Source organism: Planifilum fulgidum (genome assembly GCF_900113175.1).
GTDB classification, from domain to species: Bacteria; Bacillota; Bacilli; order Thermoactinomycetales; family DSM-44946; genus Planifilum; species Planifilum fulgidum.
Genome location: NZ_FOOK01000004.1, coordinates 57010 through 113654 on the forward strand (window position 1 = coordinate 57010; position 56645 = coordinate 113654).

Annotated in this window: 63 protein-coding genes, 4 tRNA genes and 1 riboswitch (1 of these 68 running past the window's edge); of the genes, 60 read left to right on the forward strand and 7 right to left on the reverse strand. The window is 59.5% G+C overall.

Going from position 1 to position 56645, the window contains the following annotated elements:
- Nucleotides 1-26 precede the first annotated feature (26 nt).
- From BM063_RS03185 to BM063_RS03370, 37 genes are all read left to right on the forward strand, one after another.
- A complete protein-coding gene (locus BM063_RS03185; RefSeq protein WP_092035882.1) occupies nt 27-326 on the forward strand; it encodes a hypothetical protein in 300 nt (99 codons plus the stop codon).
- A gap of 233 nt (nt 327-559) precedes the next feature.
- Complete coding sequence (locus tag BM063_RS03190; RefSeq protein ID WP_092035883.1) at nt 560-1753, forward strand: D-alanyl-D-alanine carboxypeptidase family protein; 1194 nt, start codon at nt 560-562, stop codon at nt 1751-1753.
- Between the two features lie 260 nt (nt 1754-2013).
- On the forward strand, nt 2014-3339 hold the full coding sequence (locus BM063_RS03195) for an NAD(P)/FAD-dependent oxidoreductase (RefSeq protein WP_218154403.1): 1326 nt from the start codon (nt 2014-2016) through the stop codon (nt 3337-3339).
- A 298-nt stretch (nt 3340-3637) separates the two neighbouring features.
- Nucleotides 3638-3991 carry an anti-sigma F factor antagonist gene (gene spoIIAA, locus BM063_RS03205; protein ID WP_092035885.1) on the forward strand — a complete coding sequence of 118 codons (354 nt, stop codon included), beginning with the start codon at nt 3638-3640 and terminating at the stop codon, nt 3989-3991.
- Nucleotides 3988-4443 carry an anti-sigma F factor gene (gene spoIIAB / locus BM063_RS03210; RefSeq protein ID WP_092035886.1) on the forward strand — a complete coding sequence of 152 codons (456 nt, stop codon included), beginning with the start codon at nt 3988-3990 and terminating at the stop codon, nt 4441-4443. Before spoIIAA ends, spoIIAB begins: the two co-directional genes overlap by 4 nt.
- Nucleotides 4444-4454: 11 nt before the next feature.
- On the forward strand, nt 4455-5222 hold the full coding sequence (gene sigF / locus BM063_RS03215; RefSeq protein WP_092035887.1) for an RNA polymerase sporulation sigma factor SigF: 768 nt from the start codon (nt 4455-4457) through the stop codon (nt 5220-5222).
- A gap of 130 nt (nt 5223-5352) precedes the next feature.
- Nucleotides 5353-5976 (forward strand): stage V sporulation protein AA, encoded by a 624-nt coding sequence (locus BM063_RS03220; RefSeq protein ID WP_245751995.1) that lies wholly within the window; start codon nt 5353-5355, stop codon nt 5974-5976.
- Entirely contained in the window at nt 5973-6401 is a 429-nt protein-coding gene (locus BM063_RS03225; protein WP_092035888.1) for a stage V sporulation protein AB, read from the forward strand. Before BM063_RS03220 ends, BM063_RS03225 begins: the two co-directional genes overlap by 4 nt.
- Before the next feature lie 4 nt (nt 6402-6405).
- The gene (gene spoVAEA / locus BM063_RS03230; protein ID WP_092035889.1) at nt 6406-6975 is read left to right on the forward strand and encodes a stage V sporulation protein SpoVABEA; all 570 of its coding nucleotides are present in this window, start codon (nt 6406-6408) and stop codon (nt 6973-6975) included.
- Nucleotides 6976-7140: 165 nt separating this feature from the next.
- Entirely contained in the window at nt 7141-8778 is a 1638-nt protein-coding gene (locus BM063_RS03235; protein WP_092035890.1) for a thiourocanate hydratase, read from the forward strand.
- 33 nt (nt 8779-8811) lie between these two features.
- Nucleotides 8812-9900, forward strand: coding sequence for a thiohydantoin desulfurase (locus tag BM063_RS03240; RefSeq protein WP_092035891.1), 1089 nt, complete (start codon nt 8812-8814; stop codon nt 9898-9900).
- A 75-nt stretch (nt 9901-9975) separates the two neighbouring features.
- Nucleotides 9976-10620: an ABC transporter permease gene (locus tag BM063_RS03245; RefSeq protein WP_092035892.1), complete on the forward strand. Its 645-nt coding sequence runs from the start codon at nt 9976-9978 to the stop codon at nt 10618-10620.
- Nucleotides 10621-10647: 27 nt separating this feature from the next.
- The gene (locus tag BM063_RS03250; protein WP_092035893.1) at nt 10648-11550 is read left to right on the forward strand and encodes a glycine betaine ABC transporter substrate-binding protein; all 903 of its coding nucleotides are present in this window, start codon (nt 10648-10650) and stop codon (nt 11548-11550) included.
- A gap of 68 nt (nt 11551-11618) precedes the next feature.
- Entirely contained in the window at nt 11619-12599 is a 981-nt protein-coding gene (locus BM063_RS03255) for an ABC transporter ATP-binding protein (protein ID WP_092035894.1), read from the forward strand.
- 24 nt (nt 12600-12623) lie between these two features.
- Complete coding sequence (locus BM063_RS03260) at nt 12624-13259, forward strand: ABC transporter permease (RefSeq protein ID WP_092035895.1); 636 nt, start codon at nt 12624-12626, stop codon at nt 13257-13259.
- Between the two features lie 72 nt (nt 13260-13331).
- Nucleotides 13332-14873, forward strand: coding sequence for an HAL/PAL/TAL family ammonia-lyase (locus BM063_RS03265; RefSeq protein WP_177198953.1), 1542 nt, complete (start codon nt 13332-13334; stop codon nt 14871-14873).
- A gap of 12 nt (nt 14874-14885) precedes the next feature.
- Nucleotides 14886-15644, forward strand: coding sequence for an IclR family transcriptional regulator (locus BM063_RS03270; RefSeq protein ID WP_092035897.1), 759 nt, complete (start codon nt 14886-14888; stop codon nt 15642-15644).
- 14 nt (nt 15645-15658) lie between these two features.
- Complete coding sequence (locus tag BM063_RS03275; protein ID WP_245751996.1) at nt 15659-17026, forward strand: dihydroorotase; 1368 nt, start codon at nt 15659-15661, stop codon at nt 17024-17026.
- A 20-nt stretch (nt 17027-17046) separates the two neighbouring features.
- Nucleotides 17047-18297, forward strand: a complete 1251-nt coding sequence (locus tag BM063_RS03280; protein ID WP_092035997.1) for a Zn-dependent hydrolase — start codon at nt 17047-17049, stop codon at nt 18295-18297.
- 202 nt (nt 18298-18499) lie between these two features.
- A complete protein-coding gene (lysA, locus tag BM063_RS03285; RefSeq protein WP_092035998.1) occupies nt 18500-19846 on the forward strand; it encodes a diaminopimelate decarboxylase in 1347 nt (448 codons plus the stop codon).
- 137 nt (nt 19847-19983) lie between these two features.
- A complete protein-coding gene (locus BM063_RS03290) occupies nt 19984-20946 on the forward strand; it encodes a COX15/CtaA family protein (protein ID WP_177198954.1) in 963 nt (320 codons plus the stop codon).
- A 72-nt stretch (nt 20947-21018) separates the two neighbouring features.
- Nucleotides 21019-21155: riboswitch (FMN riboswitch) on the forward strand.
- Between the two features lie 178 nt (nt 21156-21333).
- Nucleotides 21334-22464: a bifunctional diaminohydroxyphosphoribosylaminopyrimidine deaminase/5-amino-6-(5-phosphoribosylamino)uracil reductase RibD gene (gene ribD, locus BM063_RS03295; protein ID WP_425439115.1), complete on the forward strand. Its 1131-nt coding sequence runs from the start codon at nt 21334-21336 to the stop codon at nt 22462-22464.
- Complete coding sequence (locus tag BM063_RS03300) at nt 22446-23108, forward strand: riboflavin synthase (RefSeq protein ID WP_092035900.1); 663 nt, start codon at nt 22446-22448, stop codon at nt 23106-23108. Before ribD ends, BM063_RS03300 begins: the two co-directional genes overlap by 19 nt.
- Nucleotides 23109-23111: 3 nt before the next feature.
- Complete coding sequence (locus BM063_RS03305; protein ID WP_092035901.1) at nt 23112-24311, forward strand: bifunctional 3,4-dihydroxy-2-butanone-4-phosphate synthase/GTP cyclohydrolase II; 1200 nt, start codon at nt 23112-23114, stop codon at nt 24309-24311.
- Between the two features lie 18 nt (nt 24312-24329).
- Nucleotides 24330-24800 carry a 6,7-dimethyl-8-ribityllumazine synthase gene (gene ribH / locus BM063_RS03310; RefSeq protein WP_092035902.1) on the forward strand — a complete coding sequence of 157 codons (471 nt, stop codon included), beginning with the start codon at nt 24330-24332 and terminating at the stop codon, nt 24798-24800.
- A 4-nt stretch (nt 24801-24804) separates the two neighbouring features.
- The gene (locus BM063_RS03315) at nt 24805-25557 is read left to right on the forward strand and encodes a segregation and condensation protein A (RefSeq protein WP_092035903.1); all 753 of its coding nucleotides are present in this window, start codon (nt 24805-24807) and stop codon (nt 25555-25557) included.
- Entirely contained in the window at nt 25554-26183 is a 630-nt protein-coding gene (scpB, locus tag BM063_RS03320) for an SMC-Scp complex subunit ScpB (protein ID WP_092035904.1), read from the forward strand. Before BM063_RS03315 ends, scpB begins: the two co-directional genes overlap by 4 nt.
- Before the next feature lie 104 nt (nt 26184-26287).
- A complete protein-coding gene (locus tag BM063_RS03325) occupies nt 26288-26950 on the forward strand; it encodes a DUF2953 domain-containing protein (protein WP_143085217.1) in 663 nt (220 codons plus the stop codon).
- A complete protein-coding gene (gene ytfJ, locus BM063_RS03330; RefSeq protein WP_092035906.1) occupies nt 26923-27372 on the forward strand; it encodes a GerW family sporulation protein in 450 nt (149 codons plus the stop codon). Before BM063_RS03325 ends, ytfJ begins: the two co-directional genes overlap by 28 nt.
- Before the next feature lie 173 nt (nt 27373-27545).
- Nucleotides 27546-28685, forward strand: coding sequence for a D-alanyl-D-alanine carboxypeptidase family protein (locus BM063_RS03335; protein ID WP_092035907.1), 1140 nt, complete (start codon nt 27546-27548; stop codon nt 28683-28685).
- 4 nt (nt 28686-28689) lie between these two features.
- Entirely contained in the window at nt 28690-29283 is a 594-nt protein-coding gene (locus BM063_RS03340) for a nucleoside recognition domain-containing protein (RefSeq protein WP_092035908.1), read from the forward strand.
- 56 nt (nt 29284-29339) lie between these two features.
- Nucleotides 29340-29846, forward strand: a complete 507-nt coding sequence (locus BM063_RS03345; RefSeq protein WP_092035999.1) for a spore maturation protein — start codon at nt 29340-29342, stop codon at nt 29844-29846.
- Between the two features lie 47 nt (nt 29847-29893).
- Nucleotides 29894-30619 carry a pseudouridine synthase gene (locus BM063_RS03350; RefSeq protein WP_092035909.1) on the forward strand — a complete coding sequence of 242 codons (726 nt, stop codon included), beginning with the start codon at nt 29894-29896 and terminating at the stop codon, nt 30617-30619.
- Between the two features lie 120 nt (nt 30620-30739).
- Nucleotides 30740-32344: a cytochrome c biogenesis protein ResB gene (gene resB, locus BM063_RS03355; RefSeq protein WP_143085218.1), complete on the forward strand. Its 1605-nt coding sequence runs from the start codon at nt 30740-30742 to the stop codon at nt 32342-32344.
- A complete protein-coding gene (gene ccsA, locus BM063_RS03360) occupies nt 32341-33546 on the forward strand; it encodes a cytochrome c biogenesis protein CcsA (protein WP_092035911.1) in 1206 nt (401 codons plus the stop codon). The genes resB and ccsA overlap by 4 nt, the downstream gene beginning before the upstream one ends.
- 24 nt (nt 33547-33570) lie before the next feature.
- Nucleotides 33571-34287, forward strand: a complete 717-nt coding sequence (locus BM063_RS03365) for a response regulator transcription factor (RefSeq protein WP_092035912.1) — start codon at nt 33571-33573, stop codon at nt 34285-34287.
- Nucleotides 34284-36071, forward strand: coding sequence for an ATP-binding protein (locus BM063_RS03370; RefSeq protein ID WP_425439112.1), 1788 nt, complete (start codon nt 34284-34286; stop codon nt 36069-36071). The genes BM063_RS03365 and BM063_RS03370 overlap by 4 nt, the downstream gene beginning before the upstream one ends.
- A 57-nt stretch (nt 36072-36128) precedes the next feature.
- On the opposite strand, the gene BM063_RS03375 is transcribed toward BM063_RS03370, so the two are convergent.
- The 4 genes from BM063_RS03375 to BM063_RS03390 form a co-directional block, all read right to left on the reverse strand.
- Nucleotides 36129-36827: an SDR family oxidoreductase gene (locus BM063_RS03375; RefSeq protein ID WP_092035913.1), complete on the reverse strand. Its 699-nt coding sequence runs from the start codon at nt 36825-36827 to the stop codon at nt 36129-36131.
- 122 nt (nt 36828-36949) lie between these two features.
- Nucleotides 36950-38530, reverse strand: a complete 1581-nt coding sequence (gene serA, locus BM063_RS03380; RefSeq protein WP_092035914.1) for a phosphoglycerate dehydrogenase — start codon at nt 38528-38530, stop codon at nt 36950-36952.
- On the reverse strand, nt 38523-39674 hold the full coding sequence (locus BM063_RS03385) for a pyridoxal-phosphate-dependent aminotransferase family protein (RefSeq protein ID WP_092035915.1): 1152 nt from the start codon (nt 39672-39674) through the stop codon (nt 38523-38525). Before BM063_RS03385 ends, serA begins: the two co-directional genes overlap by 8 nt.
- A 367-nt stretch (nt 39675-40041) precedes the next feature.
- Entirely contained in the window at nt 40042-40554 is a 513-nt protein-coding gene (locus BM063_RS03390) for an inorganic diphosphatase (protein WP_092035916.1), read from the reverse strand.
- Between the two features lie 179 nt (nt 40555-40733).
- On the opposite strand from BM063_RS03390, the gene BM063_RS03395 reads away from it, so the two are divergent.
- Nucleotides 40734-41048 carry a rhodanese-like domain-containing protein gene (locus tag BM063_RS03395; RefSeq protein WP_218154404.1) on the forward strand — a complete coding sequence of 105 codons (315 nt, stop codon included), beginning with the start codon at nt 40734-40736 and terminating at the stop codon, nt 41046-41048.
- 37 nt (nt 41049-41085) lie between these two features.
- Here the strand turns inward: BM063_RS03395 and BM063_RS03400 are convergent, their stop codons facing one another.
- Nucleotides 41086-41310, reverse strand: a complete 225-nt coding sequence (locus BM063_RS03400; RefSeq protein ID WP_177198956.1) for a ferredoxin — start codon at nt 41308-41310, stop codon at nt 41086-41088.
- 69 nt (nt 41311-41379) lie between these two features.
- On the opposite strand from BM063_RS03400, the gene BM063_RS03405 reads away from it, so the two are divergent.
- Together BM063_RS03405 and BM063_RS03410 are read left to right on the forward strand one after the other, a co-directional pair.
- Nucleotides 41380-41988, forward strand: coding sequence for a CPBP family intramembrane glutamic endopeptidase (locus tag BM063_RS03405; protein WP_092035918.1), 609 nt, complete (start codon nt 41380-41382; stop codon nt 41986-41988).
- Between the two features lie 55 nt (nt 41989-42043).
- Nucleotides 42044-42427, forward strand: a complete 384-nt coding sequence (locus BM063_RS03410; protein ID WP_092035919.1) for a hypothetical protein — start codon at nt 42044-42046, stop codon at nt 42425-42427.
- Nucleotides 42428-42521: 94 nt separating this feature from the next.
- Here the strand turns inward: BM063_RS03410 and BM063_RS03415 are convergent, their stop codons facing one another.
- Nucleotides 42522-42911: a DUF1259 domain-containing protein gene (locus tag BM063_RS03415; RefSeq protein ID WP_092036002.1), complete on the reverse strand. Its 390-nt coding sequence runs from the start codon at nt 42909-42911 to the stop codon at nt 42522-42524.
- A gap of 234 nt (nt 42912-43145) precedes the next feature.
- On the opposite strand from BM063_RS03415, the gene BM063_RS03420 reads away from it, so the two are divergent.
- From BM063_RS03420 to BM063_RS03440, 5 genes are all read left to right on the forward strand, one after another.
- Nucleotides 43146-43238, forward strand: a tRNA-Ser gene (locus BM063_RS03420).
- A gap of 56 nt (nt 43239-43294) precedes the next feature.
- A tRNA-Met gene (locus BM063_RS03425) sits at nt 43295-43371 on the forward strand.
- Between the two features lie 6 nt (nt 43372-43377).
- Nucleotides 43378-43451 (forward strand) — tRNA-Trp (locus BM063_RS03430).
- A gap of 9 nt (nt 43452-43460) precedes the next feature.
- Nucleotides 43461-43534 (forward strand) — tRNA-Cys (locus BM063_RS03435).
- Between the two features lie 208 nt (nt 43535-43742).
- A complete protein-coding gene (locus BM063_RS03440; RefSeq protein ID WP_092035920.1) occupies nt 43743-44330 on the forward strand; it encodes a genetic competence negative regulator in 588 nt (195 codons plus the stop codon).
- Between the two features lie 36 nt (nt 44331-44366).
- Here the strand turns inward: BM063_RS03440 and BM063_RS03445 are convergent, their stop codons facing one another.
- Nucleotides 44367-45092 (reverse strand): PIG-L deacetylase family protein, encoded by a 726-nt coding sequence (locus BM063_RS03445; protein WP_177198957.1) that lies wholly within the window; start codon nt 45090-45092, stop codon nt 44367-44369.
- A 152-nt stretch (nt 45093-45244) separates the two neighbouring features.
- Between BM063_RS03445 and BM063_RS03450 the strand changes: the two genes are divergently transcribed.
- The 15 genes from BM063_RS03450 to plsY all read left to right on the forward strand — a co-directional run.
- Nucleotides 45245-46531, forward strand: coding sequence for a Glu/Leu/Phe/Val family dehydrogenase (locus BM063_RS03450; RefSeq protein WP_092036003.1), 1287 nt, complete (start codon nt 45245-45247; stop codon nt 46529-46531).
- A gap of 87 nt (nt 46532-46618) precedes the next feature.
- Nucleotides 46619-47611 carry a YpdA family putative bacillithiol disulfide reductase gene (locus BM063_RS03455; protein WP_092035922.1) on the forward strand — a complete coding sequence of 331 codons (993 nt, stop codon included), beginning with the start codon at nt 46619-46621 and terminating at the stop codon, nt 47609-47611.
- Between the two features lie 108 nt (nt 47612-47719).
- Nucleotides 47720-47875 (forward strand): hypothetical protein, encoded by a 156-nt coding sequence (locus tag BM063_RS03460; RefSeq protein WP_245751997.1) that lies wholly within the window; start codon nt 47720-47722, stop codon nt 47873-47875.
- 157 nt (nt 47876-48032) lie between these two features.
- On the forward strand, nt 48033-49376 hold the full coding sequence (gene ypeB, locus BM063_RS03465) for a germination protein YpeB (RefSeq protein ID WP_092035923.1): 1344 nt from the start codon (nt 48033-48035) through the stop codon (nt 49374-49376).
- A gap of 272 nt (nt 49377-49648) precedes the next feature.
- Nucleotides 49649-50323, forward strand: coding sequence for a (d)CMP kinase (gene cmk / locus BM063_RS03470; protein WP_342713735.1), 675 nt, complete (start codon nt 49649-49651; stop codon nt 50321-50323).
- Nucleotides 50324-50326: 3 nt separating this feature from the next.
- Nucleotides 50327-50920 carry a lysophospholipid acyltransferase family protein gene (locus tag BM063_RS03475; RefSeq protein ID WP_092035925.1) on the forward strand — a complete coding sequence of 198 codons (594 nt, stop codon included), beginning with the start codon at nt 50327-50329 and terminating at the stop codon, nt 50918-50920.
- Complete coding sequence (locus BM063_RS03480; protein ID WP_092035926.1) at nt 50917-51159, forward strand: hypothetical protein; 243 nt, start codon at nt 50917-50919, stop codon at nt 51157-51159. Before BM063_RS03475 ends, BM063_RS03480 begins: the two co-directional genes overlap by 4 nt.
- A gap of 73 nt (nt 51160-51232) precedes the next feature.
- The gene (gene rpsA / locus BM063_RS03485; protein WP_092035927.1) at nt 51233-52375 is read left to right on the forward strand and encodes a 30S ribosomal protein S1; all 1143 of its coding nucleotides are present in this window, start codon (nt 51233-51235) and stop codon (nt 52373-52375) included.
- A 110-nt stretch (nt 52376-52485) separates the two neighbouring features.
- A complete protein-coding gene (locus tag BM063_RS03490; protein ID WP_092035928.1) occupies nt 52486-53091 on the forward strand; it encodes a YphA family membrane protein in 606 nt (201 codons plus the stop codon).
- Between the two features lie 22 nt (nt 53092-53113).
- Nucleotides 53114-53995, forward strand: coding sequence for a YIEGIA family protein (locus BM063_RS03495; protein ID WP_092035929.1), 882 nt, complete (start codon nt 53114-53116; stop codon nt 53993-53995).
- 18 nt (nt 53996-54013) lie between these two features.
- Nucleotides 54014-54205: a capping complex subunit for YIEGIA gene (locus tag BM063_RS03500; protein ID WP_092035930.1), complete on the forward strand. Its 192-nt coding sequence runs from the start codon at nt 54014-54016 to the stop codon at nt 54203-54205.
- A complete protein-coding gene (locus BM063_RS17545) occupies nt 54202-54591 on the forward strand; it encodes a hypothetical protein (protein ID WP_177198958.1) in 390 nt (129 codons plus the stop codon). The genes BM063_RS03500 and BM063_RS17545 overlap by 4 nt, the downstream gene beginning before the upstream one ends.
- Nucleotides 54588-55064 (forward strand): DUF3189 family protein, encoded by a 477-nt coding sequence (locus tag BM063_RS03505; protein ID WP_177198959.1) that lies wholly within the window; start codon nt 54588-54590, stop codon nt 55062-55064. The genes BM063_RS17545 and BM063_RS03505 overlap by 4 nt, the downstream gene beginning before the upstream one ends.
- Nucleotides 55065-55115: 51 nt before the next feature.
- The gene (der, locus tag BM063_RS03510; protein WP_092035932.1) at nt 55116-56432 is read left to right on the forward strand and encodes a ribosome biogenesis GTPase Der; all 1317 of its coding nucleotides are present in this window, start codon (nt 55116-55118) and stop codon (nt 56430-56432) included.
- Between the two features lie 36 nt (nt 56433-56468).
- A protein-coding gene (gene plsY, locus BM063_RS03515) for a glycerol-3-phosphate 1-O-acyltransferase PlsY (RefSeq protein WP_092035933.1) crosses the window boundary here: on the forward strand, nt 56469-56645 show its start. It continues 411 nt past the right edge of the window; 177 of the gene's 588 nt are visible here — the first part of the coding sequence; the start codon lies at nt 56469-56471; the stop codon falls past the right edge of the window.

Below are 56645 nucleotides of genomic sequence, written 5' to 3' on the forward strand. Positions count from 1 at the left end.
AACTTTTTTGAACCGGGGAGGATTTCATGAAAGCGCTCATCATCTTTATTTCTTTATTGTTGGTGATTCTTTTTCTCATCAAGGCTGTTGTCCTGTTTTTCAGGTACCGGAGGACGCCGAAGGATGAATGGGGAAAACTCCACCCCGAATTTTACAAGTGGATGGCCGTCGCCTTTTTGGGCATGGGGCTGATGGAATTGGTGGATTTGTCGGAAGGAGACGGAAGTGTTTTCAGCGCCGTCATTAAACTGCTCTTGTTCGCGACGCTGCTTTTCGAATCCCGGCGGCGCAGGCGCCTGCTGGAAAAGGATCGCGAGTCCCTTTGACGCGGGGGAGGGCGCGGCCCCCCGCTTTTTTTGTCCAAGAGATGAAACAGGGCCTCTTCACAAGCCGAGATGGACGGCGAAGGTTCCGCGGAAAGGGGATCTTTTCGCTCGGGGACAACTGATGCGTTTCCCGCAGGTCTTTTGTTCGCCGCGGCGGGTTTGCCGCAGGGAGCTGTCATAATTCTCCTGTTCCGGGACAGACTAGGGGTAGTCCTGGATAGGAGGGAACGTCGATGCGTCCGCGTTTGTGCATTTCCTTGCTCGTCGGGTGCCTTTTTTTCGCGATGGGAATTCCGGCGGGATTTGCCGGGGAGCGGGATCTCGCGCCGGATGCCCGGTCTGCCGTGTTGATCGATGAAGACACGGGAACCGTGCTGTTCGAGAAAAACAGCCGCGACAAGTTGCCGCCCGCCAGCATCACCAAAATCATGACGATGCTGCTGGTGATGGAGGATCTGGATGCGGGGAAGATCAGACTGGATGAAAAGGTGCGTGTCAGCGAGCATGCCGCCTCGATGGGAGGATCGCAAATTTTCCTCGAACCCGGGGAACAGATGACGGTCCGGGATCTCCTGAAGGCGGTGGCGATCGCGTCGGCCAACGATGCTTCGGTGGCGTTGGCGGAACACCTCGCCGGAACGGAGGAGGCTTTTGTGGAACGGATGAATCAGCGGGCAAAGGAATTGGGGATGACGGACACCCGCTTTCAAAATGCCACCGGGCTTTCGGAGCCGGAACACGTGACGTCCGCCAGGGATATCGCCATCATGTCCCGGGAGTTGCTGAAGCATCCGGAGATTACGGGCTATACCCGGATTTATCAGGATTATCTGCGAAAGGACACGAAAAAACCCTTTTGGCTTGTGAACACCAACCGGCTGGTTCGCTTTTATCCGGGCGTGGACGGTTTGAAAACGGGTTATACTTCGGAGGCGAAGTATTGCCTTTCCGCCACGGCGAAGCGGGGAAATTTCCGGGTGATCGCCGTGGTGATGGGAGAGCCGGATCCCAAGACGAGAAACCGGGATATCTCCCGCATGTTGGATTTCGCTTTCAGCCGGTACACCAATCACGTGGTGTACAAGAAAGGGGATCTCATCGGCGAGGTTCGGGTCAGCGGGGGGGACCCCCACAGGCTGGCGGTGCGCTCGCCGCAGCAATTGAGCATCCTGATGAAAAAGGGAGAAAGGGCGGGAGAATATAAAAGAAAGGTCCTTTGGGAGAATCTGAAGGCGCCCGTCCGCCAGGGACAGAAATTGGGGACCGTTCTCATTGAAAAGGACGGGAAGAAAGTGGCCGAAATGGAAATCCAAAGCCCGAGGGAGATTCCGCGGGCGGGCCTTTGGACCACGATCAAGCGGGTGACGAAAGGGGTTCTCTTTTTTCCGGAAGATGCCAGGGCGCCCGAGGAGGAACGGGCGGGCTGACGCGGCGCTTAAAGGGTGCAGGGGGCGAAGATCCGCCCCCTGCGCCTTTTTCGGCGGGAAAAGGCGTTTCTTTGGCGCGGCGCTTTTTTACGCGGGATGAAATATTCCCCGGTGAGCCCTCCGAGACGCGCCTGCCCGGCGCAAAGGAATTCTTCACGGATCCGCAGCGTTATTATATATTATATTTGAAATAATCCATACATTCAAAATTGATTGTGCCTCCTCGGTCAAGCGAATCCGGAAGGACAGGAGGGAAAAGGGTGGGGGATTTCCGGAAGAAAAGCTTTTGGATGGAAAGTCTGGGAGCATATCGAGGGCGCCCGCCCCTGGACGGGAGCACCCGGGCGGACGTCTTAATCATCGGAGCGGGATTTACGGGGTTGTCCACGGCGATTCACCTGAAGGAGAAAAGGCCCTCCCTAAAGGTCCTCGTGTTGGAATCGGACGTGGTCGGTTTCGGCGCGAGCGGGCGAAACGGCGGGTTCTCGATGCGGCTGTTCGGGATCACGATGGAGCTGACCGCCATGCGTTACGGCAGGGAAAAGACAAAGGAAGCGGATCGGTATATGGTGAAGGCGGTCGACCACCTGGAACGAATGGTTCAAAAGTATCGGATCGAGTGCGACTATGTGCGCCACGGAATGATGACCGTAGCCGCCAATCCCCGGCAACTGAAGCATCTGGAAAAGGAGATGCGCCTCGCCGAAGAACTGGGGATCAAGGGACTTCGGTGGCTGACTGCGGAGGAAGCCCGGGCGTTGGTTGACTCTCCCACCTATCTGGGGGCTCGTTTTGATGAACATTGCGCGTTGGTCCATCCGGTCAAACTGGTCCGCGGATTGGCCGATGCGGCGGAACGGCTGGGGGTGGACATCCGCGAGCGGACCCGGGTCCTCGATATTCGACCGGACAAGTCCGAGGTGCACACCGATCGGGGGATCGTCCGGGCCGATTCGATCGTGATCGCCACCAACGCCTTTTCCGGCCTTTTTTCCCCGTTGCGGGCGAAACAGCTCCCCGTTTACACGTATATCGCTCTGACCGAACCGCTGTCCGCCGGGCAACTGAAAAGTTTGGGGTGGGAAAGGCGCATCGGGATTGAAGATGCCCGCAATCTGCTGCATTATTACCGCCTGACGCCGGACAACCGGCTGCTCTTCGGGGGAAGCGACGCAATTTATTATTACGGAGGTCCCCTTGACCGGGACCGAAACGAGCTCATTTTTGCCCGTCTGAAGCGGGCTGTCGCCGAAACTTTCCCGCAGCTCCAAGGCATCCGTTTCACCCATCATTGGGGCGGTCCCATCTCCGCCACGCTGGATCTCGTGCCGGTGATCGGACGGATTCGGCCAAACGTTTGGTACAGCGTGGGCTGTATGGGGCACGGGGTTTCCCTGACCAACTACAACGGATTGACGATCGCCGAGCTCCTGTTGGGGGAGGAATCGGAACGGACGGACTTTTTCATCGTGGGTCGCCGCGTCACTCCCCTTCCGCCGGAGCCTTTCCGCTTCCTGCTGGCCGAAGCGATCCTCCGGTTTTTCCGCTATGGGGACCGGAAGGGAATGAGGGCCGGCAAAACGTGAGAAGTCATGTGGTCTGCGTCCCGTCCGGCCTTTTGGCGCCGCTTCCCGGCCCCTTTGACTTCCGCCCGCCTTTCTGACCGATCCGATCGGCGGTCGGCGGGAAACGGAGAACATCGCCTTGCAGAGGTCCCGGCTTCCTTTTCCGCCGCTTCGCCCTTGCCGGCGAAAAGGAGATTTTCAGATAAAAAGGGACTTCTCCCGACAGGAGCGTCCCGATTTTTCTGTTCTTTTGTCGGAGGGAAGGAAGCGGGCAAAAATCCGTAGAAGTTCCAAGGTAAAAGAGCGGGGAGGGAATGTCATGGGCTTGTCGGTGGAAGTGACGGATTCCCGAAATGTGCTCGTGGTCCGATTGGCCGGAGAATTGGACCACCACACGGCGGAGAAGGTGCGAAACGAGATTGACGAAAAGCTGACGACGGGGTTGTACACGAATCTGGTCTTCAACCTGTCGGGGCTCACCTTTATGGACAGTTCCGGGTTGGGCGTTCTTCTGGGTCGATACAAGCGCGTTTCCCAGCTGGGGGGAAATATGATCCTCTGCGCGGTGAATCCCTCGATATACCGGTTGATGGAGCTTTCGGGGCTGTTCAAGATCCTGCCCATCTACCAAAGCGAGCAGTCGGCCTTGCAAGCCTGCGGGGTGACACTATGAAGAAGGTACATAGCAATTACATGGAGCTGAAGTTTCCCAGCCGGTCGGAAAACGAATCCTTCGCCCGGGTGGCCGTCGCTTCCTTCGTTTCTCAACTGGATCCGACGATGGAAGAGCTGACGGACATCAAGACGGTGGTGTCGGAAGCGGTCACGAATGCGGTCATTCACGGCTACGAAGAGAGAGAGGATGGCATCATCACCATCCGCACGGAAATCGAGGGTTCCCGCGTTTTCATCGAAATACGGGACGAAGGCGTGGGAATCCGCGACATCGACCAGGCTCGGCAGCCCCTGTTCACGTCGAAACCCGAACTGGAGCGCTCCGGAATGGGCTTTACCATCATGGAGAACTTCATGGATGAGGTGGAGATCATCTCCGAGCCCGGCCGGGGAACCACCGTCCGAATGGTGAAAAACCTGAAAACCCCCCATCGGACGATGGCCAACTGAGGGAGCCGACCATGGATTCCGATGTTCGCAATTCCCGACACGCCCATTTGCCGGACGAGGAAGTGCGCCGACTGATCGAAGCGAGCCAAAGGGGGGATGAAGAGGCGCGCAACCGGTTGGTCCGGCACAACATTCGCCTGGTTTGGTCGGTGGTTCAGCGGTTTCTCAACCGGGGCTACGAAGCGGAGGATCTCTTTCAGATCGGGTGTATCGGCCTGCTGAAGGCCGTGGACAAGTTTGATCTTTCTTACGATGTGAAATTTTCCACCTATGCGGTTCCGATGATCATCGGGGAGATTCAGCGGTTCCTCCGGGACGACGGCATGGTGAAGGTGAGCCGTTCCCTGAAGGAGCTGGCCAACCGGATCCGGAAGGTGAAGGATGATCTCACCAAGGAGTTGGGCAGGGTGCCGACGGTGAGCGAGATCGCCGCCGAGATGGGGGTTTCGCCGGAAGAGATCGTTTTTGCCCAGGAGGCGAACCGGACGCCGGCCTCCATCCACGAGACGGTCTATGAAAACGACGGAGATCCCATCACGCTGATGGATCAGATCGCGGACGATTCGGAGGAGGCGTGGTTTGATAAAATCACCCTGAATGAGGCGATCAACCGGTTGAGCAAACGGGAGCGGCTGATCGTTTATCTGCGCTTTTTCAAGGATCAGACCCAATCCGAAGTGGCCGAGCGGCTGGGCATTTCCCAGGTCCAGGTTTCCCGGCTGGAAAAGAAGATCATCCAAAAGATCCGTCAGGAGTTGGACCCGCCTCCATCACCCTGAAATTCTTTCAAAGACCCGTCCGCCGAAATGTTTCGGCGGACGGGTCTTTCTTTTCGTCGCCGCCCCCGTCTTCCGAATGGGGAGCAGGGCCGAAAACCATATTAATCCTAGAGGCGACAGGAAGGAGCGGGTGCGATTGCAACCCGGGATGGTTTATCTGCGGTTGAAAAAGAAAGTCCGGATTTCTCCGGGTCAGAGGATCCGCCTTGGAGATATCGCCCAGGTGCTGGCAGATGAGGAGGCGATGCCGCTCGTCCAACTGGAAGTGCATCACCACACTTCGCCTCGGGACGGCAACCTGGTTGTCATCGACGTGATGGATGTGATTGAGCGGATTCGGAGGGCTTATCCCGGGCTGGATGTCCGCAGCGTCGGCCCCGCCCAGACCATCATCGAAACGGAAGAGCGACGACGCCTTCCCTCCGCCGTTTCGGTGGCGCTGATCTGGCTTCTGTTGTTCGTGGGCTCCGGGTTGGCCCTCATGAATTTTCACACGGATGTGAGCATGAAGTCCGTTCACCAGCGCATTCATTATCTGGTCACCGGAAAACACGAAGCGCGTCCCCTGATCCTTCAGATCCCCTATTCCCTGGGAATCGGCGTCGGCATGATTTTGTTTTTCAACCACCTGTTCAAACGGCGGTTCAACGACGAACCCAGCCCTCTCGAGCTGGAGATGTATTTGTACGAGGAAAACCTGAATCAATATGTGATCGATCATGAGAAATCCAAAAAACCGCCGGATGGCCCGTGATCCTGGAGTGGATTGTGCCGGCCTTCATCGGATTGGCCGGGGGACTGGCGGTGGGAAGCGGTTTTGTGGCCTTCATCACGGTGTTGGACATCGTTCCCCGCCTGGCGCAGATGTCCAGGACCGGAGGGAAGATCCACCTGTACGAGCATGCGCTCGTCGCCGGGGCCGTCGTCTCCACCTGGGCGGACTTTTTTGATTGGACCGGTCACCTGTCCGGCTGGTGGTCCGCCCCCCTGGGCCTGTTTGCGGGATGCTTCGTCGGCTTGCTGGCGGCGGCGCTGACGGAGGTCCTCAATGTGCTGCCCATCTTGGCGAAGCGGGTGCGGATGCGGCACGCCGTCCTGCATCTGTTGATGGCCATGGTTTTCGGAAAAGTGGCGGGCTCGCTGTTTCAGTGGATCCTTTTTGACGTCGCGGGGAGGTAGGGCCGTGAAGCGGAAAGTGATTCTGATCACCGATGGGGACCGCGTGGCCCGTGAGGCGGTGGAGGAAGTGGCCAGGCAGGTGGGAGGGAGGGCCATTTCCGCCTCGGCGGGCAATCCCACCCCCCTCACCGGCGAGCAGTTGGTGGAGCTCATCCTGCAGGCCAAGCATGATCCCGTTCTGGTCATGTTTGATGATTGCGGGTCCGGCGGAACGGGCCGGGGAGAACGGGCGATGGAGTATGTGGCGAACCACCCCGATGTGGAAGTGCTTGGGGCGGTGGCGGTGGCTTCCAACCAACGCAGAGGGGAAAGGGTCCCTGTGGACATTCTGCTGGACCGGGAAGGGAATCAGGTGGTTCACGGCGTCGACAAAAACGGCTTGGAGGTGAAGGGGGAGCCGCCCGTCATCTGGGGGGACACCGTTGAAGCGTTGAACCGGATTTCCGTTCCCATCATCGTCGGAATCGGCGATGTCGGGAAAATGGACCGGTTCGACGACGTGAAGAGGGGGGCGCCGGTCACCCGGAAGGCGGTGGAGCTGATTTTGACCTTCAGTGAAAAAAACCGCAAATAGAGGGTCTTTTCCCGCAAGTTGCCGGGGCGGCGATTCTATTGCAGATCTACTTAAGAAGACGGACATTTCCATAAATTGTGTATTGAAAAAACATACCATTCAATCTACGATAAAGGCAGAATGTAATAATTAGTTATCAAATAGTGATAATTGAGAGGTGTCGCAATGGAAAGGATCAGGGCAGCCCGCGGTTCCGCCCTTCGCTGCAAGGGGTGGAGACAAGAGGCGTTGCTTCGGATGCTGGAGAATGTGCTGGAGAACGGCGAGAATCAGCGGGAACTGGTGGTTTATGCCGCGCTGGCCAAAGCGGCGCGGGACTGGAAGTCGTATCATGCCATCGTTGAAAGTCTGAAAATTCTCAACGAAGATGAAACGCTTGTGATCCAGTCCGGCAAACCGATCGGCATTTTCAAAACGCATGCGTTTGCCCCGATCGTGATCATGGCGAATTGCAACCTCGTCGGAAAATGGGCGGACAGCGAGCATTTCTATCAGCTGCAGGAAAAAGGGTTGATCATGTGGGGCGGTCTTACGGCGGCGGCATGGCAGTACATCGGGTCGCAAGGGGTGATCCAGGGCACCTACGAAATCTTTTCCGCCATCGCCAGAAAGCATTTTGGCGGCAGTCTGGCGGGACGCTTCATTCTGACCGCCGGTTTGGGCGGAATGGGGGGCGCGCAGCCGTTGGCCGGCGTGATGGCAAACGCGGCGATCCTCTGTGTGGAGGTGGATGAGGCGCGCATTGACAAGCGGATGAGGGTCGGTTATCTGCAGCGGAAAACCGCCGATCTCGATGAAGCGCTGGCGTGGATCGGCGAAGCCAAGGAGAAGAATGAAAGCGTTTCCGTCGGCCTGCTGGGCAATGCTTCCGAGATTTATCCGGAAATCCTTGGCAGGGGAATCGTCCCGGACATCGTCACCGACCAAACCGCCGCCCACGATCTTCTCTACGGTTACGTCCCGGCGGGTTACAGCCTGGAAGACGTTCAACGGATGCGAAGGGAGAACCCGGAGAAACTGCAGGCCGACGCGGGGGCTTCCATCGCCCGTGAAGTGGAGGCGATGCTGGAGTTTAAGCGGCGCGGTTCGATCGTGTTTGACAACGGGAACAACATTCGGACGCAGGCTTTCCGCCACGGCGTGAAGGATGCCTTTGACATCGAAATCTTCACGGAGGCGTTTTTGCGACCGCTTTTCTGCAGGGCGATCGGTCCCTTCCGCTGGGTTGCCCTCTCCGGAGATCCGGAAGACATTCGAAGGATCGATGAGATGATCCTTCGGGAGTTTCCCGACAATGAGATAGCGGTCAACTGGATCCGCCTGGCCGGAAAATATGTGCCCTTTGAAGGGCTGCCGGCGCGCATCGGCTGGTTCGGTCACGGGGAGCGGACCCGACTGGCCCTGGAGGTCAATCGAATGGTGCGCGAGGGCAGGCTGAGCGGCCCCATCGCGTTTTCCCGTGATCACCTGGATGCCGGCGCGATGACCCACCCCAACATCATGACCGAGCGGATGAAGGACGGGAGCGATGCGATCGCCGATTGGCCGCTGTTGAACGGGATGCTCAACTGCTGTTCGATGGCGGATCTGGTGGCGATCCACTCCGGGGGCGGGGGATACGCGGGGTACATGACCAGCGCCGGCGTGACGGTCGTGGCCGACGGCACTCCGGAGGCGGACATCCGCTTGAAACACGCGCTGGACAACGACACGGGCATCGGAGTGTTGCGCTATGCCGATGCCGGTTACGAAGAAGCGCTGGATGAAGTGCGCAAAAAGGGCCTTCGCCGGGTGTTGACCTGACACATCAAATTCTGTATGGGAAGGGGAACGTTCATGAGAGTATTGACCAAGGACGATGTCATCGCGGCAGTGAAGGGGGGCTCGGTATTTGCTTCCGGCGGGGGAGGCTGGGTCGATCACGGATTGGAAATCGGAGAGGCGGCCGTCACGATCGGGCAGCCGAAGTTGGTGTCGGTCGACGAGCTGCCGGATGACGCCATCATCGTCACCTGCACGGCGATCGGCGCACCCGCCGGGGACCAGTGGCAGATGCTGGGGAGCGATTATATCAAAGCGGTAAAACTCTTGATGGATCACTACGATGGCAAAGTGGTCGGGGTCATGACGCCGCAAAACGGCATGTCCAGCACAATAAACGGCTGGTTGCCCGCTGCCGCCCTCGATCTGGTGGTGGTGGACGCGACGGGAGACATCCGGGCTCATCCGACCGGAAAAATGGGATCGTTGGGCCTGTCCGGCCGCCTGGATTTTGAAACGATCCAAGTGGTGGTGGGCGGAAGGAGAGACACCGGCTCCTACCTGGAGCTCGTCGTCAAGGGAACGCCCGCAAAAACCTCCACCATCCTGCGCACGGCGGCCGATATGTCCGGCGGATTCATCGCGGCGGCGAGACATCCTCTTCCGGCCGGATACATCAAGAAACACGCCGCGATCGGCGGCGTTTCCATGGCGATCGAGCTGGGCAAAGCGATCCTGGTTGCCGAGCCCAAAGGCGCCGAGGCGGTGATGGAGGCGATCTGCGAGAAAACCCGCGGCGAAATCATCGGCAGGGGAGTCGTGGCTCACTCCACGGTCGCCTATTCCGGAGCCTTCGATATCGGAAAAGTTTATGTGGATGCGCCGGGAGGGCGTTTCACCCTGCATGTGATGAACGAATACATGGCGGTGGATGATCCCGGCGGAAACCGCGTCGCGACGTATCCGGACGTGATTACGACGCTGTCCGCGGAGACGGGGCAGCCGGTCAGCGTCGGCCATCTCAAGGAAGGGATGGAGGTTGCAATCTTCCATATCCACAAGCGTCACATTCCGATCAGCTCGGGCGTCCTCGACGCTTCCGTATATCCCGAGGTGGAACAGGCGCTGGGCATCAACATTGCCGATTATGCATTGGCGAAGTAGTGCGGTGCCCGCCCGGAGCGCGATCGCCTTCGGGCAGGCGGCCCCCGGGCTTGCGGCGGAAAAGGGGGAAGCAGGATGGAAATAGCCGAGCAAGCTTACAGGTACATTTTGGATAATCAGCAGCGCTTCGTGGAAGCGGTTCAGGATCATTTGACGTTAAGCTTTGCCGCCTTGCTGATCGGCCTTGCGATATGCATTCCGCTCGGCATCCTTTGCGCGAAAAAGCAAAGGATCGCCGGAGCGGTGATGAGCTGTGTCAATTCCCTGCGCGTGATTCCCAGCCTGGCGATTCTGGTCATCATTTTGCCGGTTTTCGGGACCGGTTTTCTCCCGGCCCTGGTGGCTTTGACCATCCTCGCCTGTCCTCCGATTTTGATCAATACCTATCTCGGATTCCGCGGAATCGATCCGGCGGTGATCGAAGCGGCTCGGGGCATGGGCATGGATGAGCGTCAGATTTTGCGAAAGGTGGAAATCCCGCTGGCCATGCCGCTGGTGATCGCCGGAAGCAAGACGGCGGCCGTGGAAGTCGTCGCGAGCGCGACGCTGGCAGCCTTCATCGGAGGAGGGGGATTGGGCACGTTTATCGTAAACGGACTCGGCATGTACAATTTTCCGATGTTGCTGGTCGGTGCGGTTCCGGTCGCCCTCTTGGCGATCTTGTCGGAAGTGTGTTTTGCAGGGATTGAACGGTTGGTCACCAGGCATCAGAGAGGCTGATTCAATTTTGAAAAATGGGGGATTCTCATGAGAAAAGCATCTTTTCTGTTGGCGCTCACTTTGGCCCTGTCGCTGCTTTTGACCGCCTGCGGCGGCGACGGGTCGGGAAAACCGGAGATCGTCGTCGGGTCGAAGAACTTCACGGAATCGCTGATTCTCGGGGAGATGTATGCCCTCGCGCTGGAAAATGCCGGGTACGAGGTGGAGCGGAAGCTGAATCTGGGGGGGACCCTGGTCGCCCACGAATCGCTGAAAAGCGGAGAGATCGACGTGTATCCCGAGTATACCGGGACGGGTCTGATCAACATCTTGCAGATGCCGCCCAAATCGGATCCGGAAGAAGTGTACGACCTCGTTTCGAAAAACTACAAAGAGAAGTTCAACCTGGTCTGGCTCGATCCTGCGGATGTCAACGATTCGCAGGGGCTCGTGACGACGCGCAAAGTGGCGGAAAAGTACGACATGTACACCATTTCCAAACTGGCGAAGCTGGCGCCGAAGCTGAGGATGGCGGCCGTGCCCGAGTTTGAGGAGCGGGAGGACGGTCTGAAGGGGTTGAAGAAAACGTACGGCGGAATGGAATTCAAAAGCATGGAACTTTATGACTACGGGGTCAAGTACCGCGTCCTGTTGAACGGCGAGGCCGATGTGACGGTCGGCTTCACCACCGACGGGGATCTGACCAACAAGGAGTTGGTGTTGCTGGAAGATGACAAGAAGTTCTGGCCCCCTTACTATGTGGCCCCGGTGATCCGGGCGGAAGTGTTGGAGAAAGATCCCGGGATCGAAAAGGTGCTGAATGCCGTTTCTGCCAAGCTCAACAATGAGATCATGCAGTCCCTCAATGCCGAAGTGGACATCAAAAAGCGGGAATACGCCGAAGTTGCGAAGGAATTTCTGCAAAAAGAGGGCATCATCTCCGGGAAATGACGGATTCTTGGCTTCCTTCCCGCGGGAGGGAGGCCAAGTCTCCTCCTCCAAAAGGGAGTTGAGCGAAGGTGAAACATTATTCCATCGTCTTTGATAAAGTGACGAAGATTTTTCCGAAGGCGTCGAGGCCCTCGGTCAATGAGGCCAGTTTGCGGATTGAAGAGGGAAGCTTCGTCACCATACTGGGCGCATCCGGCTGCGGGAAAACCACGCTGTTGAAGATGGTGAACCGCCTGTACGAACCGACATCGGGACGCATTTTCGTGCAGGGGGAAGATGTGTCCAGGATGCAGGTCACGCGGCTGCGGCGAAAGATCGGCTATGTGATCCAACAGGTCGGTTTGTTTCCGCACATGACGATCGAAGAAAACATCGCAACGGTTCCGCGCATTCTGGGCTGGGACAAAAAGCGGATCGATGAGCGGATCGACGAATTGCTGGAACTGGTCCACCTGCCGCCCGGGGAGTTTCGCAAGCGCTATCCGCGCCAGCTTTCCGGCGGACAGCAGCAGCGGGTCGGTCTGGCGCGGGCGATGGCCGGAGATCCCGCGATCATGCTGATGGATGAACCGTTCGGGGCCATCGATGCGATTACCCGGGCCAGCCTGCAGGATGAATTGATCCATATTCAAAAAAAGCTGCACAAGACGATTCTCTTCGTCACCCACGACATCGAGGAAGCGCTGAAGCTGGGGGACAAGATCGTGATCATGAACGAGGGAAAGATTCAACAGTATGACACGCCGTTTAACATCATCACAAAACCGGCCAACGAATTTGTCCGCCGGTTGGTTCACTCCGACGACGTGCTGAAGCGGCTGAGCGTCATGAAGGCGGCGAGCGTGATGACAGAGATCACCGGGCATCCTCATCCGAATGAAATCCGGGTGTCCCTGGAGGAAAATTGCAAGACGATCCTGACCCACCTGCTTCAAAGCGAACAGGATTCCGTCATCGTCGTGGACAGCAACAAGACGCCCGTGGGCCGGGTGACGCTCGAGCAGTTGAAGATTCACGGGGCGCTGAGCGGGTCCGCGTCCGCTTGCTGACACTAGGCGGGTAGGTGAGCGCCGATGTTTGACTATTTTTTCAAGTATTATGATCAGATCTTCACCCGGTTGATGGAACATTTGATGTTGACGGCGAGTGCGCTGGTTCTCGCCATGCTGTTCGCCCTGCCCGTCGGGTTTTTCCTCTCGCGGGTCAAGTGGCTGTCGATTCCGGTGCTGTCTTTCCTGGGCATCATTTATGCCATTCCCAGTCTCGCCATGTTCGCGATGTTGATCCCGCTGGTCGGGTTGGGGGTGAAATCGGCGATTATCGCGCTCGTCGCATACAGTCAGCTGATCCTTGTGCGCAACGTGATGGTCGGCTTCAGGACCGTCGATGCCGCGATCATCGAGTCCGGCAAAGGGATGGGACTCAGTCCCGCCCAACTGTTTTGGAAGATCGAACTGCCGCTGGCCATGCCGGTCATCCTGGGAGGCGTGCGGATTGCCGCCGTGTCCACGATCGGAATCGCGACCATCGCCGCATGGATCAACGCCGGGGGACTCGGGGAGCTGTTGTTTGAAGGCTTGTACCAAAATTCGACCCCCAAAATGTTATGGGGAACGCTGTTTGTCTCCCTGCTGGCGATTGTCACCAACCAGCTGCTGCTCCGGTTGGAGAAGCGCTCGTCCCTGAGGGCGAGGGGCGAATTGCCTTGAGCCGGGGGAGACGGCCGAAGGGGGATGAGGATGGCCGCACACCGGATAACGATTGACGGAAAAGGTCTTACTTTGCAACAATTGGCGTCGTTTATCGAAGATCCCTCCATCCGGGTGGCCGTATCGCCCCGCGCGATCGAAGCGGTGCAGGAGACGCGCCGCCAGGTGGAGAAATGGTTGACGGAAGAACGCAGGGTGATCTACGGGATCACCACCGGTTTGGGGAAATTGAAGGATTTTGTCGTCGATGAACGAGATCAGGAGATCTTTCAACAAAAAATTTTGTATTCCCACGCCGTGGGAATCGGCCCTTATTTTCCCGATGATGTCGTCCGCCTGGCGATGCTGCTGCGCGCAAACGTGTTGAGCCGGGGCCATTCCGGTGTGAGGCCGGAGCTGATCGAGCGGATGTTGACGTTTTTGAACGGAGGAATCATCCCGTTGCTCCCGCAAATCGGTTCCCTGGGGGTCGGCGATCTGCAGCCGATGGCCCACCTCGGCTTGTGCCTGACCGGAGCGCCGGAGGGACGGGTGCGCTTTCGGGGAGAAGAGGGAAGCGCTGAGGAGATGTTGCGGAAGGCGGGCGTTGTACCCGTCCGCTTTCCCTTGGCCGCCCGGGAGGCGCTGGCCTTGATGAGCGGCAGCACGCTGGTCTTGGCCAACGCGATCCATGCCCATCACAAGGCGAAGCAGCTGGCCCGGCTGGCCGATGTGGCGCTTGCGCTCAATCTGGAGGCGATGCGCGGGGAAGTGAGCGCCTTTGACGAGCGAATCCAACGGGCACGGGGAATCCCGGGGCAGATTGAAACGGCGCGCAACGTAAGGACGCTTTTGAAAGGAAGCGAGTGGGTCACCGAAGAGGGGAGAAGGAGACTGGGCGAAATCCGTCCCCGGGTTCAGGATGCCGTCAGTTTTCGCGCTTCTCCGCAGTTGCACGGGGCGGTCAAGGAGGTTCTCCGCTACCTGGAAACGGTCCTTTCCAGAGAAATCAACGCCTCTGCCGACAATCCCCTGATTTTCTCCGGAGAATCCGGGTACGAGAGCCTGAGCGGCGGAAATTTTCACGGGGCGATTCTGGCTTATGCGTTGGATTTCATCGGCATCGCGCTGACCGACTTGGCCGTTTTGTCCGAGCGGCGGTCGGCGAGATTGCTCGACCCGGCGGCGAGCTACGGATTGCCGGCCAACCTGGCCGGCGGCGCGGTCGGGCTCAATACGGGCTTTGCGCAGGTGCAGGCCAACGCCGTCGCGTTGGTGGGCGAGATGCGGCTGCTCGCCGCCCCCGCCAGCATCGGATCCATCCCGGCCAAGGGCAATCAGGAAGATCACAACAGCATGGCGATGGGGGCTGTGCGGAAGACGATTCAGATCATCGGCCATCTTGAGAAGGTGCTGGCGATCGAATTGCTGTGCGCGGCCCAAGCGATCGATTTGATCAAAGGAAAAATGAGCGGTTTCGCGATGGGAAACGGAACCGCCCTTGTCTATGAGCTGATCCGACGGCATGTTCCTCCGATGTGGGAAGACGCTTATGTAAAAGCGGATTTGGACAAGATGATCCGCCTGGTGGAGGAGGAAACCATTTTGTGCGAAGTGAAGCACTTGCTTGCGTGAGTGGGAGGTAACATGGGGAACGGGACGCAGACGTTGGCACGGGCTTTGGACATATTGTTTGCCTTGGCGGAGGCGGAATCCACCCTTTCCGTCAGTGAAATCGCGGAAAGGGTCTCGATTCCGGAAAGCACCACCTACCGCCTGCTTCAGACGCTGGAACAAAACGGGGTCGTGGAAAGGCGGGCAAAAGGGCAGATCGGTCTTGGACTTCGCATCCTGGATTTGGCGAGGAGTTTGTACCAGCAGATCGATCGCGAATTGTACGTCATCGCCCGCCCGGTCATGGAATCCATCACCGAGAAAACCGATGAGACCACGATTTTGACGGTTCGCACGGGAACCAATGTGATTTGCATTCAACAGGTGGAGAGCCGCCGCCTGATTCGTTTCGCCATTGAAAACGGAAGGATCCTGCCCCTTCACCTGGGCGCTTCGGGAAAAGCCATCCTGGCTTACGAGACCGAACGGGTGTTGGATCAGGTGCTGAAGCGGATGGAAGATCCCCGACAGAAGGAGGCGTTGCTGGAAAATTTGGAACGGATTCGGCGGCAGGGCTACTGTTTGACGGTGGGGGAGGTCGATCCGGACGTGTTTGGCATCGCTGCCCCCATCTTTGACGGGTATCGGCGGGTTGTGGCCAGTCTGACCATCGCCGGTCCGTCGGAACGGTTGCATCCCGGGACGGGTGAAATGATGATCCGGTCCGTGGTGGAGGCAACCCGGGAGATTTCGCGGAAGCTGGCCAGAGTGTCCGCGGTGGCCATCGAATAGGGAGAGGGGATCGGATGATTTCGGAACGGTACATGTACGATTTGGTGGTCAAGGGTGACGTGGTGACGCCGAAGGAGATCGTGTACGATGGGGCCGTCGCCGTCAAGGACGGGAAAATCAGGAGGATTCTGCGGGGGCGCGAATCCCTGTCGGCGGCGAAAACGGTCGACGCCAGGGGCTGCTATATCTTGCCCGGTGCGATCGATGCGCATGTTCATTGCTACAGTTCGGCGGAAGAGGGGTTTGAGACGGCCAGCCGGTCGGCGGCGGCCGGCGGAGTGACGACGATCATTGAGATGCCCTACGACGCCACCGGGATGATCTGTACGGAGGCGCTGTTTCAGGAGAAGGCGGAAAGGCTGGAAGGCGAGTCGATCGTCGACGTGGCGCTGTTGGCCACGATTTTCAAAGAAGGGGGATTGGATGAAATCCCCAAGTTGGCGCGAGCCGGCGCCTGCGGTTTCAAAGTGTCGATGTTCAACACCGACTCTTTCCGCTTTCCCCGCATCGGCGACGGCCAACTGATGGAAGCCTTTTCCGTCATCGCCGAAACGGGCGGTCCCGTCGGCATCCACGCCGAAAATGACGAAATCGTCAGAAGGTATATCGCCAAATATGGCGGTCGGGGCCTGGAGGATCCGCGCGCCCATTGCTGGAGCAGGCCGAAGGCGGCGGAATCGACGGCCGCGGTAACGGCGATGGAACTTGCTTACTATACGGGGGTGAAGCTGCATCTTTACCATTCCACATTCCCGCGGGTGTTCGAACTGGTCCAGCATTACCGTTCCCAAGGGGTGAATGTGACGGCGGAAACGTGCACGCATTACCTGACCCTGTGCGAGGACGACATGCTGACGCTGGGAGCGAAGGCGAAAATCAATCCGCCGCTCCGTTCCAGGGCGGATGTGGAGGAGCTGTGGAAGCTGATTTCCAGAGGCTATGTGGACATGGTCACCTCCGACCACGCCCCGTGGCCGATCGAGCGAAAGCAAAGCCCCGACATTTTCCAAAACGCGTCCGGGGCGCCGGGGGTGGAAACTCTCCTCCCGCTGATGTACAGCGAGGGCGTGGCGAAAGGAAAAATCACCTTGCTCGATCTCGTTCGGCTGCTGAGCGAACGGCCGGCGGCAACTTTCGGTCTGGATTACTGCAAGGGAGCGATAGCGGCGGGCATGGACGCGGATCTGGCCGTGCTCGATCCCAGGGAGAGCTATGTCCTGGATGAAAGGGCGCTTCACTCCGGCGCCGGTTGGAGTCCCTATCACGGCAGGCCGGTGCAGGGGAAAATAGTGTACACCTTTGTCCGAGGAAAGATGGTGTATGACGGGCAGGTCATCGGTCAGCCGGGAGATGGGCGGTTCGTGAGGGCGAAGCATCACTGAAAGCGGCGGGAGTGTTTATCATGGGGGATTTTTCGCTGAAGCCCGATCCGAAGCGGATTGAAAGGGATATTGAAACGATGGCCACCTTTGTCGATCGATCGAAGCCGGGTTGGACAAGGCGGCCATTCACTCCGTGGTATGAACAGGGGAGAAACTGGCTGCGGCGGCAGATGCTCGCGTGCGGCATGGAGGTGGAGATCGACGCCGCTTCCAACCTGATCGGCAGGATCAAAGGCAGCGAGCCCCATTTGCCGCCGATCATGATCGGTTCCCATACGGATACCGTCACCGGCGGTGGCCGATTCGACGGCATCGTCGGCGTCCTGGCCGGGCTGGAGATTGCCCGGAGGCTGAAGGAAACGGGCACCGTGCTGCGCCATTCGCTGGAGGTCGTCGATTTCACCGCGGAAGAACCGAGTGAGTTCGGCATTTCCACCATCGGCAGCAGAGGCATGGTGAACAATCTGACGGAGGAGATGCTTAACCGGCGGGACATGACCGGTCTCACGCTGCGGGAAGCGATCAAAAGGGCGGGCGGCGACCCGGAGCGGATCGGGGAGCGGTCTCGAAAAAAAGGGGATGTGGCCCTGTACCTGGAGCTGCATATCGAACAGGGACCGGTGCTGGAACAAACCGACAACAAACTGGGCGTGGTGACGGGGATTGTGGGCATCCATCGTTATCGCGTGGTTGTGGAAGGAAAAGAAAACCACGCCGGCACCACGCCGATGGCGTTGCGGTCCGACGCGCTGACGGGCGCGTCGCGGCTGGTTCTGGAGTTGGAGTCCCTCTGCCGCGAACCGTTTGCCGAACCGGTCGTCGGAACCGTGGGCAAGTTGCACGTGGAGCCGAACGCAGCCAACGTGATTCCGGGCAGGGTGGTGTTTGAGCTGGAGGTGCGCTCCCTGGACACGGAACTGTTGGAGCAAATCATGCTGCGGTTCCGCAAGCGGGCGTCTGAAATCGGCGAGTCGCAAACCTTGAACATCCGCATCGACTGTTTGTCCAAATCCGAGGCGATCCGCGTGGATGAAAGGGTGCAGCGCGTGATCGCCGAAGCATGCGCGGCCACGGCGAAAACGGTTTTTCTGCCCAGCGGGGCGGGCCATGATGCCAATCAGCTGGCCAAAATCGCGCCGATCGGAATGATTTTTGTCCCCAGCAGGGACGGGAGAAGCCATTGTCCGGAAGAGTGGACGGATTATGGGGACATCGCGCTGGGAGTGGAAGCGTTGGCCCGTTCCCTTTTGAGTTTTGACCGGCTGATTTGAGGGGGATGATCGGTTTTCGGAGGTGAAGAGCGAAGAAGCCGAGCGTGAAAGCGGGGCGGCCGTGCACGCGGGCAAGCGCTTGGCAAAAGTTTTTTGGACGAAGCATTTCAAAATGAAGTATAATGTTGAGAAAGTCAAGGGAGGCATCGCCGTCCGGCCAAGCGGACGGCCTTTGTCCTGTCGGGAGAGGGAGAGACGAGGCATGCGACTGCACGGTACCGGAAGGATCAACGAAAGGGGACACCTGGAAATCGGGGGATGCGATGCGGTGGAGCTCGCGCGCCGTTTCGGAACCCCCCTGTACGTGATGGATGAAGAGCTGATTCGGGAGCAAATGCGCCGTTACGTGGCCGCCTTTCGAAAGACGGGGTTGCCCTTTCAGGTCGCATACGCCAGCAAGGCCTTTTGCACGATGGCGATGTGCCGGGTGGTGGAGGAGGAAGGGCTGCACCTGGACGTGGTTTCCGACGGCGAGCTTTACACGGCGCTCCGGGCCGGTTTTCCCCCGGAATCGATCCATTTTCACGGCAACAACAAAACCCCCTTCGAGCTGGAAATGGCCCTGGATGCGGGCATCGGTTTGTTTATCGTGGACAATTTCACCGAACTGGAGATGCTGGACCGTCTGGCCGGGGAAAAGGGGAAGCGCCCGCGAATTCTGCTCCGGGTGACGCCGGGGGTGGAGGTGAGCACCCATCAATACATCCAGACCGGCCAGGAAGATTCGCGATTCGGGTTTGGCCTGTCGGGAGGCCAGGCGGTCCGGGCGGTGAAGGAGGCGCTCCAAGCCCGCCATCTGGTTCTGGAGGGCTTTCACTGCCACATCGGTTCGCAGATCTTTGGAACCGGCGGCTACAGGTTGGCCGTCGGAAAGGTGGCGGCTTTGGCGAAGGAGGCGCGGGAGCGCTTAGGCTATCTGCCGCGCATTTTCAACGTGGGCGGTGGATTCGGCATCCGCTACGTCGAGAAGGACCGGCCCATTCCTCCGGAAGCGTTCGTGGAGGCGATCGCCGACGCCGTCCGGAAAAGCTTCGACGGCTTGCCCTTGCCCGAGATCTGGGTGGAGCCGGGCCGCAGCATCGTGGGGGAAGCCGGAACCACTTTGTACACGGTGGGAACGGTGAAGGATGTGCCGGGCATCCGCAAATATGTGTCCGTGGACGGCGGAATGACCGACAATCTCCGTCCCGCCCTGTATCAAGCCCAGTACGAAGCGATGCTCGCCAACCGGGCCCTGGAGGATCCGACGGAAACCGTCACCATCGCCGGGAAATGCTGCGAATCGGGAGATGTGTTGATATGGGATCTGAAGCTCCCCCCGGTGCGGACGGGAGACATCCTGGCCGTCAGCTGCACCGGCGCCTACACCTACTCCATGGCCAACAATTACAACCGGAACCGTCGTCCGGCGGTGGTTTTCGTGCGGAACGGGGAAGCGGATCTCGTGGTGGAGCGGGAGACCCTGGAAGATCTCGTCGGCAAGGATCGCATTCCCGGTCGTATGCGGGGGAATCCGGTGAGCGGCGGCCCCGCCCTGGAGGTGCGGTGAAAAGAGCTTTGTCAGCGCAAAAGATCACCGGCCGAAGGGCCGTTTTTGTCCACTTTGTGTCGAAGCGACCCATTGCCGCCTGATGAGGAAACTTCTGTGGTAAGATGATGGAAGGACTGGCAAAGGGGGTTCGTGACATGCGGTGGCTTCGGCCCTTTTCTCTCGCGACCGCCGCAGGTCTTTACCTGATCGTGCTCATGGGCGCTCTGGTCACCAAGACAGGCTCCGAAGACGGCTGCGGAAACACGTGGCCCTTCTGCAACGGGGAGATCTTTCCCACCTACGCCACGGTCGAGACGGTGATCGAATACAGCCACCGGATCGTTTCCGCCCTGGTCGGATTGATGGTGGTGATCCTCGCCGTCTGGGCGTGGCGCCGTTTTCGAAAAGACGGGATCGTCCGTTTTTTGGCCGTAAGCGGCGTCTTTTTCATCGTGTTTCAGGGGCTGCTCGGGGCGGCGGCCGTCGTCTGGGGCCAGTCCGATGCGGTGATGGCCCTTCATTTCGGATTCTCTCTGTTGTCCTTCGCCAGCGTGGCGCTGCTCGCCGTCTACATTTCCCAGGCGGGGCGGACGGAGGATCTAAGGTTGCGGACCGTTCCGGTCTCCCGGCGGCTGAGTTGCGCGATCTGGGGGCTCGCCGTCTACACCTATCTCGTGGTCTACACCGGGGCTTACGTGCGGCATACGGGCGCCATGATGGGGTGCGGAAATTCCTGGCCCCTCTGCGGTGAACATTTTCTCCCCGATTTCTTCACCCAGGCGGGCATCCAGTTGTTGCATCGCTACGCCTCGGGGTTGTGCCTGATTTTCACCGCTTGGCTCCTGTGGGCGATCATCCGGCTGTACCGGGAGCATCCCGGGCGGTACCGCGATTTGTACAAGGCCGGATGGGCCGCGCTTTGGCTTTTGATCCTTCAGGCCCTAAGCGGTGCGGCGGTCGTGTTCACCAACGTTCAACTGATTCTCGCTCTGTTGCATGCGACCTTCGTATGCGCCTACTTCACGGCCCTGTGCTACCTCTGCATGCGGGTCGGCCTTCCCTGGAAGGAGGAGGGTCAGCCGGAACGGATCGGCGATCCGGCGGCGTCCTTCCGCTGATCCGCGAAGGCATGGACTTTGCCCGCCCGTTGCGGTATACTCAATAAAGAAAACCGAATCGGTTCCCTTGTGAAAATCCTTCGGGGCAGGGTGGAATTCCCGACCGGCGGTGTTGGCGGCAAAGCCGCCTCAGCCCGTGACCCGCGCTTGCGGTGGATCCGGTGAGACTCCGGGGCCGACAGTGACAGTCTGGATGGGAGAAGGATGAAAGGGACGGGTCTACCCTTTTCCGCCTTTTTCCACTTCGAGGCGGGCAAGGGCTTCTTTCGCATGTTTTGAACGGATCCGTATATGTTACTCCTTTCACAAACTTTCTTTTTGGCCCCGAAGCGGGCCTTTCTTTATTTGGGCGGCCTGCGGCCGAAACTTTCGCTCAAAGGAGATGCGATAAATTTGCACGAACAGTGGATGCGATTCGCCCTGCGGTTGGCCGAGACGGGCCGGGGCCAAACGTCCCCCAATCCGATGGTGGGGGCGGTTGTCGTGAAGGGGGGAAACCTCCTCGGCTTCGGCGCCCATCTCCGGGCGGGCACGCCGCATGCCGAGGTGCACGCCTTGAACATGGCCGGGCCGGAAGCGAAGGGGGCCACCCTGTATGTCACGCTGGAGCCCTGCAACCATTACGGCCGCACCCCTCCCTGCACCGAGCGGATCATCGGCGAGGGCATCCGCCGCGTGGTGGTGGCAATGGAAGATCCCGAACCCTTTGTTTCGGGCCGGGGGATTGAGCGCCTCCGCCAAGCGGGGATCGAGGTGGTCACCGGGGTTTTGGAGGACGAAGCCAGAAGGTTGAATGAGGCCTACGTGCATCACCGCCTTCACGGCCGTCCCTTTGTGACCCTGAAGACCGCCGCCACGCTGGACGGAAAGATCGCCACGCGGACCGGAGACAGCCGGTGGGTGACCGGCGAGGAAGCCCGCCGCCATGTTCACCGCCTGCGGAGGGAGCATGACGCGGTCCTGGTGGCGATCGGAACGGTCCTGGCGGACCGGCCGCGCCTGACGGTCCGGTTGCCCGAAGGGGGGAGAAACCCGCTCCGGGTGGTGCTGGACAGCCGCCTGCGCATCCCGCTGGACACGCCGGTGACCGACGTGTCGGAAGCCCCCACCTGGGTTTTCTGCACCGAGCGGCGGGATCGGGATAAGGAAAAGCGCCTTCGGGAGCGCGGGGTGGAAGTGATTGTCGCGGGCGAAGGTCCGCGGGTGGATCTCGGCGCGGTGTTCGATGTTCTGGGCAAACGCGGAATCCTCTCCGTCCTGGCGGAGGGGGGCGGCGAATTGAACGCCGCTCTTCTCGAGGGCCGGTGGGTGCAAAAGGCGGTGGCCTTCGTCGCTCCCAAATGGGCGGGAGGACGCGACGCCCCCTCCGCCGTCGGGGGGGTCGGCGTCGGCAAAATGGCCGACGCGATTGCCCTGCGGGATGTGTCGGTGGAGCGATTCGGGGAGGATGTATGCATCACCGGGTACCCGGTGTATCCGGAGGATCGGGGGTCGGAAGCATGTTCACAGGAATCGTAGAGGAAGTGGGGCGCATCCGGCGCATGAACCGCCGGGGCATGGCGATGGAATTGGAGATCGCCTGCCGCCGGGTGTTGGAAGGCGTTCGGACCGGCGACAGCATCGCCGTCAACGGGGTGTGCCTCACGGTGACCCGTTTCGGCGGCGAATCCTTTTCCGCCGACGTGATGCCGGAGACGATGAGCCGGACCAATCTGGGGGAACTGGGAATCGGATCCCCGGTCAATCTGGAACGGGCCCTGGCTGCCGGCGATCGGTTCGGCGGCCACTTTGTCCAGGGGCACGTGGATGGAACCGGCGTCATCGAGGCGCGCGTCCCCCATGAAAATGCCGTCCTGTTTCGGATCGGCGTGCCCGAGCGGCTGACGCGGTGGATGGTGGAGAAGGGGTCCGTCGCGGTGAACGGAATCAGCCTGACCCTGGTGGAAGTGGGGGCGCGGCACTTCACCGTCTCCGTGATTCCCCACACGCTGGAGGTCACCCAATTGCGGTCGGCGCAGGTGGGGGATCGGGTCAACATCGAATGCGACATGATCGCCAAATATGTCGCCAAGCTGCTGGGCCAAACGGAAAGCGGTCTGACGCTGCAAAAGCTGGCGCAGGAGGGATTCGTTCAGGCGCATTCCAGTGACGGGAGGCGGTAAAGAATGAGCGGTTTTCATACCATCGAAGAAGCGATTTACGAACTGATGCAGGGAAACATGGTCATCGTGGTTGACGACGAGGACCGGGAAAACGAAGGGGATCTGGTGGCCCTGGCGGAGAAGGCCACCCCCGAGGTGATCAATTTCATGATCACCCACGGCCGGGGGCTCGTCTGCGTGCCGATCACCGAGGAGCGCGCCCGGGAGCTGGATCTCCCGCCGATGGTTCACCACAACACCGACTACCACGGAACTGCCTTCACCGTCTCCGTGGACCACATCAGCACGACCACGGGGATCTCCGCCCACGAGAGGTCGCAGACGGTTCGCGCCCTGATCGATCCCAAGGCCCGTCCGCAGGATTTCCGCCGACCGGGACACATTTTCCCGCTGATCGCCAAGAAAGGCGGCGTCCTGAGGAGGGCGGGGCACACCGAGGCGGCCGTCGATCTGGCCCGGATGTGCGGGGCTTATCCGGCGGCGGTCATTTGCGAGATCATCCAGGAAGACGGAACGATGGCCCGGGTTCCCCAACTGATGGAGATCGCCAAGAAGCATGACCTGAAGATCATTACCATCCAAGATCTGATCCGCTATCGGAACCGGAAGGAAAAATTGGTCCGACGGGTTGCGTCGGTCCATCTTCCGACGGATTTCGGCGATTTTACGGCGATCGGTTACGCCAACGATGTGGACGACAAGGAGCACATCGCCCTGGTCAAGGGGGAGATCGATCCGGAAAAACCGGTGATGGTCCGGGTTCACTCGGAATGTTTGACCGGCGATGTGTTCGGTTCCCATCGCTGCGATTGCGGGCCGCAGCTGCACGCGGCCCTGTCCCAGATCAGCCGGGAGGGGACGGGGGTTCTCCTCTACATGCGGCAGGAGGGCAGAGGGATCGGCCTCCTCAACAAGCTGAAGGCGTACGAGCTGCAAGAGAAAGGCTTGGATACCGTCGAAGCCAATTTGAAACTGGGCTTCCGCCCGGATCTCCGGGATTACGGAATCGGGGCGCAAATTCTGAGGGATTTGGGGGTGCGCAAAATGCGCCTTTTGACCAACAACCCCCGCAAAATCGCCGGCTTGAAGGGGTACGGCCTGGAGATCGTCGAAGTGTTGCCGATCCAGATGCCGCCCAATGAGGACAATTTCCATTATCTGCGGACAAAGAAGACCAAGTTGGGACACATGCTCAACCTTTGACAGGAAAGGGGATTTTCGGTGGCGAAGGTATATGAAGGGAAATTGATCGGTCAGGGGCTCCGCTTTGGCATCGTCGTCAGCCGATTTAACGAATTCATCACCGGCAAGTTGCTGTCGGGGGCGCAGGATGCCCTCAATCGCCACGGGGTTTCCGAAGACGCGGTGGAGATCGCGTGGGTTCCGGGAGCCTTTGAAATTCCTCTCGTGGCCGACCGGATGGCCGCGTCCGGCCGCTACGACGCGGTGATTGCCCTGGGGGCGGTGATTCGGGGGGCGACGGCCCATTTCGACTACGTGGCCGGTGAAGTGGCCAAGGGGGTGTCCAGCGCCGCCCTCAAAAACGGCGTGCCGGTCATCTTCGGAGTGATCACCGTGGATACCATCGAACAGGCGATCGAGCGGGCCGGGACCAAATCGGGAAACAAGGGATGGGAGGCAGCCGTCACCGCCATCGAGATGGCCAATCTGTTGCGGGAGCTGAAGGGATAAGGGAATGGATGTCACGATCAAGCTGGAGGGCTTTGAGGGACCGCTGGATCTCCTTCTCCATCTCATCGAGCAGTCGGAGCTGGATGTCTGCGAGGTTCCCATCGCCCGCATCACGGACCAGTACATGGCGTATCTGTCGGCCATGCGGGAATGGGAACTGGAGATCGCGAGCGAGTTTTTGGTGATGGCGGCCACCCTGCTCGCGATCAAGAGCCGGATGCTTCTTCCCCGCACCGACCCGGAAGAGGCGGCGAGGCCGGATGGCGAGGAGGAGGCGGATCCCCGGGAAGAGCTGGTCGAACGGCTCTTGGAGTACAAGAAATACAAGCATTTGGCCGAAGTTCTGCGGGAATTCGAATCCCGGCGAAGCCGGGTGTACACGAGGCCGCCGGCCGATCTTTCCGCCTACGCTCCGGAAGAAAACCCCGTCGGAAACCTGACTCCCGACGACCTGTTCCAGGCCTTTGTCGAGGTGTTGTCAAGCCGCAGGAAACAGCCGCCTGTCACCCGCATCGTCCGGGAGGAGATTTCCGTCGGGGACCGCATGGAGGAATTGCTCCGGCTTCTTTCGGAAAACGGCGGGACGATCCGCTTTTCCCGCCTTCTCCACCAACGGGCCACCCGGGAGCAGATCGTCACCACCTTTCTCGCCCTGTTGGAACTGATGAAGATGAAACGGGTGGTCTGTCGCCAGGAGCAGTTGTTCGGTGAGATCATCATCATAGCCGTCGGAGAGAAGGGGGAAGGGCTTCATTGAACGAACGCGAGATGCGGGCGGTGATCGAAGGCCTCCTGTTCGCCGCGGGGGATGAAGGGCTTCATCCGCGGGAACTGGCGGAAATTCTCGAAGTGGATGTTCACACGGTGCTGGACACGGTTCGGAGGATGCAGGAGGATTGGAAGAAAGAGGGGAGGGGGCTGCAGATCGTGGAAGTGGCCCAGGTGTTTCAGCTGACCACCTTGCCGGAGTTTGCCCCCTATTTCGAGCGAATGGCCCGCACCCCCAACCGGTCCCAACTGAGCCGGGCGGCGCTGGAGACCTTGGCCATCATCGCTTACCGCCAGCCGATCACCCGGGCGGAAATCGAGGAGATCCGCGGAGTGAAATGCGACAAGACGATCCAGTCCCTGCAGCGGAAGGGATTGGTGAAGGAGGTGGGACGGGCGGATGGGGTGGGGCGCCCCATTCTGTACGGAACGACGAAGGAATTTCTGGAGTATTTTGGTTTAAAACGCATCGAGGAACTGCCGGTGCCCGACACCTTGTTTGACTGGATGGAATGGGAGGAAAAACGGAGGGATCTCTATCTTCGGTTGGGCGTGGAGCCGAAGGAAAGGGACGAGTCGGAGAAAGCGGCCGCCTTTGCCGAAGGCGGGAAGTGAGCCTAAAAAAGCGCCTTTCCGGAACTGTGGGAAAGGCGGCTTTTTTTGTTGCATGATCCGGCCTGCCTTTGCCCAAAATATTTCTGAATCGGAAGGTGTTGGGCATGCAGGTGCTCGGATGGATTTTTTTCACACTGCTTTTCCTGTTGCTCCTCATCCCCTTTACCACATTGTCGATCCGGTTTCAGTACCGCAGGGAAGGGGACGACGATGAGCTGGGAGTGACCGTTCGCTGGATCGGGGGACTGGTTCGCTTTCACTATTCCGTTCCCCTGATAAAGAGGGAGGATGAGGGCCTTGCCGTCCGCCAAAAGTTGCAAACCGGAAAAGGGAAAACCCTCACGGGCAAGAGGCGGAGGATCACTTTGGAGACGGTGGGTCGGTATCAAAGGCGTTTTCAATCCCTCAAGAGGCGCGTGCGCGATCTCAACGACACGATTCGCCTTTTTTTGAGACATGTCACCTGCGAGCGGCTGGAATGGGCCACCACCATCGGAACGGGTGACGCCGCCGAAACGGGAGTGCTCACGGGAATGGCCTGGGCGATCAAGACGGCGCTCGTCCAAGCGGTGGGAAGGCATGTGCGGTGGGCGCGTCCCCCCGCTCTGGATGTTCGCCCGTCCTTCGGGGAAAGACGCCTTCAATCCCATCTGCTCTGCATAGTCCGGTTTCGCTTGGGGCATCTTATACTTGCCGTCACTCGCCTGTATTTAAATATGCGCAAAGGGAGTGAGGGGACATGGCGGAACACCCCCTTCAGGGCCTGATGACCACGGCGATGGAAAATCTGAAAGAGATGGTGGACGTAAATACGATCGTCGGGGATCCGGTGGAAACCCCGGACGGCAGCATCATCATTCCCATCTCCCGCGTCGGCTTCGGTTTTGCCGCCGGGGGGACCGATTTTACGCTGGACGGTCCGGACAGGCGGAAGGGACAGACGGATGAAGAGAAGCATGGCAGGGAGAAGGGGACCGAGTTTCCCTTCGGCGGGGGAAGCGGGGGAGGGGTTTCAATCACGCCGGTGGCTTTCCTCGTGGTGGGTGAAAAGGGAATCCGCCTGCTCAACCTGGACGGACAGACCCACCTCCTCGACCGTTTGATCGATTTTGCCCCGGGATTGATGGAGCGGCTGCAGGGGGCCGTCCGCGGACGGAAGCGTTCGGAAGAGCCGCGCATGGACATTTGAGGCTTTGCACGTACGGATCCAAGGGGAGGACCGATTCCCCCACGGCGGAGGAACATCGGTCCGTTTTTGCTTTTCGGCTGATCCGTCCCGTCGGTGGACGGTTTTTTTGTTTTTCATAACCGGACTGGCCCGGCATATACATGTACAAAGTACAGGCTGGGGTGGAGGATGGAATGCGTCTCACATCGATTCGCTGGATGATCGTCCTGATCCTGGTTATGACATCGGCGGTCCCTGCGGCGTCGGCGGCCGCCCCTCCCGGCCCGGAGGTGAGCGCCCGGTCGGCGGCCCTGTTGGACGCCGACTCGGGGCGGTTGTTGTATGAGAAGGATGCCCGCCGCCGCATGTCCATTGCCAGCGTGACCAAGATCATGACCGCGATTGTGGCCATCGAACACGGAAATCTGTCCGAGAAGGTGACGGTCTCTTCGCGGGCGGAGGGGGTGGAGGGATCCTCCATTTATCTTCAGGCGGGCGAGCGGATCCCCCTCGAGCATCTGTTGTACGGACTGATGCTCCGGTCCGGCAACGATGCGGCGGTGGCGATCGCCGAACATGTGGGCGGATCGGTGGAGGGCTTTGTCTATATGATGAATGAAAAGGCGGAATATCTGGGCTTGTCCGACACCCATTTCGCCAATCCCCACGGCTTGGATCATCCGGACCATTATTCGACGGCGGCCGATTTGGCCCGGCTGGCCGCCTACGCCATGAAAAATCCCGTGTTTCGGGAAATCGTGTCGACGGAAGTGAAGACCGTTCCCTGGCCGGGGGAGAAGTGGCACCGCAAATGGTACAACAAAAACAAGATGCTCCGCTTTTACCGGTGGGCGGACGGGGTGAAGACCGGTTACACCAAAAAGGCGGGGCGGACACTGGTCTCCTCGGCGACCCGGGACGGGCGGCGCCTGATCTGCGTCACTCTGAACGCGCCGGACGACTGGAATGATTCCATGCGTTTGTTTGAGTTCGGATTCCAAACGTTCTCCCCCGTTCGGTTGGTGGAAAAGGGGCAAGCCTTCGATTACGCCCGCAAGGCGGATGAGGAGGGTCGCCTGCTTCAGGCGGCGGCGGCAGCGGATTTCGTCTATCCGCTGAGTGAAGACGAACGGCAGCAGATCCGCCTGGAGCCGGTGGTGACGCATCCGCTGGACCGGGTGGGAGAGGAAGGGAAGCGGGTGGGTAATGTGCGCATCTATCTGGGGGATGAATTGATCGGGACGGTGCCCCTTTTGACGCGGTACGGGGAAGAGCCTTCGGTATGGCGCCTCTGGCCTTCCGTGTTGCAGTATGTTTTCGGCAGAGGGGGTTGAGTTTTTGGTCAATCACATCTGGTTGTGGATGATCTTGAGCGGCGTCGTGGCCGCGGCAGCCCAGGGCCGGGTGGATCTGGTGACCCGGGCGGCGCTTGCGGGGGCGAAGGAAGCGGTGGCGGTCTGCATCGGTTTGATCAGTGTGCTCGTCTTTTGGATGGGGATGATGCGGATCGCCCAGGATGCCGGTCTGCTGGAGAAACTGGCCCGAATGCTTCGCCCCGTGGTCCGTTTTTTGTTTCCGTCCGTCCCGCCGAATCACCCGGCCATGGGGTATATCCTGAGCAACATCAGCGCCAATCTGTTCGGACTGGGCAATGCGGCAACCCCCATGGGCATCAAGGCGATGGAGGAACTGAAGAAGATGAATCCCGATTCCAAAACGGCCTCCCCGGCGATGTGCACGCTGCTCGCCCTGAACACCTCCGGCTTCACCTTGATTCCCACGACCATCATCGGGCTCAGGATGAAGTACGGATCGGCGGATCCGGCGGAGATTATCGGGACCACGCTCCTGGCCACCCTGTGCTCCACCCTGGTGGCCATCCTGCTTGACCGCTGGTTCCGGGCCAGGTATTTTCGGGGCCGGGCGGAATGAAGGACCCTCGGGAGGGGTGAAGATCCTTGGAGTGGATCAACTGGATTTCCAAGCTGATGATACCGGCAATCATTGTCTTCATCCCTCTTTACGCCGCCTATTTTCGCAAGGTCCCGGTTTATGAGAGTTTCGTCGAGGGGGCGAAGGAGGGCTTTCCCACCGCGGTCCAGATCATTCCCCACTTGGTGGGGATGATGGTGGCCGTCTCCATCTTCCGGGAAACGGGGGCGATGCAGTTTTATCTGCAGCTGTTTCAGCCGATCCTTTCTTTGATCCGGTTCCCCGAAGAAGCATTTCCCCTGGCCCTGCTCCGCCCCATCTCAGGCGCCGGATCCCTGGCCTTTGTGGAGAGCGTTTTCCGCGCCCACGGCCCCGATTCATACCTGGGCAGGCTGGTGTCGACGATGCAGGGGAGCACCGACACCACCCTGTACGTGCTGACGGTGTATTTCGGCGCGGTGGGAATCCGCCGCTCCCTGTATGCGGTGAAGGTGGGACTCCTGGCCGATTTGGCCGGCTTTCTGGCATCCTGGATAATCGTGACGATGGTCTTCGGCGGCTGATTTGTCATCCCCGCCCGGATGGGCTAAGATGGGGATGAGGTGAGAGGATGGAACGGCTGCAAAAGGTCATCGCCCGGGCGGGAGTCGCTTCCCGCCGGAAGAGCGAGGAGTTGATCCTCAAGGGGCAGGTGAAGGTGAACGGGGAGACGGTCACCACGCTGGGCGTGAAGGTGGACCCGCTCCGGGACCGGATCGAAGTCCGGGGGAAGCCGATCCGTTTGCCGCGGATGCGGCTTTTTGCCTTTTACAAGCCCCGGGGGGTGATCACCAGCATGTCCGATCCCCAGGGGAGACCGGTGGTGGCCGATTATTTCCGGGCCATCCCCGAGCGGGTGTATCCGGTGGGCAGGCTGGATAGGGACACCGAAGGGCTGCTGCTCGTCACCAATGACGGGGAGCTGGCCAATCTCCTGATGCATCCCCGGTACGGGGTGGAAAAGTGCTATCGCGCCACCGTCCAGGGGGATCCCTCCGAAGAGGCGCTGGAGCGGCTGAGGCGGGGGGTCCGGCTGGAGGACGGCCTTACGGCCCCCGCCCAGGTGCGCCGGATTCGGCGGGGAAAGGAGCGCACCGTCCTGGAGCTCGTCATCCGCGAAGGTCGGAATCGGATCGTCCGCCGGATGTGCGAGGCGGTGGGCCATCCGGTCCTCCATTTGATCCGGACGCGTTTGGCCTTTATCACCCTCAAGGGCCTTTCGCCGGGGACGTACCGGGAGCTCACCCGGGAGGAGATAAAACGCCTCCGTTCATCTTTCAAACAATCTTCAAAATGATTTTTTGGTCTCTTCCCTCCCCTGCGATATAATGGATCGTAAAGGCGCCTTTTTGCCAAAATGTCCCGGCGGGAGAGGGCCGGGGCATGACGGCGCCGCAGGCAGCGGGGGGTGGAAGCGGTGGAGAACATAAAATGCGAGTGCGGGCACACCAATCCCTTCGGAACGGTATTGTGCGAGTCCTGCGGCAAGCCCCTCGATGAAAAAGACGGACAAGAAACCCAGTCGCTGGACATGCGCTACGAGGGCGCGGCCCGGCGCTCCCAGACGCGGAACCGCGCGCTGTTCGACAAGATCTGGAGTTTCTTCTCTTCGGTCAAGGTGGCGGTCGTGCTCATTCTGCTCACCTTGGCGGTTTCCATTTTAGGGACGATTCTTCCCCAGGAGCAGTACATCCCCTCGGCCCGTCCCGACGTGTATTATCCGCAGCAGTACGGGGTGGTGGGGGAGATTTATTATAAACTGGGCTTGTCCGATCTGTATTCTTCCTGGCCCTTTCGCCTGCTGATCGGCCTGATCGGGGTCTCCCTGGTGGTCTGCAGCCTGGACCGGGTGGTCCCCCTGTACCGGGCTTTGAAGAATCAGCGGGTGGTGAAGGATCCCGTCTTTCTCACGCGGCAGCGGATCCATGCCCGCAAGGAGATGACGGAGCAGGAAGGAACCGCCCTGATGGACCTGCTGGCGGAAAGGCTGTCCCGGAAGCGGTATCAGGTCCGGCGGGAAGGGGCGGCCCTGCTGGCGGAAAAGGGGCGATTCAGCCGCTGGGGGCCCTACATCAACCACGTGGGATTGATCATTTTTTTGATCGGGATTCTTTTGCTCAGGGTCCCGGGTTTTTACCTGAACGAGTTTGTGTTCGTCCGGGAAGGGGAAACCAAGCGCGTTCCCCAGACTCCCTATTATGTCAAAAACGAGGCGGCCTCCGTCGTGTTTTACGATCCGGAGGAATTGCCGAAGGATGCGGCCGGAAGCGGTCAGCCGGTCGTCAAGCAGTACGAGACAAAGGCGGTGCTGCTAGCGAAGGATCCCGAAACCGGAGAGTTGAAGCCGGTTCACCGCCAGACGATCCGGGTGAATCACCCGCTCAAGTATCAGGATGTGGAGCTGTTCCAATCCGACTTTCAAACCAAATTGAAGGGACTCGTTCTGTCCGTCCGGGACAAAAAGACGGGGAAAACCGTCGGCAGTTTCACGGTGGATCTCAACAAGCCGAAATTCCGCGAGCCCTATCGGTTGCCCGGGGGCGCCGAAGTGCGCATTTTGGAGTATTTCCCGGATTTCGCAATGGAAGAGAACCGCCCGATCACCCTTTCGGAGGAGCCCAACCGGCCGGCCTTCGTGTTTGAGCTTGTAACACCCGAGCTGAAAAAGCCGGAAAAATCCTGGGTGATCGCCGGCACGAACATGGATGAGGTTCAAAAGGAGAACCGCTACAAAATCGAACTGGAAAAAATCCAGACCGTCAACCAATCGGGACTGATCGTCCGCCAGCAGAAGGGGACGCCGATCATTTTTGCCGGCGCGGTGATTTTTGTGATCGGTTTGGCCATCGGGTTCTACTGGCAGCACCGGAGGGTTTGGATTCGCTGGAAGGAGGGCATCTTGTATCTAGGTGCCCATACCAACAAGAACTGGTTCGGGTTCAGGCGAGAGCTGGAGCAGGCCGCAGAGGGGACGGATCTTCGGCTTGTTTTTCCGACCAGCGGTAGGAGGGAAAACGGATGAATGCATGGATGGAGAACTTGCTCCTTCTCACCTTCGTCGCGTATGGGCTGGCCTCCATCGCCTTTGTCGTCGCGGTGGTCGGGAGGAAGCGGAGAAGCGGAGAGGAAAACCACGTCCGCCGGTGGGGAAGGGCCGGGATCGTGCTGACTATCGCCGGCGCCGCCGTTCAGGTGATGTTCATCATCAGCCGCTTTCTCATGGGCGGCCGTTCCATCGCCGCCAGCATGTTCGAATTTACCGCATTTTTGGCCTTTGCCCTCGTCTTGGCATTTATTTTGATCTACTATCTCTACCGCACCCCCGCCCTGGGGGCCTTCGTCCTCCCGCTGGCGGTGGTCCTACTGGCTTACGCCTCCGTTTTCCCGAAGGAAGTGCGTCCGTTGATTCCCGCCCTGCAGAGCTATTGGCTGCACATTCACGTGACGCTGGCGGCCCTCGGGGAAGGGGCCTTCGCCGTCGGATTCATCGCCGGTCTGATTTACCTGATCCGGGTCGTGGGAACCCGGCGCCAATCGGCCCATGCGCGCTTTTTGGAGCTGACGCTGGTTTTGGTGGTGTTGTTTGTCGGCTATATTCTCGTGAGTTTCCTCTTTGCCGGCCTCGGTTATGAGGCGGCCATCCAACACACGGTAAACGGCGAAACCATCCTGCAGGAGTATTCCCTCCCGCCCCTGATCGGTCCGGCTGGGGGGGAAGTGGTGAAGATGGATCCCTTCCTGGGCTTGGACCGTCCCCTGTTTGAAGCACCCTCCTGGTTGAAGGGGGAGAAGGCGGCGAGCAAGGCGAATACGATCTTCTGGTCGATCATCGCCGGGCTCATCCTGTACAGCCTGTTCCGGGCGCTGGCCCGAAAGCGGATCTGCGAAAGCCTCCATCCCCTGGTGAAGAATCTCGATCCGGAGTTGGTGGACGAAATCGCCTACCGGGCCATTGCCATCGGTTTCCCGATCTTCACCCTGGGAGGGCTGATCTTCGCGTCGATCTGGGCCCATTACGCCTGGGGCCGCTTCTGGGGCTGGGATCCGAAGGAAGTGTGGGCCCTGATCACCTGGCTCTTTTACAGCGCCTATCTGCATTTGCGCCTGTCCCGGGGGTGGCTCGGGCTGAAGTCGTCCTGGATGGCCGTGGGAGGTTTTGTGATTCTCATGTTTAATCTGATCGCCATCAACCTGGTGTTTGCAGGTCTTCATTCTTACGCATAAAAGGATTTCCGGTGAGGTGAGACCATGGACAGGGAGAAGCGAATCCTGGTCGTGGACGACGAGGACCAGATCCGCAGGCTGCTTCGCATGTATCTGGAGCGGGAGGGCTTTCAGATCGAAGAGGCGGAAGACGGGGAGAAGGCTCTGCGCATGGCCCTTTCCCAGGACTACGATCTGATTATTCTCGACTTGATGCTTCCGGGGATGGACGGCTTGGATGTGTGCAGGAAGATCCGCGAAAAGAAGGCCACCCCGATCATCATGCTGACCGCCCGGGGAGAAGAGGTGAACCGGGTGGAGGGGTTTGAGGTGGGCACCGACGATTATGTGGTGAAACCCTTCAGCCCCCGGGAGCTGGTTCACCGGGTGAAGGCGGTGCTTCGCCGCTCCTCGGCGACCGCCTTTTTGACCACCGACACCGAGACCCGGGATGTGATCGTCTTTCCCAATCTGGTCATCGATCACGACGCCCATGAGGTGCGGGCCGACGGGAAAAAGGTGGCGCTGACGCCGAAGGAGTATGAGTTGCTCCTTTATCTGGCCCGTTCTCCCTCCAAGGTGTTCACCCGTGAAGAACTGCTCCGGGATGTTTGGCATTACGAGTTTTTCGGCGATCTCCGCACCGTCGACACTCACATCAAGCGGCTCCGGGAAAAGCTGAACAAGGCTTCCCCAGCCGCCGCGGCGATGATCACCACGGTGTGGGGCGTAGGCTATAAGCTTGAGGTGCCGAAGGAGTGATTTGGCGAAGCGTTGTCGGCAAATTGTGGCTGACAATCATCGGCCTTGTCACCCTCGTTCTGATGCTGCTCAGCCTGATCCTCAGCGAACAGCTGGAGCGGACGGTGAATCAGGGAGAGCAGAAGTATCTGCTCAACCTGGCCCGTCACATCCAGGAATCCCTTCAGGATGAGGAGAAACCCGATTCCGAGTACGTGTCCGCCCTGTTGCGGGCCACCGAACTGTTTGACGTGCATTCGATCATCCTCGGTCCGGACAAGTCCGCCCGTTCGCTGAACGGCTCGCCGGGCTCGCCGGAGATTCCGTGGCAGGCCATTTTGAAGGAAACGGAAATCGAGCGGGTTTTTCAGGGGAAAGAGGTGGTTCTGCGGGGACGGGTGCAGGTGGGGAAGAATCAGCATGCCTTCCCCCTTTTCAAGGACGAAATTCTGCTGGTGGCGGTTCCGCTGAAGTCGGACGGCAACGTGACGGGCGCCGTCGTCCTCTATCGGGAGCACGATCAGTTGACGGAGACGGACATCAAGCGGTGGATCATCTATTCCGCCTTAATCAGCATCTTTTTGACGACGATTTTCGCCTTCTTCCTTTCCACCCGCATCACCCAGCCCCTCATCCAGATGAAGCGGGCGGCGGAAAAGATGGCCCAGGGCCACTTTTCGATCCGGCTCCCCGTCCGTCAGCGCGAAAGGGATGAGATCGGCGATCTGGCCATCAGCTTCAACCGGATGGCGGAACAGCTTCACGAGTCGATGGAGGCGCTTTCCCACGAGAAGGAACAGCTGGCCAGCATTTTGCGCAGCATGGTGGACGGGGTGATCACGATGGACGCCGAAGGGAAAATCATCGTGGTCAATCCGCCGGCGGAGCGGCTGCTCGCCTCCTGGTCCGACGAGGAGGAAGAAAGGGAAAGCCTGCCGCCTCCCCTCCGGGAAATCTTCCAGACGGTGGTGAAGGATGAAAGGGATCACGCCGCGGATATCACCCTTCACGGCCGCACGTGGGCCGTGGTGATGGCGCCCCTTTACGCCGGGGACCAGGTGAGGGGAGCGGTGGCCGTTCTCCGGGATGTGACGGAGGAACGCCGATTGGATAAGCTCAGGAAGGACTTTGTGGCCAACGTCTCCCACGAATTGCGGACTCCCCTTTCCATGCTTCAGGGATACAGCGAAGCGCTGCTGGACGATATCGCCCAGTCTCCCGAGATGCGCAAGGAGCTGGCCCGGGTGATTCACGACGAAACCCTGCGGATGGGCCGGTTGGTGAGGGATTTGCTGGATTTGGCCAAAATGGAGTCGGGGCACATCGAGATCGAACGGACCCGGGTGAACGTTCCTGCGCTGCTCCAGCGGGTGGTCCGCAAGTTCCAGGGGATTGCCGGGGAGCAAAAGGTGCGTTTGCAGTGGGAGGTACATCCCGATGTGCCGGAGGTCTTTTGGGATGAGGACAAGGTGGAGCAGGTGTTGACCAACCTGGTGGACAATGCCATCCGTCACACCCCCGAAGGAGGGGAGGTTTGTCTCAAGGCCGCCCCGAGCAACGGCAGGAAGGTGTCGCTGACGGTGCGGGATACGGGAAGCGGCATTCCCGAGGAGGATCTTCCCTTTATCTTCGAGCGCTTTTACAAGGCGGACAAGGCGCGGACCCGGGGGCAGTCGGGAACCGGACTGGGGCTTGCGATCGTCAAACACTTGGTGGATGCCCACGGCGGAACGGTTTCCGTGGAAAGCCGCCTGGGAGAAGGCACCACCTTCACGGTGAAGCTGCCTGTGGGCGGCGGGGAATAGGGCGCATGGAAAAACCGGATGCCTTTTCGGCATCCGGTTTTTCGCACCCGATGAGAGTCATTTTTGCATTTCCGGCGGAACCTGGGGGCGCATGATGATCTGGTTGTAGATGACCCCGCGCGGTGCGGAAATCATCTGCCAGACGGTTTCCGCCACCTGTTCCGGTTTCAGGGCGTAGGGTTTGGGGTCGCCGAATTCCGTCAAGATGGATCCGGGGCAGAGGGTGGAGACCCGCACTTCGTGGGGTTTCAGTTCCTGGGTCAACACTTCCGACAGGGCCATCAGCCCGAATTTGGAGGCGCAATAACCGCCTCCGCCGGGGAAGGTGACGGTTCCGGCAACGCTGGAAATGTTGACGATGTGCCCCTTTTGCCGGATGAGGTGGGGGATGGCGTATTTGCAGGCGAGAAAGGCCCCTTTCAGATTGACGGCCATCATCTGATCCCAATCTTCTTCGGACAGCTCATGCACCTTGCCGAAGCGGCCCAGTCCGGCGTTGTTCACCAGGATGTCGATCCGGCCGAATCGCCGGAGGGTTTCGTCGATCAGATGTTTGACCTGCCGGCTTTGGGTGACGTCGCAGGGGATCGGGAAAATCCGGTCGGGATCCGCCTTCGCCACCTCCTTCAGCTTGTCTTCGCTGCGGGCGCAGGCGACGACCCGGATTCCGCCGGCGGCGAAGCGGCGGGTGATGGCGGCTCCCAATCCTTTGCTGGCTCCCGTCACGATGGCCACGCGTTCGTCTGTTGCGTCCATCCCAGACCCTCCCTTCCTTTGATGAGCCGGTTCACCCGTGCATCAAGCATCTTAGCACGCGGGGAGGGCTTTCGTCCAGCGCAACAGGAGCGCGGTGGAAGCCGCACCGCGCCCCTGTTGCGCTACAGGTCGATTTCCTGGACGGTTTCAATGTTTTCCAGCCGGGCAAGGCTTTGTCGGATTTCGGGAGGAACCGGCTTGTCCACCGAAAGCATCATGATCGCCTGTCCTCCCACATCCCGCCGCCCCACTTGCATGGTGGCGATGTTGATGCCGTGTTTTCCCAGCAGGGTGCCCACCCGCCCGATGGCCCCGGGCTGGTCCCGGTGTTGGATCAGGAGCAGGTGTCCCCGGGGAAGCACATCGATGGAATAACCGTCGATGTTTATGATGCGGGCCCCCAATCCGTTCAGCAGCGTGCCGGAAACGGTGCGCCGCCTGCGGTCGGTGACCACTTCGACGGTGATCAGGTTGGTGAATCCCCTGAGGTCGGAAACCTTCTGTTCCGTCACCCGGATTCCCCGTTCCTTGGCCAGGAAAGTGGCGTTCACGTAGTTGACGTCGGACAGATAAGTGGACAGGGCGCCCTTGAGAATGGTCCGGGTCAAGGGGGCCGTGTCGAGGCCGGTCAGCTCCCCGGAATAGGTGACGGTGACGGAGCAGAGGGCGCCTTGCGTCGCCTGCAGGGCGAACCGACCCAAATTTTCGGCCAGGGATTGGTAGGGTCTCAGCTTCTCCTGGAGCTCCGCCGGGATGGAGGGCAGGTTGACCGCGTTTTTGAAGGGTTCGCCCCGCAGAATGTGGAGGATCTCCACGCAGACATCGACGGCCACGTTTTCCTGGGCTTCCCGGGTGGAGGCTCCCAAATGGGGAGTGGCGATCACCTGGGGCAGCCGAAGGAGCGGATGGTCCCCCGGCGGCTCCGTTTCGAAGACGTCGAGGGCGGCTCCCGCCACCTTGCCGGATTGGATCGCCTCAAGGAGCGCTCCTTCGTCGATGATGCCGCCCCGGGCGCAGTTCAGGATTCGGACCCCCGGCTTCATTTTTTCGAAGGCCCGGCTGTCGATCAGATGGCGCGTCTCCTTGGTGAGCGGGGTGTGGACGGTGATGAAGTCGGAGGTTTGGATCACTTCGTCCAAGGAGGCCTGCCGAATCCCGATTTTTTCCGCCCGGTCCGGCGTCAGGTAGGGATCGTAGGCGAGCACATCCATGTGGAAGGCCTTGGCCCGTTTGGCCACTTCCGTTCCGATTCTTCCCAGGCCGATGATTCCCAGCCGTTTGTCCCTCAGCTCGACGCCGACAAACCGTTTGCGGTCCCACTCGCCCCGGATGAGGGACTGGTAGGCTTGGGGGATGTTCCGGGCGAGGGCGATCAACATGGCGAAGGTGTGTTCCGCGGTGGAGATGGTGTTGCCGTCGGGGGCGTTGATCACGATGATTCCCTTCCCGGTGGCCGCGTCGACGTCGATGTTGTCCACTCCGACGCCCGCCCGGCCGATCGCCTTCAACCGTTTGGCGGCTTGGATCACCTCCGCCGTCACCTGAGTCTGGCTGCGGACCAGGAGGGCGTCGGCATCCTCGATTTCCTTAAGCAGCGCTTCCGGCGCAAGATCCGTCTTTTCCACGATTTGGACATCTTCGGCCCGCCGGAGGATGTCGATGCCCTGCGGGCTCAAGGGATCGGTGATCAGCACTTTAAACACGGCTCCACACCTCCTCTGCGGCCGCGACGGCGGCACCCCAACGGACCGGTTTCCCCAGGCGGTGCAGGGCGGTTTCCGTGGCGGAAAGGAGGGTCAGGACGTCCAGGGGATCGCAATAACCCATGTGGCCGATCCGGAAGATCTTTCCTTTCAGATGCTGCTGGCCGCTGGCCACCACCACGCCGATCCGGCGCAGTTCTTTCTGGAGGGCGGTCGCATCGATGGTCTCTGTTCCCCGGACGGCGGTCACCGTGGGGGAGGCGACGGCGTCCTCGGCGAGGAGCGGCAGCCCCAGGGCCCGGATTCCCGCGCGGGTCATTTCCATCATCAGCCGGTGGCGGGCGAAGACGTTTTCAAGGCCCTCTTCGTCCAGCATGTCCAGGGCGGCCTCCAGCCCGAACAGGTGGGCGATCGCCGGCGTGAAGGGGGTGGTTTCTTTCTCCAACTGCTCTTGGTAAGCCTGGAGATCCAGGTAGAAGCGGGGGGCCTCCGCCTGACGGATGACTTTCCGGGCCCGGGGGCCGACGGCGACAAAGGCCAGGCCGGGAGGAAGCATCAACGCCTTTTGCGATCCGGTGACGAAAATGTCGATGCCCCAGGCGTCCATCTCGCAGGGGACTCCTCCCACGCTGCTGACGCCGTCGACGATGACCAGGGCGTCGCTGTGTTCCCTGACGATTTGGGCCAGATCCCGGACGGGATTGAGCACGCCGGTGGAGGTTTCACAATGGGTGAGGAAGACGGCCTTCACCCGCGGGCGACTGAGCAGGAAGGATTTCAGCGCGTCGGGGGAGCAGGCCTCTCCCCAGGGAATGTCCAGGCGGTGCACCCGGGCTCCGAAGCGGTCGGCGATCTTGGCAAAGCGGTCGCCGAAGGCGCCGGTCACCACCACCACCGCTTCCTCCCCCGGAGCCACGGTGTTGGCGACGGCGGCCTCCAGGGCGGAGGTGCCGCTGCCCGCTATGATCAACACGTTTTCCCGCGTGCCGAAGACCGATTGAAGTCGCTGGCTGCACTTTTGAACGAGCCGGCTGCATTCGGCGCTGCGATGGCCGATCATCGGCCGGTTCATGGCGTGTTGCACCCGGAGCGGAACGGGTGTCGGCCCGGGAATGCGCAGATGAAATTTTTCTTCGAAGGGCATCGTTTCTCTCCCTCCCCAGGATGTTTTATGTGAAAAGACCTCTCGTCGCACACCTACGGCAGGGTAGGTGAGGGACGAGAGGTCTCGTGGTGCCACCCTCAATTCGTCGCGGACTCGCGTCGGCGACCTCGGCGGGTCGATGACCCTGGGGGTAACGGTTCCACCGATCCGACCTACTGACCCTTGCAAGGAGGCGTTCAGCCGGACACTCCGGAGGGCTCCGCGTCAGCCGAACCACCGGTTTTCACCGACCACCGGCTCTCTGCAGGTCCGTTCTGACACTTGGCTCCATCATCGCTTTCCCGTATTGCTCGGTCAAAGTTTGATAAATACTCTAGCACGGGTTTCCGCCTGTGTCAACAATTTTTTAACGGACCTGGGCGTTGGCGTGCGCAGCCTCGTACCGCTTGACGCAGTCCCGGTACAGCTCTTGAGCGAATCGGGCGTCTTTCCATCCCTTGATGACGGTTTTCTTGTTTTCCAGGTCTTTGTATACCTGGAAGAAGTGTTCGATCTCCTTGAGCACGTGGGGAGCGACATCCTCCAGGGCTTTCACCTGATCCCAGCGCGGGTCGTCCACCGGGACGGCCAGGAGTTTTTCATCCTCTCCTTTGTCATCGGCCATCAGCAACACGCCGATGACGCGGGAGCGGATGACACACCCGGGGAAGGTGGGGAAGGTGGTCAGCACGAGGATGTCCAGGGGATCCCCGTCTTCGGCCAGGGTGCCTTCCAGGTAGCCGTATTCGGTGGGGTAATGCATCGGGGAATACAACACCCGATCCAGGCGGAAAACTCCCGCTTCCTTGTCGTATTCATATTTGTTTTGGCTTCCAGCCGGAATTTCGATGAACGCATCGACGATCAACGGTTGTTCCATCGGCCATCCTCCTCCTTTGCTGCATCATGAATTTGAAGGTGGAGTTGACAAAAACCGGATTTTCCGGCCTGATTTTTTTGCCAACAATAACATTCTAGTCTCTTTTTTCAAGCGAAGCAAACGGTTTGTGCCGAGGGCTGTGGTACAATGTTATCAGCAATTGGGGGAGGGGGCAAAGCGTGGAGATTCCCTGCATTTCCGCAGAAGACTTTGCAGAAAAATACCGGTCCGGAGCGCTGAAGGACGCGACGCTGCTGGATGTGCGGGAGTGGGAGGAATGGCAGGTGGACCGGTTGGAGGGGGCGGTTTTCTTTCCCTTGTCCTGTTTTCCTCCGCCGCCGGGGCGGTTGAATCCGGAAAAGCCCATTTACGTGTATTGCGCCCACGGGGTTCGCAGCGTCCACGCGGCGGATCTGCTGCTCCGGCTGGGTTATCCGCGGGTGATCCATGTGGAGGGCGGTTTGGCCCGGGTGCGGCTTTTGCTGGAAAAATAAAAAGCCGCCCGAGGGGCTCGAGCAGCTTATCCGTTCATCACTCTTCCACTTTGATCGATTCCGTCGGACAACCCTCTTGGGCGTCCCTCACATCGTCCCAAAACTCTTCCGGGACGTCCGCCGTTCCCGTGTTGTCATCCAGGATGACGTAGGCGATCCCGTCTTCATCGTAGTCGAACACATCCGGTGCGGTTGCGCCGCAAGCTCCGCAAGCGATGCATGTATCTTGATCTACCCACGTGCGCATGGCTAAGCCTCCCATTGTAAATTGCTGCGATGCCACACCTCATTGTAGAATGATTCCTCGCGGTTTGCAAGGGAGTTGAGAAAGATGGAAGATTCCGAAGAACGGGGTGGGGGGCCCGGGGAGCCGGGCATGACGGACCGGGAGCTGCTGCTCAATCTCTACGCGACGCAGTTGTTGGTCCTTTTTTTGGCGGTGATGCTCCTTCTTGTTCAGGGAAGGCTGTCGGCGGGGCTTTTCCAATGGCGGGAAAGTCTTTACTGGGCCGCCGGGGTGCTGTTGGGGATGATCGTGGTGGGGATTGAGGTGCTCCTTGTGCGGGTGCTTCCCCCCGAATGGTTGGATGACGGGGGAATCAATCTGCGGCTTTTTCGGGGCCGTTCCCTGTGGCACATTGCCTGGATCGCCCTTTTGGTTTCCGTCGCGGAGGAGATGCTGTTTCGGGGGGCGGTTCAGCATTGGCTGGGAATCTGGGGAACCAGCCTTCTTTTTACGTTGATACATTTTCGTTACCTGCGCCGGTGGGCAATGTCTTGCCTGCTGTTTGCCGTCAGCGCCGCCCTCGGGTGGTCGGCGGAGTGGAGCGGGACGCTGACCCCCGCGATCGTCGCCCATTTTATTATCGATTTCGTGATGGGCGCGTTGATCCGAATGGGAAGGATCCCCGGGATGGATGGGCCGCCGGACAAGGCATGACCGGCGAAAGAAGGGCATAGGCTGGGATGAGGGAACATGGCGGGGGGATGGAGTGATGTCCCGTCGGGATCTTTTGTTCGGCCCCCTTCTCACCTGGATTTTTGCGGGGATGGCCCTTCATCGGTTGCCGGAAGAGACGCCCGGTCCACCCTTCTGGCGGTATGTTTCCGTCGATTTTCTGGTGTTTCTGGTTCTGTGGGCCCTCTGTTTCCATCTCCTTTTTCGGACCGTCGCAAAGGGAGCGGGGGGATTTGCGGAACTCCCCTTGCCGGTCAGCCACCGGAAGCGGCTGCGCTGCGCCATTCCGGTGGTCTCGGCCCTGTTGCTGCTTCCTTTCCTGTTCTATCACGCGCCGGTGTTCGCCGCATTGGGAACGGGATTTTTCGGGACACGGGAGGCGCTGCGCTGGTTCCGGAAAAGGAGAGCCCGTTTGGAATAGGGGCTTGTCCGCGGCGGGCGAGGGACGCGGCGATCGGGTCGATCCGCCCCCCTCTGTCTGAGTTCCTTCGGTTTTACGGGAGAATGCAAAGGCGCTACATCCGGAGCACTCTGAGAGCCCGGGCCGCCTTTCTGGCGAAAACCAGGGGATTTTCCACCGATTCGAAATGAATGTAGAACAGGCGGAGGTTTTCAAATAACCAGTGATTGTGCAATGCCGTGACGAGAATTCCCTGTTTCCGGAGAGCCGAGATAAAGGGGTTGATTTCCCTTTGCAGGATGACCGTCTCGCCCAAATTCAGCGCCCGACCTTGCCGATCAATGCTCTCAAAGCTGAAAAAAGTGGGCAGCACCAGCGGGGAACGGCTGCGGCGCCCCAGAATGGTGACAGGGATGTTCCGGAATCTTTGGATGAAGCACACGCCATTGATGACACTCGGGGATCCGCCCACAATTCTGGCAAATTGACTGCACAGTCCATTCAGCGCCTCATGGGATGAACCTCCTTTATCCAATTGTTTTCACAATATGTGTCTGTTGGTCTTGATGCAGCATTTCTTTCCCCATTGATTGAAAAATGGGCTGATGAGGTCCCCCCTGAAGGCGCCGATTCGAAGAGGTCCGGAAAAACCGGTGCGCCGCAGGACAAATTTCCGCTAACCCCTTGACATCTTCTCCGTTTCTGTATTAAGATAATAACCGCATCGGTTCTGGAACGCGGAGAGATACCCAAGAGGCCGAAGGGGACGGTTTGCTAAACCGTTAGGGGGCCAAATGGCCCCGCGCGGGTTCGAATCCCGCTCTCTCCGCCAAACTTGGGAAGGACGCTCCGCCGACCGGCGGGTCGTCCTCCCTCATTTAAAGATGGGGCGGCGTAGCTCAGCTGGCTAGAGCGTACGGTTCATACCCGTAAGGTCGGGGGTTCGAGGCCCTCCGCCGCTACCAACGCGCAGGGGCGTAGTTTAATGGCAGAACAGAGGTCTCCAAAACCTCCAGTGCGGGTTCGATTCCTGCCGCCCCTGCCACAAATGCACGGGGGCATAGCCAAGTGGTAAGGCACGGGACTGCAAATCCCTTATCCCCGGTTCGATTCCGGGTGCCCCCTCCAACAGGTTGAAAGGATATCCTTCGAGAGAAGGATTCTTTTTTTATTTTTTCGGCGAGGGAAAAATTCCCGCAAAATTCTGGGTGAAAAAGGGACGACCTTGGTGTATCCTGTTCTCAGAGGGGAAAAACGGGAAACCGGTTGCCGGAACGAATGGGGAGATCCTCTCATACGCTGAAATGAAGAGGTCTCCGGCGAGGGAGGGTAAACCATGCGTGTCGAGCGATTGGGTCGGGATAAAATCCGCTTCTACCTCTCGATGGACGACTTGGTGGAACGCGGAATCGAAAAGGCGGACATGTGGCGGGACATTCCCAAGGTGCACGAGCTTTTCAACGATATGATGGAACAGGCGTACCAGGAATTGGGGTTTGAGGCGACAGGGCCCGTCGCAGTCGAGGTGTTTACACTTCCGGCCCAGGGAATGGTCGTCGTCGTCACGCGGGGGCGTCGGCCGCACTCCGACGAGTTTGACGATGACGATGTGTATGAATTGGAAGTCACCCTGGAGGAAAGCGATCGGATTATTTTCCGGTTTGCCGATTTTGAAGATCTCGTGCAGGCGGCGATGCGCATGCACCCACTCGTGGAGCGCGAAGGGAAGGTTTATGCCTACCGGGGACAATATTACCTGGTCTTTGACAGCGACGTAAAGACGAAGAATCTGGACGCCTTGGTGGCGATCCTTTCCGAATACGGCGAAGCTTCCACCGTGACGGAGCATGTGTTGATGGAGTACGGAACCACGGTGTGGGCGGAAGATGCCGTTCATCAGCTTGTGCGACATTTCTCCCGATGAAAAACACCGCGCCCTGTGCGCGGTTTTGTAGTGTTTTCACACCTGAAACCAGTCGTCGGTTCGGCCGGATGGCCGGCAAAACTCCCCCTTATGGATGACCAGCTGGAAATATTCCTCCCGGCGCAGCCCGCGGAGGTCCCCGTCGAAAACGCCGGGAAACACGCGTTCGATGGATGCCCGTTGGGTTCGATGCTGGCGGAGCGCTTCCGCAATGCGCTCAAGGTGGGGGGAGACGTCGATCACCGTGGAGATCAGGGCATCTTCCGTCGCGTGAACGGGCCGCCGCATCGTCCGGGCAATCGATTCCGGGATGGCGACGTAATACAGGGACAGGGATTTTCTTCGCTTGCTCTCGAGAACCGCCCGAAGGGCGGCTTTTTGAACGGCTTGGTGATCCGGGTGGCCGGAAATGCCGTGGGGCGGGAAGGTGATGATCACGTCGGGGGCGGTGCTTTCGATCACGGCGCCGATCTCGTCCGCCAACATCTCCTCCGGCAGGTCCTTCAGCCGGCCGTCCCCGTGATCCCGCAGGATGATGCGATCGAGACCCAAGATCTTTCCGGCGCGCTTCAATTCCTCGGCCCGGATGTCCCCGAGCTGTTCCGGCGGGCAAACCCCCGCCGTCTTTCCCGCTTCTCCCCGGGTGGCGCAGTAGAGGACGATGCGGGTGTCCTTCCGGTCGGCGTACCGGGCGATCGATCCGCCGCAGGTGAAGGTTTCGTCATCGGGATGGGCGAAGACGAGCAATGCGGTTCGGGACATGGCAGGCCTCCTCTCCAAAGCGGAAAAAAGTGGGACGATTTTCGGTCCCTTCTCATTATACTTCACTATCATCGGGCGGTGTTCTTTTTCTCGAAACTGGTGTATACTTGGTAATGAACTGATCGGGATCATATATTTTGAGGTGGTCAACAATGACACAGCAGACGGAAGAAACCGAAAAACAGGCGCTTCCCGAGGCGGAGGAACTGGATGTCCTCGCATCGACGCAGAAGGTGATCAAACGGGCACTGGAGAAGCTGGGGTATCCGGAGCACGTGTATGAGTTGCTGAAAGAGCCGTTGCGGGTGCTTACGGTCCGCATCCCCGTCCGCATGGACGACGGCAGCGTCAAGGTGTTCACCGGGTACCGGGCACAACACAACGATGCGGTGGGCCCCACCAAAGGAGGCGTTCGGTTTCATCCGGACGTTACTGAAAATGAAGTGAAAGCGCTTTCCATCTGGATGAGCATCAAAGCGGGCATTGTCGATCTTCCCTACGGCGGCGGAAAAGGAGGCATCGTGTGCGATCCGCGGAAGCTTTCCTTCCGCGAATTGGAAAGGTTGTCCCGGGGATATGTCCGGGCCATCAGTCAAATCGTCGGTCCGACCAAGGACATTCCCGCCCCCGATGTGTTCACCAACTCGCAGATCATGGCATGGATGCTGGATGAATACAGCCGCATCCGCGAGTTTGATTCCCCGGCCTTCATCACCGGGAAACCGTTGGTGTTGGGCGGTTCGCGAGGCCGTGAAACCGCCACGGCCAAAGGGGTCACCATCATGATCCGCGAGGCGGCCAAGCGCCGGAACCTGGATTTGAAGGATGCCCGGGTGGTGATCCAAGGGTTCGGAAACGCCGGCAGCTTCCTGGCGAAGTTCATGAGCGACGCCGGCGCCAAGGTGATCGGGATTTCCGATGTGTACGGGGGTCTGTACGACGAAAACGGCCTGGATATCGATTATCTGCTGGACCGCAGGGACTCCTTCGGCACGGTGACCCGCCTGTTTAAGGACACCATCACCAACCAGGAGCTTTTGGAGCTGGATTGCGACATTCTCGTGCCGGCGGCGGTGGAAAATCAGATCACCGCGGCCAATGCGCATCGGATCAAGGCGGATATCGTGGTGGAAGCGGCCAACGGGCCGACGACCCTCGAAGCGACGCGCATCCTGCATGAGCGGGGAATCCTCTTGGTGCCGGATGTGCTGGCCAGCGCCGGGGGAGTGACCGTCTCCTACTTTGAATGGGTCCAAAACAACCAGGGATATTATTGGTCGGAAGAAGAAGTGGAGCGCAAATTGGAAGAGATCATGGTCAAGGCCTTCGATAACGTGTACAACCTCGCCCGTTCGCGGAACGTGGATATGCGGTTGGCCGCTTACATGGTCGGGGTTCGCAAAATGGCGGAAGCATCCCGCTTTCGCGGTTGGGTATAAATAGGCTATAATAATTTTTGGACGCCATTTTCCAGAAAAAGCACCCTGTTTGTGGGGTGTTTTTTCTGTGGAGCCGGAGGGATACCGATGTACGATCCGATTATCGTCGGCGCCGGACCCTGCGGATTGTCCGTCGCCATCGAGACGAAAAAGCGGGGGATGAATCCCCTGGTGATCGAAAAGGGTTGTCTCGTCAACTCGATTTATCATTTTCCCACGCACATGCAGTTTTTCAGCACGCCGGAGCTGTTGGAGATCGGCGGGATTCCCTTTGTCACCGCGGGGGAGAAGCCGTATCGCGCGGAAGCGTTGAAATATTACCGGGCGGTGGCGAAAAAATACGAGCTGAATGTCCACACCTATGAAAAGGTGGTTCGGGCGGAGAAGGGAAAAGAGGGTTTCGTCGTGTTCACCGAGGGGAGGGGCGGCCGTGAAGGCCGTTATGAGACGCCCCATCTCGTGATCGCCACCGGCTATTACGACAATCCCAACCGGATGAACATACCGGGTGAGGATCTGCCGAAAGTGCATCATTATTTCCGCGAAGCCCATCCCTATTCCGACATGGATGTCTTGGTGGTCGGCGGAAAGAACTCCGCCGTGGAAGCGGCTCTGGAGCTTCATCGGGCCGGAGCCCGGGTGACGATGGCTTACCGGCGGGACGCCTTTACCAAGAGCGTCAAGGCGTGGGTGAAGCCGGTGATCGAAAGCGCCATCAACAAGGGTTGGATTCGCATGCTCTGGAAGACGGAAGTGAAGGAAATTTGTCCCGACCATGTGGTGCTGGAGCAGGAGGGGCGGGTGTTTACCCTCCCCAACGATGTGGTGTTTGCCATGACCGGGTACCGGCCGGATGTTTCCATGCTGCGCCGGCTGGGGGTTTCCATCGATCCGGAAACGGGGGCTCCCGTTCACGATCCGGAGACGATGGAGACCAGCGTCTCCGGCCTGTACATCGCCGGCGTGATTGCCGCCGGACATGACGCCAATTCGATTTTCATCGAAAACGGCCGCTTTCACGGGGAACGGATCGCCCGTCACCTGGAGGCGTCCCGGGCGAAAGTGGCGGGCCGAGGATGACCGGCAGAGGTCGTGTTAAAGGGAACGCTATTCGTCAAGACTATATGGATGTTGGAAAGAAAGGAGCGGATGCGCGTGACAGTATTGCGGAAGGAGGGAGAAGGAACCTTGAAAAATCGCTATCTCGTGAAGATCCGTTGCCGAAAGTGCGGAGAGCAGTTCACGCTGAAGGGACAGATGCGCAAGGGGCAGGTGGAAACCGGGTTTAAACGATGCCTCTGCGACAACGAAGATGACTTTGACATCACCATGGAAAAAGTGTGAGCCGGGTTGATCCCGGCTTTTTTTCTTGCATAATCCGGATGGGCGGCGATCAGACTATTTTTTGAAGCAAATCCGCGGAGACGGAAGCACCGGACTGCGGAAAACGGTGGCACAGGGAGTCGGGATGTCCGACTTTGAAATGAAGGAGTGAGCGGTCGTGTACAGACGGATTGCCGTCATCCTTTTGCCGGTGGCTTTAATCGGCCTTGTCGGCACAACCGTGTGGGGTTACCAGGAGAACCAGGAGAAAAACGCGCTGTTGATCAAAGCGGAAAACCAATATCAGCGCGCCTTTCACGATCTCAATTTTCACATGAACAAGTTGCAGGATGAGCTGGGGAAATCCCTCGCCCTCGGTTCAAGGCGACAAATCTCGCAATGTCTGACCAACGTGTGGCGGCTGGCCTACGCGGCCCAGAGCGACCTGGGACAATTGCCCCTGAGTCTGGTTCCCTTTGACAAGACGGAGGAGTTCCTGGCCAAGATCGGGCAGTTTGCCTACCAGGTCGGGCTCAGGGATCTGGACCGCGAGCCGCTGACGGACAAGGAGTGGAACACGCTCCGTTCCCTTTATAACCGTTCCAACCAGATCCAGCGGGATTTGCAAAAACTTCAGAAGCAAGTGCTGGAAAAGAACCTGCGGTGGATGGATGTGGAGCTGGCCCTGGCCAGTGAGGACAAGAAGATGGACAATACCATCATTGACGGTTTTCGCAGGGTGGATCGGTTGGTCAACGAGTATCCGGAAGTGGACTGGGGTCCGACGGTCAACAACATGTCAATGAACCAGCTGAAGGATTTCCGGAAGCTGAAGGGGAAAAGGATCACCGCGGAAGAGGCGAAAAAACGCTTTGCGAAAGTGTTGGACCGGCCCGACACCCGGGGAATCGAAGTCACGTCCGGGGTCAAAGGAGATGCTTCCACGTACAGCCTCAGGTTGAAGCGGGGGAAACACACGGTCTACGCGGATGTGACCAAGGTGGGCGGCCACGTGCTGTGGATGATGTTTGACCGCCCGATCGGCAAGAAGAAGATGAGCCTCGAACAGGCCGAGGGCAGGGCCGAAGCCTTCCTGGACCGGCTCCGTTATCCCTTTATGGAGGTGGTCTCCTACGATGAGAAGGACAATGCCGCCATCTTCAGTCTCGTCCGCCGGGAAGGCAAGGTCCGGATTTATCCGGAGACGGTCACCGTCAAGGTGGCCCTGGACAACGGCGAGGTTCTCGCGTTTTCGGCCGATGAATTTGTCTTCAACCACCGGGACCGGAACATTCCCAAGCCCAAGCTCACCCTCGAGGAGGCGCGCAAGCGGCTGAGCCGGCGCCTCCGGGTTCAGGATCAGCAATTGGCCCTGATATTGAACGATCAGGGAAAAGAGGTGCTCTGCTATGAGTTCCTGGGAACGCTCGGGGAAAGCCAGTACCGGGTGCTGATCAATGCCCGGAACGGGGATGAGGAAGTGGTGGAGAAGCTGGAGAAAACGGATTTGGAAAGAATTTGAGGGAGGGCGGCTTGGGCCGCCCTTTTTCCCGAAACGGCAAAGGAAAAAAGCCGAGGGATGATTGCAAGTCTTCCCGGATTGTGGTACGCTTATGACAGATAATAGAATACATAACGGAACGCGATTGCCGCTGTCTGTGTGTGGGTCGGAGTTATCGATGGGGATTGTACTTGATTTTGAATCGGAATCAAATAAAGTTCATCCACAATCGAGCAGGCTCTCGGCCTGCTCGATTGTGTTTATCACGATTTATCCGTTTCGAGGAAGGGCGTATGGAGATGAAGCGTTTGACGATTGCCATTGACGGTCCGGCGGGAGCCGGGAAAAGCACGGTGGCCCGAAGGGTGGCCGAAGAGATGGGACTCCTCTATGTGGATACCGGGGCGATGTATCGGGCGATCACCTGGAAAGCGCTCCAGAGCGGGATCGATCTGTCGGACGAGCAGGGGGTTGCCGGCATCGCCCGGGAGACGGAGATCGAGCTGAATCCTCCGGAGGTGCGGGTCGACGGAATCCGGGTGACGGAGGCGATCCGCTCCCCGGAGGTGACGCAGCACGTGTCGAAGGTGGCCAAAATGGCGGAGGTTCGCCGCGTTTTGGTGGAAAAGCAGCGCCGGTTGGCCCGGGACGGCGGAGTCGTCATGGACGGCAGGGATATCGGCACCCACGTGCTGCCCGATGCCGACGTGAAGGTGTTTCTCACGGCGTCCCTCGAGGAGCGGGTGCGGCGGCGTCACCTGGAGATGATCCGCCGGGGCTTTTCTTCCGATCCGGACCGGCTGTACCAGGAAATCAAGCAACGGGATGAAATGGATGAAAACCGTTCCCACTCCCCGCTGAGACCCGCCGCGGATGCGGTGATAATGGATACCACCGGCCGGTCGATCGACGAAGTGGTTTCGATGATCCTGGACCTTTGCCGAACCAAAGTGAGCGGTGGGGAGTAAGATATGTTATATCGGTTGGGCCGGGTATTGTTCCGCATCTTTTTTGCCGTCTGCTACCGGTGGGAAGTGGAGGGAAAGGAGCACATTCCGGACCGGGGGCCGGTGGTGCTCTGCCCCAATCACATACACAACCTGGATCCCCCCTTGGTGGGATCGGCCATTGACCGCAAGGTTTACTTCATGGCCAAGGAAGAATTGTTCCGCATCCCGATCCTTGCGCCGATCATCCGACATCTGGGTGCTTTTCCGGTTCGTCGGGGAACGGGCGACCGGAAAGCCTTCAAAAGGGCGATGGAGATCCTGCAGGAGGGGAAGGTGCTCGCCATCTTTCCCGAGGGGACCCGATCCCGCACCGGCCGGTTGGGAAAAGCCCATCCCGGTGCGGCCCTGATCGCCCTCAAGGGAAATGCGGACGTGGTTCCGGCGGCGATCATCGGTCCTTACCGCATTTTCGGAAAGGTCCGCGTTGTCTTCGGTCCCCCGTTCCGCCTGGAGTCTCCTCCCGGCAGCAAAATCGATTCGGGCCTGCTTCGGGACCACAGCGCCCGGATCATGGAAAATATCGAAAAGCTCCTACAGGACGGGCGGAGCCGATGAAATGGCTGCTCCTTTTGGGTGTCGCGATTTTCCTCATCGTCAGGGCGCGGAGGCGGCGGGGAGATCCCCCTGCCGCCGGCCGCTTCGGTGTGTTGGCCGCATTCGCGGTGTTGGCGGCCTGCATCGCCCTGCTGACCGCCGTTTTGAAGGTGGGATGGGCCTTCATGGCGGCCGGTCTGGCCGGACTTTGCATGCTGTCGGGAGTTTTGGCATTGGGATTAATGAAATTAAGAAGATGACTTTCTTAATTTCATTACCTCATAAACCATTCAACAGCTGGTGTCAGGAGCCAAGTGAGGAGGTTGTGTCGTCATGGTGGAAGAAATGAAGTCGGAAATGGCGGAGGTGGCCCCTCTCAAACGCGGGGATATCGTCAAGGGACGCGTCACCAAGGTGGATGACCGGCAAGCCCTTGTCGATGTGGGTTACAAGTTTGACGGCGTGATTCCCATTTCGGAGCTGTCCAGCCTCCACGTGGAGAAAGCCTCCGATGTGCTGAAGGAAGGGGACGAAGTGGAGGTCAAGGTTCTCCGGGTGAACGACGAGGAGGACAAATTGATCCTTTCCAAACGCGCCGCCGATGCCGAGCGGGCGTGGAAGGAGCTGAAGGAAAAGCACGAAGCGGGGGAAACCATCGAGGCGAAAGTGGCCGAAGTGGTGAAGGGCGGCCTGGTGGTCGACGTCGGCGTGCGCGGCTTCATTCCCGCTTCTCATGTGGAGCGCCACTATGTCGAGGATTTCTCCGGGTACGTGGGCCGCACCCTTCCCCTGAAGGTGTTGGAAATCGATCCGGAGCAAAACAAGCTCATCCTGTCCCATAAGCTGGTTCTGGAAGAGGAACTGGCCCGCAAGAAGGAGGAAACCCTGAACAACCTGCAGGTGGGCGAGATCCTGGAGGGGACCGTTCAGCGCCTCACCGATTTCGGCGCCTTTGTGGATATCGGCGGCGTTGACGGACTGGTGCACGTGTCGGAACTGGCTTGGCACCGGGTGGAGCATCCCTCGGATGTGTTGTCCGAAGGGGACCGGGTGAAGGTGAAGGTGCTGAAGGTGGACCGGGAAAACGAGCGGATCAGCCTCAGCATCAAGGAAACGCAGCCCGGCCCCTGGGATCAGGTTGCCGATCACATTCATCCGGGAGATGTGATCACCGGAACGGTGAAGCGGCTCGTTTCCTTCGGCGCCTTTGTGGAGGTGTATCCGGGCGTGGAGGGATTGGTCCACATTTCCCAGATTTCCCGGAGGCACATCGCCACTCCCTCCGAAGTGCTGGAGGAAGGCCAGGAAGTGCGGGTCAAGGTGCTGGACCTCAAGCCGGAACAGAAGCGGATCAGCCTGAGCATCAAGGAAGCGGAGCAAGAAGAGGTTCAAAGCGAACCGGTGGAACGCACAAACACCGGGTTGAATCTCACCCTGGGCGACGTGATCGGGGACCAGCTGCGCCGTCTGAAATAAGCCGCGACAGGGAAAAGCCGACCTTTGGGTCGGCTTTTTGTTTTTGCGGCGGCTGATAGGAAAAGGAGCTCGGAAGCATACTATGAGAAAACGGAAGGGGGCTTTGCGGGGTGGCTCCCGGTGTTGCGGCCTTTCTTTCCATCCTGGCGTTGATCATCCTGCAATTGACGGGATGGTTTTCCCGCTTGCCGCGGGAGCTGGGGCTCTCCTCGGGAAACGAACTGCTCGGATGGCTGCTCGCCGCCTCGGTGGCTTCCGTGGTGGAAATACCGGTTTCCTCCGCCGCGACCCTGCATTTGGGAGTTCTCTGGCTGCTGGGTGCTTTTTTGCGCCTGATGCGGGAGGTGCCGTCGCCTTCCCGGTGGTCCGTGGGGGCGGCCCTGTTCTTTTTCGGCTTCGCCTTCTTTATCGCCGGGGAGCTGGCGGCAATTGATCCCGCATGGGCGCTTTTTCCCCTTCAGCCTTTCTGCCTCGCCTTCCTGACGGGAATCACCCTGCTGATCGCGCCGCGGCTGGACCTGCGGCTTTCGATATTGACGGGCGGGATGCTTGCGGGCATCATTTTTTCCGCCTTAAGTCCCCTGTCCCCATCCGGAGGAATCCGTGTCGGCTCCGCCGCCCACTGGGACATGTTGTGGCTTTCGTTGATCGCCTTGACCGCGTTCCATCGCCTTCTTTCGTGGGCGGGGCGGAAGGGTTCACAGGCAAAACTTTGACGATGGAGAAGGGAAATGAGCCATGAAGTTGGAACTGTATACCCAAGCGGTCATCGCCGGCCTGGTGGTCGGTTTTCTGGCGCGGTTGCGGATGCTCCGTACCGATTATCGCCAATATCCCACGTATCCCCACGGGCAAGTGATCCATCTTTCCCTCGGTCTGATCGCGGCTGCGCTGGGCTCGGTGGCTGTTCCGGCCCTGCTGGACCGCAATTACACGGCGGTCACCTTTTTGACGCTGGCCGCGCAGCAATTTCGGGAAGTCCGCAACATGGAGAGGGAAACCCTTTCGAAATTGGATCAGATGGAGCTGGTTCCCCGGGGTTCCTCCTACATCGAAGGAATCGCCATGGTATTTGAAGGAAGAAATTATCTCGTCATTTTCGCCGCCTTCGTCACATCCCTGGCGGTCATCCTGGGAGGATGGATCAGCGGAGCGCTTGCGGGCGCGGTCATGATCTGGATCTCCGGTCGACTCCGCTCCGGCAAGTACCTGGGAGAGATCGCCGACGTTTCCGAAGGGGTTCTCCGCCTGGAGGGACCCAACCTGTATGTGGACGACATTTATCTGATGAACGTGGGCTTGATCGATGACCAGGAGCGGATCCGGCAGAACGGACTCGGCATCATCATCAAGCCCCGGGATGAGGACAGCCGGGTGACGCTCAGCAATGTCGGTCAGAGGCAGGCCATTCTCCACGATGTGTCCGCGATCATGGGGGTGTACAGGGATACGGGGGAGCCGGCTCTCGTGCCCATTTCCAAAAGGGATGTCAAAGATGGCCGTTTGGGACTCCTGTTGCTTCCCCAAAAGCGGGATGCGCGAATGGCCATTGAAGTGATCAAGCGCGTTCCCGTCTTGGAAAGCGCCGTGAGAATGCCCACGGAAATAGGGGAAAACTAAGTGCGGGAGGCGGTGAGGATGGGAACAATCGAGAAGGCGATTTTGGCGGTGGTGACCCGCGACATGGAGCGGGTGGCGGGCGGGGCCCCGATTTTCTACGCCGAGACGGAAAGGGAAATGGAACACCTGGCCTTTACGCTGGAGAAAATCCTCGACGGCATGGCTCATCGGCTGGATCCGTTGACCATGATCATTGTCCGGCACGCATGAAAGGGCGAATTTATCTGAGCGAAGACCGGGGCGGATGCGCGCTGATCGCCGCCGCGTTGGACGTGATGTCCGGTCGGGGGGAAATGCCCACCGCGCAGGAGGTGGCCCTCTGGGGGATGGAAACGGGCATGGAATGGTCCCGGCCGGGTCGGCTGTGGCCCGCCGGTGAAGCCCGGGGAAGGGCGGTTTTCTTCTGCGGCGTGAAAAGCCGCGCTCCGGTCCTGGAGCGGTCCCTTCACTGTTTGATGCCGATGCTCGGGGTATCCCCTCTCCACTGGGAAATCGTCCGTCTGCGCGTCAAAGCCCCCCGTGTCCGTTCCTGGCAGGGACTTGTTCGGGAGTACCCCCGGCTGTCCCGATTGATCCGGGAGGAGATGGGACATTGAGAATATTCTATTATTGTTACGGCAGCGCCCACTCGTCGGTCGTCGCCGCGGCGATCCACCTGGGCCGGCTTCCTTCCCGGCGCCTTCCCACGATATCGGAGATTTGCAGCCTTCCCGATTTTGACCGAACGTCGGAGCAGATGTTGGGAATGATTCATTACAAGGGAAAGGACGAATGGGGGAACCGGGTGTATACGGTGGGGCTGGGCAGCAAGCCGGACGTGGCCTGTCGAACCCTTCAATCCATGATCCATCTCTTGGGAGATCCGGAGGAGTTCCGGTTTTACAACGCCCTTCATTGTCTGAAGTTGTCCGGAAAAGTGGGCGGAGCCCTTTCCCGGCGCTACGGCCTTCGGAGCATCGGCCGGCCGCTGGCGGCCTGGGGGATCAGGCGAAGCTATTTTCTGTTGGTGGCCCTGGTGGAGGCGGTCAAGATGGAGCTGCGTGTTGCTTCCCGGGATCATTCCGGATAAGATAATTGAGGTGTATTCATGGTTTTTTGAGGGAAGCCGAGGTGATGGATCGTGGTTTTGCCCGTCGTAGCGATTGTCGGCAGGCCGAATGTGGGAAAGTCGACGCTGTTTAACCGGATTGCCGGGGAGTGCATCGCCATCGTGGAAGACAAGCCCGGCATCACCCGGGACCGGATTTATGCTCAGGGAGAATGGACGGGAAAAAGGTTCCACCTGATCGACACCGGGGGACTGGAATTTGGCGGGGAAGATGTCTTTATCGATCATGTGCGGCATCAGGTGGAGTTGGCTGTGGATGAAGCCGATGTGATCATTTTTGTCGTCGACGGCCGGGAGGGGCTGATGCCGTCGGACGAGGAGGTGGCCACTTGGCTTCACCGGGCGGACAAACCGGTGGTTTTGGCCGTCAACAAGGCGGATAACCGCCGCCTGCGCGAGGACATGTACGAATTTTACAGTTTGGGGTTTGACGAGGTGATTCCCATCTCCGCTCTCCACGGAACGGGGACCGGGGATCTTCTCGACGCGGTCGTGTCCCGCTTTCCGGATCGGGAGGAAGAAGTGTTTGACGAAGACACGATCCGCGTTTCCGTCATCGGTCGCCCCAATGCGGGAAAGTCGTCCCTGATCAACGCCATTCTGGGTCAGGAGCGGGTGATCGTCAGTCCCATCCCCGGCACGACGCGGGATGCGGTGGACACTCCCCTTCACCGGGACGGGCAGGATTTCGTGTTGGTGGATACCGCCGGAATCCGCAAGCGGGGGAAGGTGTACGAATCCACGGAGAAATACAGCGTTCTCCGGGCGCTGAGGGCCATTGAGCGCTCCGACGTGGCGCTGATCGTCCTGGACGGGGAGCGGGGCGTCGCCGAGCAGGACAAGCGGATCGCCGGATACGCCCACGAGGCGGGGTGCGCTTCGATTTTCGTGGTCAACAAATGGGATGCGGTGGAAAAGGACGACAAGACGATGGACCGTTTCCGCCGGGAAATCATGAAGGCCTTCTCTTTTATGGATTATGCGCCGATTCTGTTTGTTTCCGCGAAGACGGGGCAGCGGGTGCACAAGATCCTGCCCGCCGTGCAGGAAGTGGCGGAGCAGCACGCGATGCGGGTCTCCACTTCCGTCCTGAATCAGGTGTTGACGGACGCGATGTTGACCACACCTCCGCCTTCGGAACGGGGAAAGCGGCTGAAAATCCGCTACGGCACGCAGGTGTCGGTCAAACCCCCGACCATCGTCCTTTTTTGCAATGATCCGGAGCTGGCGCATTTCAGCTATCTCCGCTATCTGGAAAACCGGTTCCGCGAAGCCTTCGGCTTCCGGGGAACCCCCCTTCGCATACGTCTGCGCAAAGGGGATGAATAGCCGGCCGGACATTTTACAGACAGCGAGGGGAGAAACATGTTTGTTGTCGCACTCCTTCTGGCGTATTTGTTGGGATCGATCAGTTTCAGCTACCTGGTGACCTATAAATTGAAAGGGATCGACATCCGCCGGTACGGCAGCGGAAACGCCGGGGCGACGAACACCCTTCGGGTCGTGGGCAAGGGTCCCGCCGCCCTGGTCTTTCTGCTGGAC

Bases quoted from the DNA above. Each gene is read 5' to 3' on its own strand.
- BM063_RS03185 (WP_092035882.1), top strand. From the start codon at position 27: ATGAAAGCGCTCATCATCTTTATTTCTTTATTGTTGGTGATTCTTTTT.
- BM063_RS03190 (WP_092035883.1), top strand. From the start codon at position 560: ATGCGTCCGCGTTTGTGCATTTCCTTGCTCGTCGGGTGCCTTTTTTTC.
- spoIIAA (WP_092035885.1), top strand. From the start codon at position 3,638: ATGGGCTTGTCGGTGGAAGTGACGGATTCCCGAAATGTGCTCGTGGTC.
- spoIIAB (WP_092035886.1), top strand. From the start codon at position 3,988: ATGAAGAAGGTACATAGCAATTACATGGAGCTGAAGTTTCCCAGCCGG.
- sigF (WP_092035887.1), top strand. From the start codon at position 4,455: ATGGATTCCGATGTTCGCAATTCCCGACACGCCCATTTGCCGGACGAG.
- BM063_RS03235 (WP_092035890.1), top strand. From the start codon at position 7,141: ATGGAAAGGATCAGGGCAGCCCGCGGTTCCGCCCTTCGCTGCAAGGGG.
- BM063_RS03240 (WP_092035891.1), top strand. From the start codon at position 8,812: ATGAGAGTATTGACCAAGGACGATGTCATCGCGGCAGTGAAGGGGGGC.
- BM063_RS03245 (WP_092035892.1), top strand. From the start codon at position 9,976: ATGGAAATAGCCGAGCAAGCTTACAGGTACATTTTGGATAATCAGCAG.
- BM063_RS03250 (WP_092035893.1), top strand. From the start codon at position 10,648: ATGAGAAAAGCATCTTTTCTGTTGGCGCTCACTTTGGCCCTGTCGCTG.
- BM063_RS03260 (WP_092035895.1), top strand. From the start codon at position 12,624: ATGTTTGACTATTTTTTCAAGTATTATGATCAGATCTTCACCCGGTTG.
- BM063_RS03270 (WP_092035897.1), top strand. From the start codon at position 14,886: ATGGGGAACGGGACGCAGACGTTGGCACGGGCTTTGGACATATTGTTT.
- BM063_RS03275 (WP_245751996.1), top strand. From the start codon at position 15,659: ATGATTTCGGAACGGTACATGTACGATTTGGTGGTCAAGGGTGACGTG.
- BM063_RS03280 (WP_092035997.1), top strand. From the start codon at position 17,047: ATGGGGGATTTTTCGCTGAAGCCCGATCCGAAGCGGATTGAAAGGGAT.
- lysA (WP_092035998.1), top strand. From the start codon at position 18,500: ATGCGACTGCACGGTACCGGAAGGATCAACGAAAGGGGACACCTGGAA.
- BM063_RS03290 (WP_177198954.1), top strand. From the start codon at position 19,984: ATGCGGTGGCTTCGGCCCTTTTCTCTCGCGACCGCCGCAGGTCTTTAC.
- BM063_RS03300 (WP_092035900.1), top strand. From the start codon at position 22,446: ATGTTCACAGGAATCGTAGAGGAAGTGGGGCGCATCCGGCGCATGAAC.
- BM063_RS03305 (WP_092035901.1), top strand. From the start codon at position 23,112: ATGAGCGGTTTTCATACCATCGAAGAAGCGATTTACGAACTGATGCAG.
- BM063_RS03315 (WP_092035903.1), top strand. From the start codon at position 24,805: ATGGATGTCACGATCAAGCTGGAGGGCTTTGAGGGACCGCTGGATCTC.
- BM063_RS03325 (WP_143085217.1), top strand. From the start codon at position 26,288: ATGCAGGTGCTCGGATGGATTTTTTTCACACTGCTTTTCCTGTTGCTC.
- ytfJ (WP_092035906.1), top strand. From the start codon at position 26,923: ATGGCGGAACACCCCCTTCAGGGCCTGATGACCACGGCGATGGAAAAT.
- BM063_RS03335 (WP_092035907.1), top strand. From the start codon at position 27,546: ATGCGTCTCACATCGATTCGCTGGATGATCGTCCTGATCCTGGTTATG.
- BM063_RS03345 (WP_092035999.1), top strand. From the start codon at position 29,340: ATGATACCGGCAATCATTGTCTTCATCCCTCTTTACGCCGCCTATTTT.
- BM063_RS03350 (WP_092035909.1), top strand. From the start codon at position 29,894: ATGGAACGGCTGCAAAAGGTCATCGCCCGGGCGGGAGTCGCTTCCCGC.
- ccsA (WP_092035911.1), top strand. From the start codon at position 32,341: ATGAATGCATGGATGGAGAACTTGCTCCTTCTCACCTTCGTCGCGTAT.
- BM063_RS03365 (WP_092035912.1), top strand. From the start codon at position 33,571: ATGGACAGGGAGAAGCGAATCCTGGTCGTGGACGACGAGGACCAGATC.
- BM063_RS03375 (WP_092035913.1), bottom strand. From the start codon at position 36,827: ATGGACGCAACAGACGAACGCGTGGCCATCGTGACGGGAGCCAGCAAA.
- BM063_RS03385 (WP_092035915.1), bottom strand. From the start codon at position 39,674: ATGCCCTTCGAAGAAAAATTTCATCTGCGCATTCCCGGGCCGACACCC.
- BM063_RS03390 (WP_092035916.1), bottom strand. From the start codon at position 40,554: ATGGAACAACCGTTGATCGTCGATGCGTTCATCGAAATTCCGGCTGGA.
- BM063_RS03400 (WP_177198956.1), bottom strand. From the start codon at position 41,310: ATGGGAGGCTTAGCCATGCGCACGTGGGTAGATCAAGATACATGCATC.
- BM063_RS03405 (WP_092035918.1), top strand. From the start codon at position 41,380: ATGGAAGATTCCGAAGAACGGGGTGGGGGGCCCGGGGAGCCGGGCATG.
- BM063_RS03410 (WP_092035919.1), top strand. From the start codon at position 42,044: ATGTCCCGTCGGGATCTTTTGTTCGGCCCCCTTCTCACCTGGATTTTT.
- BM063_RS03440 (WP_092035920.1), top strand. From the start codon at position 43,743: ATGCGTGTCGAGCGATTGGGTCGGGATAAAATCCGCTTCTACCTCTCG.
- BM063_RS03445 (WP_177198957.1), bottom strand. From the start codon at position 45,092: ATGTCCCGAACCGCATTGCTCGTCTTCGCCCATCCCGATGACGAAACC.
- BM063_RS03450 (WP_092036003.1), top strand. From the start codon at position 45,245: ATGACACAGCAGACGGAAGAAACCGAAAAACAGGCGCTTCCCGAGGCG.
- BM063_RS03455 (WP_092035922.1), top strand. From the start codon at position 46,619: ATGTACGATCCGATTATCGTCGGCGCCGGACCCTGCGGATTGTCCGTC.
- cmk (WP_342713735.1), top strand. From the start codon at position 49,649: ATGGAGATGAAGCGTTTGACGATTGCCATTGACGGTCCGGCGGGAGCC.
- BM063_RS03475 (WP_092035925.1), top strand. From the start codon at position 50,327: ATGTTATATCGGTTGGGCCGGGTATTGTTCCGCATCTTTTTTGCCGTC.
- BM063_RS03480 (WP_092035926.1), top strand. From the start codon at position 50,917: ATGAAATGGCTGCTCCTTTTGGGTGTCGCGATTTTCCTCATCGTCAGG.
- rpsA (WP_092035927.1), top strand. From the start codon at position 51,233: ATGGTGGAAGAAATGAAGTCGGAAATGGCGGAGGTGGCCCCTCTCAAA.
- BM063_RS03495 (WP_092035929.1), top strand. From the start codon at position 53,114: ATGAAGTTGGAACTGTATACCCAAGCGGTCATCGCCGGCCTGGTGGTC.
- BM063_RS03500 (WP_092035930.1), top strand. From the start codon at position 54,014: ATGGGAACAATCGAGAAGGCGATTTTGGCGGTGGTGACCCGCGACATG.
- BM063_RS17545 (WP_177198958.1), top strand. From the start codon at position 54,202: ATGAAAGGGCGAATTTATCTGAGCGAAGACCGGGGCGGATGCGCGCTG.